65 protein-coding genes and 2 tRNA genes (2 of these 67 running past the window's edge) are annotated in these 52,661 nt (G+C 64.8%); 29 read left to right on the top strand and 38 right to left on the bottom strand.

Features of this window, described 5'->3' with window-relative positions:
* The 4 genes from EN786_RS05240 to EN786_RS05255 form a co-directional block, all read left to right on the top strand.
* Positions 1–202: the final stretch of an ABC transporter ATP-binding protein gene (locus EN786_RS05240; protein WP_127311732.1), read on the top strand. 893 nt of this gene lie to the left of the window's left edge; the window shows 202 of its 1,095 coding nt (coding positions 894–1,095); its start codon lies off the left edge, out of view; the stop codon is at positions 200–202.
* A gap of 71 nt (positions 203–273) precedes the next feature.
* Complete coding sequence (locus EN786_RS05245; RefSeq protein WP_127311731.1) at positions 274–1,386, top strand: ABC transporter substrate-binding protein; 1,113 nt, start codon at positions 274–276, stop codon at positions 1,384–1,386.
* 24 nt (positions 1,387–1,410) lie between these two features.
* Positions 1,411–2,244, top strand: a complete 834-nt coding sequence (locus tag EN786_RS05250) for an ABC transporter permease (RefSeq protein ID WP_135908042.1) — start codon at positions 1,411–1,413, stop codon at positions 2,242–2,244.
* Between the two features lie 2 nt (positions 2,245–2,246).
* On the top strand, positions 2,247–3,050 hold the full coding sequence (locus tag EN786_RS05255; RefSeq protein WP_127311482.1) for an ABC transporter permease: 804 nt from the start codon (positions 2,247–2,249) through the stop codon (positions 3,048–3,050).
* A 127-nt stretch (positions 3,051–3,177) separates the two neighbouring features.
* On the opposite strand, the gene EN786_RS05260 is transcribed toward EN786_RS05255, so the two are convergent.
* Positions 3,178–3,537, bottom strand: a complete 360-nt coding sequence (locus tag EN786_RS05260) for a metalloregulator ArsR/SmtB family transcription factor (RefSeq protein WP_127287233.1) — start codon at positions 3,535–3,537, stop codon at positions 3,178–3,180.
* Between the two features lie 437 nt (positions 3,538–3,974).
* Here EN786_RS05260 and EN786_RS05265 point away from each other — a divergent pair, with 437 nt between their 5' ends.
* Positions 3,975–4,232 carry a DUF982 domain-containing protein gene (locus tag EN786_RS05265; RefSeq protein ID WP_127311481.1) on the top strand — a complete coding sequence of 86 codons (258 nt, stop codon included), beginning with the start codon at positions 3,975–3,977 and terminating at the stop codon, positions 4,230–4,232.
* Positions 4,233–4,272: 40 nt separating this feature from the next.
* On the opposite strand, the gene EN786_RS05270 is transcribed toward EN786_RS05265, so the two are convergent.
* Positions 4,273–4,506, bottom strand: coding sequence for a hypothetical protein (locus EN786_RS05270; RefSeq protein ID WP_135908044.1), 234 nt, complete (start codon positions 4,504–4,506; stop codon positions 4,273–4,275).
* A gap of 289 nt (positions 4,507–4,795) precedes the next feature.
* Here EN786_RS05270 and EN786_RS05275 point away from each other — a divergent pair, with 289 nt between their 5' ends.
* Together EN786_RS05275 and EN786_RS05280 are read left to right on the top strand one after the other, a co-directional pair.
* On the top strand, positions 4,796–5,149 hold the full coding sequence (locus tag EN786_RS05275; protein WP_127311479.1) for a hypothetical protein: 354 nt from the start codon (positions 4,796–4,798) through the stop codon (positions 5,147–5,149).
* A 175-nt stretch (positions 5,150–5,324) separates the two neighbouring features.
* Complete coding sequence (locus tag EN786_RS05280; protein WP_127311478.1) at positions 5,325–5,636, top strand: hypothetical protein; 312 nt, start codon at positions 5,325–5,327, stop codon at positions 5,634–5,636.
* Between the two features lie 54 nt (positions 5,637–5,690).
* Here EN786_RS05280 and EN786_RS05285 read toward each other — a convergent pair.
* Positions 5,691–5,767, bottom strand: a tRNA-Arg gene (locus EN786_RS05285).
* Positions 5,768–5,825: 58 nt separating this feature from the next.
* The gene (locus EN786_RS05290; protein WP_127285784.1) at positions 5,826–6,131 is read right to left on the bottom strand and encodes an ETC complex I subunit; all 306 of its coding nucleotides are present in this window, start codon (positions 6,129–6,131) and stop codon (positions 5,826–5,828) included.
* Between the two features lie 247 nt (positions 6,132–6,378).
* Between EN786_RS05290 and EN786_RS39430 the strand changes: the two genes are divergently transcribed.
* The 4 genes from EN786_RS39430 to EN786_RS05310 all read left to right on the top strand — a co-directional run bounded on the left by EN786_RS39430 (position 6,379) and on the right by EN786_RS05310 (position 9,567).
* Positions 6,379–7,353, top strand: a complete 975-nt coding sequence (locus tag EN786_RS39430) for an NAD(P)H-dependent oxidoreductase (RefSeq protein WP_145967264.1) — start codon at positions 6,379–6,381, stop codon at positions 7,351–7,353.
* Between the two features lie 117 nt (positions 7,354–7,470).
* A complete protein-coding gene (locus EN786_RS05300; protein WP_246688721.1) occupies positions 7,471–8,640 on the top strand; it encodes an NAD(P)/FAD-dependent oxidoreductase in 1,170 nt (389 codons plus the stop codon).
* Positions 8,641–8,809: 169 nt separating this feature from the next.
* Positions 8,810–8,886 (top strand) — tRNA-Pro (locus EN786_RS05305).
* A gap of 261 nt (positions 8,887–9,147) precedes the next feature.
* Entirely contained in the window at positions 9,148–9,567 is a 420-nt protein-coding gene (locus EN786_RS05310; protein WP_127285787.1) for a hypothetical protein, read from the top strand.
* A 233-nt stretch (positions 9,568–9,800) separates the two neighbouring features.
* Here the strand turns inward: EN786_RS05310 and EN786_RS05315 are convergent, their stop codons facing one another.
* The 5 genes from EN786_RS05315 to EN786_RS05335 form a co-directional block, all read right to left on the bottom strand.
* The gene (locus EN786_RS05315; protein ID WP_127311101.1) at positions 9,801–10,223 is read right to left on the bottom strand and encodes a type II toxin-antitoxin system VapC family toxin; all 423 of its coding nucleotides are present in this window, start codon (positions 10,221–10,223) and stop codon (positions 9,801–9,803) included.
* Complete coding sequence (locus tag EN786_RS05320; protein ID WP_127285789.1) at positions 10,220–10,474, bottom strand: Arc family DNA-binding protein; 255 nt, start codon at positions 10,472–10,474, stop codon at positions 10,220–10,222. Before EN786_RS05320 ends, EN786_RS05315 begins: the two co-directional genes overlap by 4 nt.
* Positions 10,475–10,563: 89 nt before the next feature.
* On the bottom strand, positions 10,564–11,268 hold the full coding sequence (gene hdaA, locus EN786_RS05325) for a DnaA regulatory inactivator HdaA (protein ID WP_127285790.1): 705 nt from the start codon (positions 11,266–11,268) through the stop codon (positions 10,564–10,566).
* A 6-nt stretch (positions 11,269–11,274) separates the two neighbouring features.
* Entirely contained in the window at positions 11,275–12,477 is a 1,203-nt protein-coding gene (locus tag EN786_RS05330) for an AI-2E family transporter (protein WP_127311100.1), read from the bottom strand.
* The gene (locus EN786_RS05335) at positions 12,449–13,006 is read right to left on the bottom strand and encodes a CDP-alcohol phosphatidyltransferase family protein (protein ID WP_127285792.1); all 558 of its coding nucleotides are present in this window, start codon (positions 13,004–13,006) and stop codon (positions 12,449–12,451) included. The genes EN786_RS05330 and EN786_RS05335 overlap by 29 nt, the downstream gene beginning before the upstream one ends.
* Before the next feature lie 289 nt (positions 13,007–13,295).
* On the opposite strand from EN786_RS05335, the gene purM reads away from it, so the two are divergent.
* The 3 genes from purM to EN786_RS05355 all read left to right on the top strand — a co-directional run bounded on the left by purM (position 13,296) and on the right by EN786_RS05355 (position 15,808).
* Entirely contained in the window at positions 13,296–14,375 is a 1,080-nt protein-coding gene (purM, locus tag EN786_RS05340; RefSeq protein WP_127285793.1) for a phosphoribosylformylglycinamidine cyclo-ligase, read from the top strand.
* Positions 14,372–15,079, top strand: a complete 708-nt coding sequence (gene purN / locus EN786_RS05345; RefSeq protein WP_127311098.1) for a phosphoribosylglycinamide formyltransferase — start codon at positions 14,372–14,374, stop codon at positions 15,077–15,079. Before purM ends, purN begins: the two co-directional genes overlap by 4 nt.
* A gap of 210 nt (positions 15,080–15,289) precedes the next feature.
* Positions 15,290–15,808, top strand: coding sequence for a histidine phosphatase family protein (locus EN786_RS05355; protein ID WP_127287168.1), 519 nt, complete (start codon positions 15,290–15,292; stop codon positions 15,806–15,808).
* Positions 15,809–15,999: 191 nt separating this feature from the next.
* Here EN786_RS05355 and dapB read toward each other — a convergent pair whose 3' ends face one another.
* The 6 genes from dapB to EN786_RS05385 all read right to left on the bottom strand — a co-directional run bounded on the left by dapB (position 16,000) and on the right by EN786_RS05385 (position 22,581).
* Positions 16,000–16,767 carry a 4-hydroxy-tetrahydrodipicolinate reductase gene (gene dapB, locus EN786_RS05360; protein WP_135908048.1) on the bottom strand — a complete coding sequence of 256 codons (768 nt, stop codon included), beginning with the start codon at positions 16,765–16,767 and terminating at the stop codon, positions 16,000–16,002.
* A gap of 63 nt (positions 16,768–16,830) precedes the next feature.
* Positions 16,831–17,640: an agmatinase family protein gene (locus EN786_RS05365; protein WP_127309877.1), complete on the bottom strand. Its 810-nt coding sequence runs from the start codon at positions 17,638–17,640 to the stop codon at positions 16,831–16,833.
* A gap of 90 nt (positions 17,641–17,730) precedes the next feature.
* Entirely contained in the window at positions 17,731–19,851 is a 2,121-nt protein-coding gene (locus tag EN786_RS05370) for a molybdopterin oxidoreductase family protein (RefSeq protein WP_127309878.1), read from the bottom strand.
* 360 nt (positions 19,852–20,211) lie between these two features.
* Complete coding sequence (locus EN786_RS05375) at positions 20,212–21,354, bottom strand: FAD/NAD(P)-binding oxidoreductase (RefSeq protein ID WP_127309879.1); 1,143 nt, start codon at positions 21,352–21,354, stop codon at positions 20,212–20,214.
* A 50-nt stretch (positions 21,355–21,404) separates the two neighbouring features.
* Complete coding sequence (locus tag EN786_RS05380; RefSeq protein ID WP_127309880.1) at positions 21,405–21,833, bottom strand: hypothetical protein; 429 nt, start codon at positions 21,831–21,833, stop codon at positions 21,405–21,407.
* 85 nt (positions 21,834–21,918) lie between these two features.
* Complete coding sequence (locus tag EN786_RS05385; RefSeq protein WP_135908050.1) at positions 21,919–22,581, bottom strand: peroxiredoxin; 663 nt, start codon at positions 22,579–22,581, stop codon at positions 21,919–21,921.
* A gap of 148 nt (positions 22,582–22,729) precedes the next feature.
* Between EN786_RS05385 and EN786_RS05390 the strand changes: the two genes are divergently transcribed.
* Positions 22,730–24,451 carry a BTAD domain-containing putative transcriptional regulator gene (locus tag EN786_RS05390; RefSeq protein ID WP_127309882.1) on the top strand — a complete coding sequence of 574 codons (1,722 nt, stop codon included), beginning with the start codon at positions 22,730–22,732 and terminating at the stop codon, positions 24,449–24,451.
* Between the two features lie 212 nt (positions 24,452–24,663).
* On the opposite strand, the gene EN786_RS05395 is transcribed toward EN786_RS05390, so the two are convergent.
* The gene (locus tag EN786_RS05395; protein ID WP_127309883.1) at positions 24,664–26,541 is read right to left on the bottom strand and encodes an ABC-F family ATP-binding cassette domain-containing protein; all 1,878 of its coding nucleotides are present in this window, start codon (positions 26,539–26,541) and stop codon (positions 24,664–24,666) included.
* A gap of 141 nt (positions 26,542–26,682) precedes the next feature.
* Here EN786_RS05395 and EN786_RS37615 point away from each other — a divergent pair, with 141 nt between their 5' ends.
* On the top strand, positions 26,683–26,820 hold the full coding sequence (locus tag EN786_RS37615; protein ID WP_187331182.1) for a hypothetical protein: 138 nt from the start codon (positions 26,683–26,685) through the stop codon (positions 26,818–26,820).
* A gap of 326 nt (positions 26,821–27,146) precedes the next feature.
* Entirely contained in the window at positions 27,147–27,347 is a 201-nt protein-coding gene (locus EN786_RS05400; protein ID WP_127309884.1) for a hypothetical protein, read from the top strand.
* A gap of 60 nt (positions 27,348–27,407) precedes the next feature.
* Here the strand turns inward: EN786_RS05400 and EN786_RS05405 are convergent, their stop codons facing one another.
* The 4 genes from EN786_RS05405 to EN786_RS37620 all read right to left on the bottom strand — a co-directional run bounded on the left by EN786_RS05405 (position 27,408) and on the right by EN786_RS37620 (position 30,045).
* Complete coding sequence (locus EN786_RS05405; protein WP_127285721.1) at positions 27,408–27,848, bottom strand: MucR family transcriptional regulator; 441 nt, start codon at positions 27,846–27,848, stop codon at positions 27,408–27,410.
* A gap of 167 nt (positions 27,849–28,015) precedes the next feature.
* Positions 28,016–28,219, bottom strand: coding sequence for a hypothetical protein (locus EN786_RS05410; RefSeq protein WP_127285720.1), 204 nt, complete (start codon positions 28,217–28,219; stop codon positions 28,016–28,018).
* On the bottom strand, positions 28,212–29,156 hold the full coding sequence (locus EN786_RS05415; RefSeq protein WP_127309885.1) for a DMT family transporter: 945 nt from the start codon (positions 29,154–29,156) through the stop codon (positions 28,212–28,214). The genes EN786_RS05410 and EN786_RS05415 overlap by 8 nt, the downstream gene beginning before the upstream one ends.
* Positions 29,157–29,211: 55 nt before the next feature.
* Entirely contained in the window at positions 29,212–30,045 is an 834-nt protein-coding gene (locus tag EN786_RS37620) for a hypothetical protein (protein WP_187331183.1), read from the bottom strand.
* A 111-nt stretch (positions 30,046–30,156) separates the two neighbouring features.
* Here EN786_RS37620 and EN786_RS05430 point away from each other — a divergent pair, with 111 nt between their 5' ends.
* Positions 30,157–31,128, top strand: coding sequence for a LysR substrate-binding domain-containing protein (locus EN786_RS05430; RefSeq protein ID WP_127283662.1), 972 nt, complete (start codon positions 30,157–30,159; stop codon positions 31,126–31,128).
* A 302-nt stretch (positions 31,129–31,430) separates the two neighbouring features.
* On the opposite strand, the gene EN786_RS37625 is transcribed toward EN786_RS05430, so the two are convergent.
* Complete coding sequence (locus tag EN786_RS37625; RefSeq protein WP_187331184.1) at positions 31,431–31,598, bottom strand: hypothetical protein; 168 nt, start codon at positions 31,596–31,598, stop codon at positions 31,431–31,433.
* A gap of 136 nt (positions 31,599–31,734) precedes the next feature.
* Between EN786_RS37625 and EN786_RS37630 the strand changes: the two genes are divergently transcribed.
* The 5 genes from EN786_RS37630 (at position 31,735) to EN786_RS05455 (ending at position 35,606) form a co-directional block, all read left to right on the top strand.
* Positions 31,735–31,905 (top strand): hypothetical protein, encoded by a 171-nt coding sequence (locus EN786_RS37630; protein ID WP_189340433.1) that lies wholly within the window; start codon positions 31,735–31,737, stop codon positions 31,903–31,905.
* Positions 31,906–31,987: 82 nt separating this feature from the next.
* Positions 31,988–34,066, top strand: a complete 2,079-nt coding sequence (locus EN786_RS05435; protein ID WP_135908052.1) for an ATP-dependent helicase — start codon at positions 31,988–31,990, stop codon at positions 34,064–34,066.
* 484 nt (positions 34,067–34,550) lie between these two features.
* Entirely contained in the window at positions 34,551–34,850 is a 300-nt protein-coding gene (locus tag EN786_RS05445; protein ID WP_127283665.1) for a hypothetical protein, read from the top strand.
* A gap of 95 nt (positions 34,851–34,945) precedes the next feature.
* Complete coding sequence (locus EN786_RS05450; protein ID WP_127283666.1) at positions 34,946–35,128, top strand: hypothetical protein; 183 nt, start codon at positions 34,946–34,948, stop codon at positions 35,126–35,128.
* A 175-nt stretch (positions 35,129–35,303) separates the two neighbouring features.
* Positions 35,304–35,606: a DUF982 domain-containing protein gene (locus tag EN786_RS05455; RefSeq protein WP_127283667.1), complete on the top strand. Its 303-nt coding sequence runs from the start codon at positions 35,304–35,306 to the stop codon at positions 35,604–35,606.
* Between the two features lie 92 nt (positions 35,607–35,698).
* Here the strand turns inward: EN786_RS05455 and EN786_RS05460 are convergent, their stop codons facing one another.
* The 3 genes from EN786_RS05460 to EN786_RS05470 form a co-directional block, all read right to left on the bottom strand.
* Entirely contained in the window at positions 35,699–36,487 is a 789-nt protein-coding gene (locus EN786_RS05460) for a GGDEF domain-containing protein (RefSeq protein ID WP_127283668.1), read from the bottom strand.
* A gap of 204 nt (positions 36,488–36,691) precedes the next feature.
* The gene (locus tag EN786_RS05465) at positions 36,692–37,279 is read right to left on the bottom strand and encodes a hypothetical protein (protein ID WP_127283669.1); all 588 of its coding nucleotides are present in this window, start codon (positions 37,277–37,279) and stop codon (positions 36,692–36,694) included.
* A 215-nt stretch (positions 37,280–37,494) separates the two neighbouring features.
* Positions 37,495–38,007 (bottom strand): DinB family protein, encoded by a 513-nt coding sequence (locus tag EN786_RS05470; RefSeq protein ID WP_127283670.1) that lies wholly within the window; start codon positions 38,005–38,007, stop codon positions 37,495–37,497.
* Between the two features lie 261 nt (positions 38,008–38,268).
* Between EN786_RS05470 and bluB the strand changes: the two genes are divergently transcribed.
* Positions 38,269–38,904 (top strand): 5,6-dimethylbenzimidazole synthase, encoded by a 636-nt coding sequence (gene bluB, locus EN786_RS05475; RefSeq protein WP_127311625.1) that lies wholly within the window; start codon positions 38,269–38,271, stop codon positions 38,902–38,904.
* On the opposite strand, the gene EN786_RS05480 is transcribed toward bluB, so the two are convergent.
* Positions 38,905–39,111, bottom strand: coding sequence for a hypothetical protein (locus tag EN786_RS05480; protein WP_127283672.1), 207 nt, complete (start codon positions 39,109–39,111; stop codon positions 38,905–38,907). It abuts the gene before it with no gap.
* Positions 39,112–39,280: 169 nt separating this feature from the next.
* On the opposite strand from EN786_RS05480, the gene ndk reads away from it, so the two are divergent.
* Positions 39,281–39,703 (top strand): nucleoside-diphosphate kinase, encoded by a 423-nt coding sequence (gene ndk, locus EN786_RS05485; RefSeq protein ID WP_127283673.1) that lies wholly within the window; start codon positions 39,281–39,283, stop codon positions 39,701–39,703.
* A 180-nt stretch (positions 39,704–39,883) separates the two neighbouring features.
* A complete protein-coding gene (locus EN786_RS05490) occupies positions 39,884–40,084 on the top strand; it encodes a hypothetical protein (protein ID WP_127283674.1) in 201 nt (66 codons plus the stop codon).
* A gap of 252 nt (positions 40,085–40,336) precedes the next feature.
* On the opposite strand, the gene EN786_RS05495 is transcribed toward EN786_RS05490, so the two are convergent.
* The 6 genes from EN786_RS05495 to EN786_RS05520 form a co-directional block, all read right to left on the bottom strand.
* Positions 40,337–41,101: a YbaY family lipoprotein gene (locus EN786_RS05495; protein ID WP_127283675.1), complete on the bottom strand. Its 765-nt coding sequence runs from the start codon at positions 41,099–41,101 to the stop codon at positions 40,337–40,339.
* Positions 41,102–41,179: 78 nt separating this feature from the next.
* Positions 41,180–41,659, bottom strand: a complete 480-nt coding sequence (locus EN786_RS05500; protein ID WP_127283676.1) for a molybdenum cofactor biosynthesis protein MoaE — start codon at positions 41,657–41,659, stop codon at positions 41,180–41,182.
* A 4-nt stretch (positions 41,660–41,663) separates the two neighbouring features.
* Positions 41,664–41,921 carry a molybdopterin converting factor subunit 1 gene (moaD, locus tag EN786_RS05505; RefSeq protein WP_127283677.1) on the bottom strand — a complete coding sequence of 86 codons (258 nt, stop codon included), beginning with the start codon at positions 41,919–41,921 and terminating at the stop codon, positions 41,664–41,666.
* A 1-nt stretch (position 41,922) separates the two neighbouring features.
* Positions 41,923–42,519, bottom strand: coding sequence for a CDP-diacylglycerol--glycerol-3-phosphate 3-phosphatidyltransferase (gene pgsA / locus EN786_RS05510; RefSeq protein WP_127283678.1), 597 nt, complete (start codon positions 42,517–42,519; stop codon positions 41,923–41,925).
* 102 nt (positions 42,520–42,621) lie between these two features.
* Complete coding sequence (gene uvrC / locus EN786_RS05515; protein WP_127283679.1) at positions 42,622–44,712, bottom strand: excinuclease ABC subunit UvrC; 2,091 nt, start codon at positions 44,710–44,712, stop codon at positions 42,622–42,624.
* A complete protein-coding gene (locus EN786_RS05520; RefSeq protein ID WP_127283680.1) occupies positions 44,709–45,470 on the bottom strand; it encodes an SDR family oxidoreductase in 762 nt (253 codons plus the stop codon). The genes uvrC and EN786_RS05520 overlap by 4 nt, the downstream gene beginning before the upstream one ends.
* Positions 45,471–45,884: 414 nt before the next feature.
* On the opposite strand from EN786_RS05520, the gene EN786_RS05525 reads away from it, so the two are divergent.
* On the top strand, positions 45,885–46,532 hold the full coding sequence (locus tag EN786_RS05525; protein ID WP_127283681.1) for an outer membrane protein: 648 nt from the start codon (positions 45,885–45,887) through the stop codon (positions 46,530–46,532).
* A 95-nt stretch (positions 46,533–46,627) separates the two neighbouring features.
* Here the strand turns inward: EN786_RS05525 and EN786_RS05530 are convergent, their stop codons facing one another.
* Entirely contained in the window at positions 46,628–47,086 is a 459-nt protein-coding gene (locus EN786_RS05530) for a GFA family protein (RefSeq protein WP_245494473.1), read from the bottom strand.
* 41 nt (positions 47,087–47,127) lie between these two features.
* Positions 47,128–47,511 (bottom strand): TfoX/Sxy family protein, encoded by a 384-nt coding sequence (locus EN786_RS05535; RefSeq protein ID WP_127283683.1) that lies wholly within the window; start codon positions 47,509–47,511, stop codon positions 47,128–47,130.
* A 269-nt stretch (positions 47,512–47,780) separates the two neighbouring features.
* Here EN786_RS05535 and EN786_RS05540 point away from each other — a divergent pair, with 269 nt between their 5' ends.
* The gene (locus EN786_RS05540) at positions 47,781–48,440 is read left to right on the top strand and encodes a hypothetical protein (protein ID WP_189340637.1); all 660 of its coding nucleotides are present in this window, start codon (positions 47,781–47,783) and stop codon (positions 48,438–48,440) included.
* A 98-nt stretch (positions 48,441–48,538) separates the two neighbouring features.
* Here EN786_RS05540 and EN786_RS05545 read toward each other — a convergent pair whose 3' ends face one another.
* From EN786_RS05545 to EN786_RS05555, 3 genes are all read right to left on the bottom strand, one after another.
* Entirely contained in the window at positions 48,539–49,135 is a 597-nt protein-coding gene (locus EN786_RS05545) for a glutathione S-transferase (protein ID WP_127311441.1), read from the bottom strand.
* Positions 49,136–49,405: 270 nt separating this feature from the next.
* Positions 49,406–49,789, bottom strand: a complete 384-nt coding sequence (locus EN786_RS37555; protein WP_145966837.1) for a histone — start codon at positions 49,787–49,789, stop codon at positions 49,406–49,408.
* A 631-nt stretch (positions 49,790–50,420) separates the two neighbouring features.
* A complete protein-coding gene (locus tag EN786_RS05555; protein ID WP_127283685.1) occupies positions 50,421–50,951 on the bottom strand; it encodes a DinB family protein in 531 nt (176 codons plus the stop codon).
* Positions 50,952–51,047: 96 nt separating this feature from the next.
* On the opposite strand from EN786_RS05555, the gene EN786_RS05560 reads away from it, so the two are divergent.
* Positions 51,048–51,638: a TetR/AcrR family transcriptional regulator gene (locus tag EN786_RS05560; protein WP_127309368.1), complete on the top strand. Its 591-nt coding sequence runs from the start codon at positions 51,048–51,050 to the stop codon at positions 51,636–51,638.
* A gap of 7 nt (positions 51,639–51,645) precedes the next feature.
* Here the strand turns inward: EN786_RS05560 and EN786_RS05565 are convergent, their stop codons facing one another.
* The gene (locus EN786_RS05565; protein ID WP_127309360.1) at positions 51,646–52,482 is read right to left on the bottom strand and encodes a DMT family transporter; all 837 of its coding nucleotides are present in this window, start codon (positions 52,480–52,482) and stop codon (positions 51,646–51,648) included.
* A protein-coding gene (locus EN786_RS05570; protein ID WP_127283596.1) for a TetR/AcrR family transcriptional regulator crosses the window boundary here: on the bottom strand, positions 52,479–52,661 show its end. 399 nt of this gene lie beyond the right edge of the window; 183 of the gene's 582 nt are visible here — the last part of the coding sequence; its start codon lies beyond the right edge, outside the window — the gene reads right to left on this strand; it ends in the stop codon at positions 52,479–52,481. Before EN786_RS05570 ends, EN786_RS05565 begins: the two co-directional genes overlap by 4 nt.

Below are 52,661 nucleotides of genomic sequence, written 5' to 3' on the forward strand. Positions count from 1 at the left end.
CGAGAACGGCATCGCGGCGACCGCGATCGCCTCCACCTATCTGGGCGCTGCGACCAGGCTTGATCTTACGACGCGCCAAGGTTCGAAAGTGACGGTGTCGGTGCCGAACGAGGTGGCCGCGGCGGCGCTAAGCAAGGGCAATTCCGTCTGGCTGACCTGGCCGGCCGAAAAAGGTTTCCTCCTTCCGGACGGAGGACAATGACCGCTGCTGCGGCCTGACCTCGCCGCACCGGCTTTCCGGATCAGATCAACGACAAAACAAGGGGAACTGACATGACCGATACCAAGAAACACGCCATCGAATCCCTTGCCGCCAGGGCAAGGAGCGGCGAAATCTCGCGCCGCCAGTTCGCGCAGCTCGCCGGCCTCGTGCTGGCCGGCACGCCGCTGCTCATGCGCTCGACCGGCGCCTTCGCCGCGGCGAAGGAACTGGTGCTGGTGAACTGGGGCGGCGACGCCATCACCGCCTATGACGCCGCCTATGGCCAGGCCTTCACCAAGGACACCGGCATCACCGTCAAGATGGACGGCTCGGGCCCGACCGAAGGCGCGATCGCGGCGCAGTTCAAGAGCGGCGCGCCGACCTGGGACCTCGTCGACGTCGATCCGTTCTCGGCGATCACGCTGGGCGCGCAAGGCATGCTGGAGCCGATCGACTACGCGGTCGTCGACAAGAAGAAGATGCGCGAGGGCTTCGGCTGGGAATACGCCGCCTCGACCTATTTCTTCTCCTATGTGATCGCCTACGATTCGGAGAAATACGGCAGCGAGGCGCCGACCGGCATGGCCGATTTCTTCGACGTGAAGAAATTCCCCGGCAAGCGCTCGCTCTACAAATGGGGCGTGTCGAGCTGGGAGGCAGCGCTTCTCGCCGACGGCATCGCACCCGCCTCGCTCTACCCGCTCGATTTGAAGCGTGCGCATGACAAGATCGCCGCCTTCAAGGAGAATGTCGTCGCCTATTGGGGTGGCGGCGCCGAAAGCCAGAGCGTGCTGCTCAACGGCGAGGCCTCGATGGCGATCGTGTGGTCGACGCGCGCCTCGCTAATCGAGCAGGACTCCGGTGGCAAGATCAAATTCATCTGGGACCAGGGCCTGATCTCGCCCGGCGCGCTGGCCGTGCTCAAGAACAACCCCGGCGGCAAGGACGCGGCGATGAAGTTCATCGCCAGCGCGCAGGATCCGCAAAAGCAGTTGGTCATGTTCGACAAGCTCGGACAGGGCCCGGCCAATCCGGCCGCCGACGCGCTGATCCCCGCCGACAAGAAGCGCATCAACCCGGTCGATCCCGAGAACATGAAGAAGCAGATCGCGCTCGATATGGAGTGGTACGCCAAGAATTACGGGCCGGCGCTCGACGAATACACCAAGATCATCTCCGCCTGAGCGGGCGCGGATTTTCTGGCTGACATGAGAGGCACCCTCTCCGACAGGACGGGCGCGGCGCTGTTGATGGCGCCGCTGCTCCTGTTCCTGATCCTTGCCTATGCCTGGCCGTTTCTCGGCGTGGTGAAGTGGAGCTTCACGCTGCCTACGCCGGGGCTCGGCCAATATGGCGCGCTCGCGACCGATCCGCTGGTGCAGTCGGTGTTTGTCCGCACGCTGCGCATCGCGCTCATCGTCACGCTGGTGTCGGTCACCGCCGCCTATGCCATCACCGTGGTGTGGGTGCGCGGCAGTCCGGCGCAGCGCGTGCTCGCCGAATTCTGCATCCTGGTGCCGTTCTGGATCTCGGTGCTGACGCGCGCCTTCGGCTGGGTGGCGCTGCTCTCCAACCGCGGCCTGATCAACACCTGGCTGCAGTCGATGGGCTTCATTTCCGAGCCGCTCACCCTGGTGCGCAACGAATTCGGCGTCATTGTCGGCATGACGCATTTCCTCATCCCCTTCGCGGTGTTTCCGTTGGCGTCTGCCATGCGCAGCCTCGACGAGCGCGTGCTGCTCGCGGCGCGCGGGCTGGGCTCCAGCCGCATGCGTACCTTCTGGACGGTGTTCGTGCCGATGACGCGCTCCGGCGTCATCGGCTCGGCGATGATCGTCTTCGTCTTCTCGCTGGGCTTCTTCGTCACGCCGGCTATCCTCGGCGGCGGCCGCAGCGTGATGATCGCCGAGCTGATTTATCTGCGCATCTTCCAGAGCCCGGACTGGGGACTGGGCGCGGCGATCAGCGTCGTGCTGGTGCTGTTCGTCGGCGCGCTGATGGCGCTCCTGTTCCGCTACGTCAAACCGAAGCAGCTGGTGTAGCGATGCCGACCTATCGTCCCGGTCCTGTCTCGCTCATCCTCGCCGTGCTGGTGGCGCTGTTCCTGCTGCTGCCGCTGCTTGCCGTCATCCCGGTATCGCTGACGCCGAGCCGGATGCTGGCAATGCCGTCGGGCGAACTGTCGCTGCGCCACTACCGATCGCTCTACGAGGATCCGCGTTGGATCGACGCCATCCTGCTGTCGATCCGGATCGGCGTGGTCAGCAGCGCCATCTCGACCGTGCTGGCGCTGTGTTTCAGCCTTGGGGTGTGGATGTTCCAGCCGCGCTTTACAGCCGCACTCGTCGGCTTCGTGCTGTTGCCGATGGTGGTGCCGCCGGTGGTCTCGGCGATCACGCTCTACTTCCTGCTGACCTCGATCTCGGGGGCGAGCTCGTTCTTGGGCTACGACACCTGGCTCGGCGTGGCGATGGCGCATTCGGTGATGACGGTGCCCTTCGCGACGGTGCTGATCCTGGTCTCGCTCAGCCAGCTCGACCGCCGCATCGACCTCGCCGCGCGCGGCCTCGGCGCCAGCGTGTGGGAGCGCGCGACGCGCGTCATCATGCCCAACATCAAGTTCGGCATCGTCACCGCCGCGCTGCTCTCCTTCGTGCTGTCCTGGGAGGAGATCGGCGTGACGCTGTTCATCACCTCGGTCAACGCCATCACGCTGCCTCGCCTGATGTGGATGGGGCTGCGCGACAACATCGACCCGGCGATCGCCGCGCTCTCGGTGATCCTGATCATCATCACCGTGCTGGTGCTTGCGGTGAGGAGCGTGGTGACCAGGCGCGCAGCGCCGTAGAGCGATTCACCGCTTCACGGAAACAGGGCAAAAGGCAGACACGACATCGGCACCGGCCTGGAAGGCCGGTGCCCTGTCACGGGATCGACAGGCTGCCGGGCGCGGCCGGAGCGCCAGGCGTGCCTGTTCAGGCCGCCTGCGGCCGGCGCTGCCTTTCGGCCACGTACTGCCGGTGCTGGCCTGCGAGCGGTCGCTCGGTCGCCAGCAGACCATCCAGCAAGGCGAGCAGTTCGCGCGCCGCGGCCGACTTGCAGGAGTAATAGACCATCTGCCGGTCGCGGCGGGTTTCGACCAGGCCAAACCTGCGCAGCTTAGCAAGATGCTGCGACAGGGCAGACTGGCTGAGGTCGACCTTCTCGGCGAGAGTGCCGACCGAGAGTTCGCCCGCAGCCAGATAGTTCATGATCATAAGCCGCTTCCCGTTGCCCATCACGGTCAGAAACGCGGCCGCGGTTTCGGCGTTGGAAGTGAGTTCCTTCGAGACCATCGATTTCCCCATACTTCGTGCTCTTCCGAAGCCACGGGGGCAATGGCATCAGACATCCAGAGCGTTACCTGAGCGAACCATCCCGACGGTATCGGAACGGAGCTCTGCTTCTTGTTTGACCATGATCCTTCTCGAAGAATCGGTTGCCACCATTCGGGATCATGGCCGGGACGACCCACGCGCCTTGGAAAGCGGCGCGAGCCGGCGCAGATTCGCAAACTTCCGAACCCGCGCTGCCAAGAAGTACCAGCACGGCGCTCTTTCAGCAACAATATAACGATTTTTTGCGCGTGGTCGCAGCGCCCTCACCGCTCCGAGACGGTGAAGCAAGGGCCGGATGCATCGGCAATGGCGACCTCACGGGCTGTTGAGAAGGGCAATGAAACCTCGCGGCCGTTCCCGCGTTTTGGATGGTTGAAGGCAGTGAGGGTTCCAACATGACCCAGGGTTGGTTTTCGAGGCCGGTCACGGTTTCGGTGGGCGTCGCGGGCGCGATCAGGCACATTTCGAGCGCACAGCAGGCGGCCGAGCTGCTGGCGGGTCAGTGGCGCGACGCCGGCAGCGCGCTGCACGGCTCGGCGTTGCGCGCCTGCCGCAGGGCGATGAGCGGCGAGGTTCCGGCCGACGCCGCCCGGGACGCGTTCATCGGCGCCGCGCGCGAGGCGCATGTGCTGGTGGAGCACGCGTCGGAATGATGGTGCCCGGGCGGGATGGACAGGTCCATCCGTTCGGGCTTCAGATCCCGAACATCAGGGTCGCATAGACTATCGGGCCTGCGATCAGGCAGACAGCCATCGCGATCAGCACGGCTATGGCGAAGCGCTCCGCGCGTCTGACACGGTTCGCGACCTCATCATCGTCGGTTGAGATGAGATCGAGGATCGAAAAAACTCGGGGGGCAGTATGGTTGTCGTTTGCGGGTCGGCCTGCTTCGTCATGCAGGTTCAGTCTGCTTGGGCTAGAGGTCACATTCGTCTCGCTATTCGAATACGCCACACCGCTTGCCGCTGGTGGCGATGCCAATCGGCGCCCGCTATGTCAAGAAGAACTTGCGGACATCCGGTGACTGACGACAGGCCTTGCCGCAGCCGCTCACCAACTCGCGACCGTGAAATTGGTTGCCGGCCGCGGCCCATTGCGCTCGGCGATCAGGCTTTGGTCCGACCCGGTCCGATCGAGACTGTCACGGTGGTGGAACTCTTGACGGCGGGAACCATATTCCGACGCCGGCCGTTGACCGACGCGAAGGAGAAAACCAATGGCCGAAACAGACGACCAATCCTCGACACCCAAAATGACCCAACGCGAGGCTCAGGAGGCACTCGAAAAGCAGGTCGCGCAGTTGAAGCGCGAGATCAACAAGATCAATCGAACATTGTCCGAGCGCGCCGAAGAGGCTCTGGAGGAGGCCAATGGCTGGTATGACAGCGCGACTGATCGTGCCAGCCGGACCGCTCAGGCACTTCGCAGCAGAGCGCAATCGGTTTCCGGAGTGGTCCAGGAAAATCCGGGCACGGTCTCGACCGCCTTCGTTCTCGGCGGCACGATCGGCCTGATGCTTGGGCTCATCCTGACCGGTGCGGACGATCCCCGCCGCGGGCGCTGGCTCTAGGTCCGCCTGGATCGCGCTCGGCGCGTGGCCCTGCCGCGCATCATATTAGCAGGAAACGATATGTTAACGGCTGTCATGCAGCCTTTGCGCGTGGAGGAAGGGCAATGCCCTCCTCATCGACGTTCCAACGTGCGCCCTCGAGCGCCGGGACGTTCGACCAATGCGGAGCAAACGCATGAGTGTCGAAACAGCTCTGGAACAATTGCTGCGGTTGATTCATCGCCGGGCCATGAGACTAGCGGCTTTGCCGGATGACGAGAGGGATTTGCACTACGATCTCATCCGCCTGTCTTGTTGCAAGGCGGCGGAGCATATTGGGCAAAGTCCGGACGATGCAGCCATCACCGCAAACGACATGGTCGAGTTCGTTCGCGCGCTGGTCGGGATCATCGAAGTGGGGCGCGGACATGACCGGCGCGAAGCGCCGATCGGTCGCCGGCCGGCACAGCAGTTCGCCGGCCTGGGGAACGGCGCCACACGCACTTAGGCCGGCGCTTCAGCCTCGCCAGCCCCGCCAAAAAGTCAACAAAATCGGAGATATTGGCGATCCCGGCAGGATTCGAACCTGCGACCATCGGCTTAGAAGGCCGGTGCTCTATCCAGCTGAGCTACGGGACCGCTGGCCGGCGATGCCGGGTTTCTGCTTCTCGGCCGGGCGCGCCGCCCGGCTTGCCGGTCAGTGCGTCCAGGGCGTCCTGCGGTCATAGCGGAAATTCTCCGCGTAGGAAATCTGCCGGCGCTTGGTCTCCTTCGGCTCCTCGACGCGGTAGGCGAGGCCTTCCTTTTCGGCATAGGCCACCGCTTCTTCCCTGGTGTCGAAGGTCAGCCTGACTTGGCTCAGCATGTCGCCCGAGGTGGTGTAGCCCATCAGCGGGTCGATCTTCTTGCGCTGCGCGGGATCGAATTCCAGAACCCAGTGACCGGTCTTGGCCTTGCCTGACTGCATCGCAGTTTTGGCTGGGCTGAAAATGCGCGCGGACATGTCCACCTCGTTGTTGCGGGCCGGCGGCAGCGCCACCCTTCGCCTGTCATTACTGTGCAACGGCGCCGACGGCAAGGCCAACGGCCGCCGGGCGGGGGCGTCAGCCGGCGCGTCGGAACCTCGCCGAGGCCTGGGCATTATCCAAAACATCAGGCGACCTGTCTCGCGAGCGGGACGAATTCCGCCGCCGGCGCCCCGCGCCGGCACCCAGGCAAACGCAGCCGTTCCAACAGCCCGGACACGCATCATGAACAATGCAGCCCAAACCCGCGCAATCCAGCTCGCCGTCATCGTCGGCAGCCTTCGCGCCCAGTCCTACAGCCGCAAGATCGCCAGGGCACTGGCCGCCCGCGCACCAGACTCGATGCGCTGCCGCTTCATCGAGATCGGCGACCTGCCGCTCTACAACGAGGACCTCGAGGGCGAAGATCCGCCGCGCGCATGGTCGACATTCCGCGCGGAAATCCGCAGCGCCGATGCGGTGCTCTTCGTCACGCCGGAATACAACCGCTCGATCCCCGGCTGCCTGAAGAATGCGCTGGATGTGGGCTCGCGCCCGTCAGGCAAGAGCGTGTTCAAAGGCCTGCCGGCCGGGGTCGTCAGCGTCACCCCGAACAAGCTTGGAGCGTTTGGCGCCAACCATGCGCTGCGCCAGACCTTCGTCTTTCTCGACATGCCGGTGATGCAGCAGCCGGAAGCCTATATCAGCACCGTCGCCGACCTGCTGGACGACAAGGGCGGGGTGAAGAGCAGCGAAACCGCTGGATACCTGGAGAAATTCATGAGCGCCCTGGAGGACTGGATCAGAACCATCCGGCCAGACGATGCCTCCTTCGAGGCGTTCATGCGGCAGCGTGAAAAGATTGCCGAAGACTATGTCAACGGCGACGCGAAATCGCTCGAGGCGATCGTCACGCACGCGGAACCGGCGACTTTCTTCTCGCCGCGGGGCGATCATCTCCGGGGTGCCAACGCCGTCGCGAGCCGTTACGAGCGCGACGCGCGCAGCTTCCATGAAGGCGGCAGCACCGATCTCGAGGTGCTGCAATCCTCGGCAAGCGGCGGCCTGGCGTTCTGGACCGGCCTGCAGCACGCCGAGGCGCGCATGGGCAAGAATGGCGAGACCACGGCGATGACCTTGCGGGTGACCGAGGTGTTCCGCTTCGAGGACGGCGCGTTCAGGCTCGTGCACCGCCATGCCGACCCGGCGAAGGCCGTATAGCACCGCGACATAACGCCGGCGGCTTTGCAACCGCGGCATCTTCCCATTGCGCTGCAAGCGGCATATGTCGGATACAACGCCGTGCCAGACAGGGTGATGACGGCGACAAACAAGGACATGGACGCGGAAACCTTGCAGGCTCAGGCCGGCCGACCGGAGACCTTCGACGGCGCGATCGTGATCGGCGCCGGCGCGGCCGGGCTCAGCGTCGCCCTGGCGCTCATCGAGGCCGGCGTGGCAACGCAGGTGCTGGAGCGGGAGAGCCGGCTGGCCGAACCCTGGCACCGTCGGCACGAAAACCTGCACCTCAACACCCATCGCGATCTTTCTTCCCTGCCCGGCGTCGCCTACCCCGCCGGCACGCCCGCCTTTCCGCACCGCACCACGGTGATCAGCCATCTCAACGAATTCGCCGAGACCCACGGGCTGCCGGTCGAATTCGGCGTCGTCGTCGAGGAAGTGACCTTCAACGGCGATCACTGGAAGGTCAGGACAACCGCCGGGCCGCGGCTTGCGCGCCATGTCGTTATCGCTACAGGTCGCGACCGGCATCCGTTCATTCCCGCCTGGAAAGGCATGAAGGACTTTGCCGGGCGCATCGTCCATTCGGCCGATTTCGGCGCGGCGAAGGACTATGAGGACAAGACGGTGCTGGTGGTCGGCGCCGGCAATTCGGGCTTCGACGCGCTCAATCACCTTTCCGGCGTCAAGACCGGACAGATGTGGCTTGCCGCCCGCAACGGCCCCTCGCTATTGCCCAAGCGCATCGGCCAGATCGCAGTGCACCGTTTTTCGCCTTTCATGGCGCGGCTGCCCGTGAGGCTGGCCGACTGGGCGATGGCGCTGACCCAACGCCTCGTCTTCGGTGACCTGCGCAAATTCGGCCTCCCGTCGTCACGCGTGGGCGGCGCCAGCCGACTGGGCTCCGACTACACCGCGATCGCCTCCGATGACGGCGCCGTCGATGCCATCAAGGCCGGCCGTGTCATCGTGGTTCCGCAGATCAGGGAATTCACCCGCGACGGCGTCATGCTCGACAACGGCCAGACGATCACCCCCGACATCGTCATCGCCGCAACCGGCTACCGCACCGGGCTGGAGCCGATGGTGGGCTCGCTCGGCGTGCTCGACGCCAAGGGCGTGCCGCTGTTCAACGGCGCCGACAGCGACCCGAGACTGCCGGGCCTTTGGTTCACCGGCATGCGGCCGAGCATCCGCGGCTGCTTTGCCAATGCCCGCATCCAGGGCGCCGCGATCGCCCGTGAGATCGCCAGACGACGACGCTGAGCGCAAATCGCTCGTTTCTGCATGAAGGCGGCGAAGTTCTCCCTCGTCGACTGCAGCCAGCTTTCGTCATTCGTCAGCACTTCGTGCCCGATGAACGATACAGCGCTTTCGTTTTTCTCGTTTCGTGGGTTGCCTTCGCGGGTCTGGAACCTTATACGCCGCAGGGCCTCGGAGTGTAGCGCAGCCTGGTAGCGCATCTGGTTTGGGACCAGAGGGTCGGGAGTTCGAATCTCTCCACTCCGACCATTTTTCTCCCCATCCTTCAACACTCGCTCGGCCCAGTTCCCGCCCGGCCGTCGGCGCCGAGCGGAGTCGGTTGGCCGCCTCAATCCTTGTAGAAAATCTCGACGAGTCTCGCGTGGAAAGGGCCCAAGCTGTGGCGGCGACGCGTGTGGCGCCGGCTACGGCAGGGGTTGAGCCGGGAGTAAAACGGAAACTTTGACGCAACGCCTGAATTGATGTCATCTGCAATATTAGCAGGATCTCAACTGGGGCGGCGGAACTAAGATGGATAAACCCTATCCAGGGGAAGGAGCTACGGCCGAACAAATACTGCTGCTCGCAAGCGAGTTCAAAATGGCCGCAATCCGCTTGTTTGAGCATCGACGCAAAGGGGACCCGCTTTCGTTCGTGCCCTGCCGGTTTACCGCCCTTCATGCAATCGAACTCTATTTGAACGCCCATTTACTCTCGACCGGATCCGATCACAAAACCATACGCAACCTCCAGCATGATTTTGCCTTGCGCGCTGCAAAGGCGATCGCTTCGGGATTGGTGCTGCGAAAGCGGACCGCACATCACCTGGCACAACTCGCGGAGAACCGAGAATATCTGGTCACGCGCTACAGTCCGGGAACGACCTCCTACACGCAGATCAACAGACTGCTGGCGACCCTGGAAGAGCTTGCCGGGAAAGTGGCGATTTAGGCGAACCGCCCCCTACAGGGCGCTTTCGAGGTCTTGGTAGAATCGTCGCTGACATGGAGCAGCCGGCAACGGGGAGCGTTGCATCTGGAAGGCAAGCTCGCCGGGCGAGAACCCCAACCGCCTTACACCCGGCGAGCCCACAACCCGATCTGGAACGCGATCGGGGCCGGGATCAGCCGGCAAATTGGATGTTGCAAGATGGATGCCGGTGGCCTTGTCCCGAAATGGGACAGTTAAGTGGCGCTTTCCCATGGATTGACGACGGGTATGCCCGCCGCGTGAAAGGCCGACACGTCACGTGAAGCGACGCGGAAGCCTTTGGCGGCGGCGATAGCCGCTATGTAGCCGTCGGGTATAGGAAACCCCTTGCCCGCGGCTCTGGCCTTTGGGGCAAGGCCGGCATACTGCCTCGCTGCCTGCGCATCGAATGGCAGAACGCGCTGTTCGAACACCGCGCGTATGCCAGCAAAGGCCTCAGCCAGGGCATTCTTGCGGCGCCCCGCAGCCATCACCTCGATGCCGAACAGCACCTCAGCGAGAGTCACGCTGGAAATATACAATGTTTCAGCAGCCTGATCGTCCAGCCATCCCAGAACCGCCGGATGGGGCTGTGGCCTCATCACCTCCGAAACGACATTGGTGTCCAGGACGATCATTCGAATCTCAGAGGCTCGGCCGGGCTTTTATCGCGGACCTGCTCCAAGGCATCTACATCCTCGCCTTTTACTCCGGCGCGGCGGGCGATGTCGGACAGCAAAGTGCCCAGCTTCACACGCCCTTCCGGCCGCACGGCGTTTTCGAGTATGGCTCGAATCTCCGCTTCCGTGCTTCGGCCGTGGACGGCGGCCTGCACGCGCAGAGCGCGGTGGGTTTCTTCCGGAATATTTCTGATCGTCACAGATGGCATTGATATCATCCCGATGTCATTGACATCATATCACCATATGTCTCTGATGTCACTGGCTCTGACGTCACCTGCTGGCTACCGGACAAGGCCTAAATCTCGAACTCGCCCTGCCCTTCGTCCATGGCGCTGACGGTTTCGGCGGCGAGCGCCCTGGTGATCGGCGTCTTGCGCTCCAGCGCTGCGCGGTCGAGGCGTTCCACCACGCGCATGGCGGTGGCCAGCGAGCGCTCGATGCGCCTGACCAGATATTGCACGACATGCGGCTCGACCTCGACCTGGCGGTCGGCGAAAAGCTTTGTGATGACGCCGGCGAGCAGCAGATCGTCGGGTTCGTGGATCTCTACGGTCGCTGCAGCCTTCAGCCGCGAGATGAGGTCGGGCAGCGCGACACCCCAGGCCGAGGGAAAGCGCCTGGCCGTCAGCAGCAGAGAGGAGCCGGCGCCACGGACGGCGTTGATGAGGTGGAACAGGCCAGTCTCGTCGACGGGGTGCTTGTCGATGTCGTCGATGAGGACGGGCATCTCGCCAAGATCGGCGATGCACTGTTCGATGCGTCCGGCATCGACCCTTAGCGCGCCGGCGCGGGCCAGCCAGATCGAGGCCAGATGCGTCTTGCCGGAGCCGGCCGGCCCGGCCAGCACCACGACCGGCGACGGCCAGTCGGGCCACCGGTCGACCAGCGCCACCGCCTGGGCGTTGGTCGAAGACACCACGAGCTCGTCGCGCGAGTAGCCGGTGCCGTGGCCGAGATCGAGCGGCAACTGGCGCGGCGGATCGGTTCTGTCAGCGGCCATGGCGTGTCAGCCGCGCGGCTTGGCGGCCCGGCGGCGGTTGGCCGGCAGCGGCGGAATGGGCTCGGTCGCGTGGCCCTTGTAGAGCGGCGATTCGAGATAGCGGGCAATGGCGAAGCGCACCAGCACAGCGACCGCCGCCGAAGCCGGCACCGCGATCAGCAGGCCGACAAAGCCGAACAGCGCGCCGAAGGCGAACAGCGCGAACATCAGCCAGACCGGATGCAGGCCGACGCTTTTGCCCACCAGCCTCGGCTGCAGAATGTTGCCCTCGATGAACTGGCCGACGAAAAACACGCAGGCCACCGCAGCGATCATCACCCAGTCCGGCCAGAACTGGACAAAGGCGACGCCAACCGCGAGCACCAGCCCGGTCAGCGAGCCGACATAGGGGATGAAGGAGATCAGCCCGGCGAAGAGGCCGATGAGGATCGCGAAGTTGAGGCCGGCCAAAGTCAGGCCCGTGGCGTACATGGCGCCGAGCACCAGGCAGAGCGTGCCCTGGCCGCGCACGAAGCCGGCGGTCGCGGTGTTGATGTCGCGGGCGATCGTCCGCACCGTTTCGACATAGTCGCGCGGCACCCAGCTGTCGACCTCGGCCACCATGCGGTCCCAGTCGAGCAGCATGTAGAAGGCGACGACCGGCGTCACCACGAACAGGCTGACCACCGAGACCAGCGCCACGCCGGAGCTCCAGATCGAGGTGAAGACGGTGGTGAGCAGGCCAAAGCCGGAAGTGAGCAGCGAGTTCAGCCCGTCGCGCAAGCTGTTGGCGTTGACGCCAAATCTCTGCTCCAGCCATTTCGGGTCGAAGCTGGTGATCAATGCCTGCAGGCGGGTGAGATATTCCGGCAGCTTGCCGGCGAAATCGGCCATTTGCGTCGCCAGCACCGGCACCAGGATGACGAAGGCGAGCACAAGCACGACGATGAAGGCGATCAGGATGACCACCGTCGCCATCAGCCGGGAGAGGCCGAGGCGCTGCAGCCGGTCTGCGACCGGATCGAGGAAATAGGCGAGCACCATGCCGGCGACGAAGGGCAGAAGGATGCTGGAGAAGACGTAGAGGAACAGGGCGAGCAGGACGGCGGTGCCCAGCCAGAAGAATATCTGGCGGCGGAACGCCGAGGACGCGGCTTCGCCGGCCGCCGCTGCCTCGGCGGCCGCCGCGATGGATCCTTGGTCAGGAGTCCGGTTTGGAGCCTTCGCCATAGCCGCTCATATGCCTCAACCAGGTCACGAGATAGGCCGCGGCCGAAGCCACGGTCAAGACCCCGGACAGCAATATGAGCGCCGGCCTCAGCGGGTCGAAGTGGATCGAAATAGCCAATTCGCCAAGCACCACCGCCGCCAGAATGATCTGGATGGCGGTGTTGGCCTTGGATATCAGGAGCGGTTTCATCTCGACCGGATGCGCCATCACCGTCGACAGAAGCACGGCGCAGACGATCAGCGCGTCGCGCGAGACCATGGTGACGACCAGCCACAGCGGCAACTCGCCGATGAAGCCCATGACCACGAACGCCGAGACCAGCAGCAGCTTGTCAGCCATCGGGTCGAGATAGGCGCCGAGTTTCGAAAACTGGTTGAAGCGGCGAGCGATGAAGCCGTCGACGCCATCGGAGATGCCGGCAACGAGGAAGCCGGCAAAAGCCCAGTCCCAGCGCGCCTGCAGCATGGCCAACACCACGGCGGGCACGAGAACCAGGCGCATGATCGTAATCATGTTGGGGATGGTCAAACGTCTGCCCCGTCGTGGCTTGTTGGGAGATAGATGATGGAGATGGGAGGTAGGCGCAAGGACCGCTTGCCTCATTCTTCCACACGACCGATTGGCGAAAGCGGCGATGACGATCGATCTCCCCCGCAAGGGGGGAGATCAGCTGTCGCCTTGGACTTCGCCAATCGCCAATGCTGTTCCGACCATCGCTGTCCACGGTTTTGTCGGCTGACAAGGCCGTCATCCTTGCTCCCCGAAACCATTCATGCGAAGAGCCCGCAAGCACAGTGGAAACAGCGACGAGCCGGATATGACCAAGCGCGACACAGCCAAGCGCAAGAACGGGCTCACCTATGCCGAGGCGGGTGTCGATATCGATGCCGGCAATCTTATGGTGGAGAAGATCAAGCCGCTGGTGCGCGCCACGCGCCGGCCGGGCGCCGATGGCGAGATCGGGGGCTTCGGCGGGCTGTTCGACCTCAAAGCCGCCGGCTTCTCCGATCCGGTGCTGGTTGCCGCCAATGACGGCGTCGGCACCAAGCTCAAGATCGCCATAGATGCCGGCAAACACGACACGATCGGTATCGACCTCGTTGCCATGTGCGTCAACGACATCGTCGTGCAGGGCGCCGAGCCGCTGTTCTTCCTCGACTATTTCGCCACCGGCAAGCTCGACCCCGACCAGGGGGCGGCGATCGTCGGCGGCATTGCGCAAGGCTGCCGGCAGGCCGGCTGCGCGCTGATCGGCGGCGAGACGGCCGAGATGCCCGGCATGTATCACGGCAAGGATTACGACCTCGCCGGCTTCGCCGTGGGCGCCGCCGAGCGCGGCCAGCTGCTGCCCACCGACGACATCGTCGAGGGCGACGTGCTCCTGGGTCTGGCCTCGTCCGGCCTGCATTCCAACGGCTTTTCGCTGGTTCGCCGCATCGTTGCCGCCAGCGGCCTCGCCTGGAGCGACCCGGCACCGTTCAACGACGAGGCGACGCTTGCCGAAGCACTGCTCGAGCCGACGCGCATCTATGTGAAGTCGATCCTGAAGGCGATCCGCAATACGCATGGCATCAAGGCGCTGGCCCATATCACCGGCGGCGGCTTTCCCGAGAACATTCCGCGCGTGCTGCCGAAGGACTTTTCCGCCGAGCTCGACCTCAACGCCATCGAGGTGCCGCCGGTGTTCGCATGGCTGGCCAAGACTGGCGGCGTGGCGCCGGAAGAGATGATGCGCACCTTCAACTGCGGCATCGGCATGATCCTCGCCGTGGCCTCCGGCCAGGCGGCGCAGGTAGCGGCGGTGCTGCAGGAGGCCGGCGAGACGGTGACGCCGATCGGCCGCATCGTGCCACGCCGCGACGCCGGCGTCATCTACCGGGGGTCGATCGGCCTATGAGCAGGAAACGCACCGTCGTTCTGATCTCCGGGCGCGGCTCCAACATGACGGCGCTGATCGCGGCGGCGAGCGACCCAGCCTATCCGGCAGAGATCGTCGGCGTCATCTCCGACAGGGCGAACGCCGCCGGCCTCGCCATTGCGGCCGCGCGCGGAATCGCCACCAAGGTGATCCAGCGCTCGGATTATGGCAGCAAGGAAGCGCATGACGGCGCGATCGATGCCGCCCTTGCCGGCTTCGGCGCCGAAATCGTCGCGCTGGCCGGCTACATGCGCATCCTGGGTGGCCGCTTCGTCGAGAAATGGCTGGGGCGGGTGGTCAACATCCACCCTGCCCTTTTGCCTGCCTTCAAGGGCCTGGATACGCATGCCCGCGCCCTGCGCGCCGGCGTTCGCATCCATGGCTGCTCGGTGCATTTCGTGACGCTCGACATGGATGACGGCCCGATCATCGCGCAGGCCGCCGTGCCGGTGATGGTCGGCGACAATGAGGATACGCTCGCCGCCCGCGTGCTCAAGGCCGAGCACCGGCTCTACCCGCTGGCGCTCGGTCTCGTCGCCGAAGGCAAGGCGCGCATGGAGAAGGGCCACACCGTGCTCGCCCATTTCGCCGACGATGCCGACAACGGCACCTCGGTGGTAATGGCGCCCGACCCGCTGCGCGAGGAAAGCGATCTCGAGCAGTTGGCGCGGATCACGCCGTAAGGGATTGAGGCTGGTAGCAAATATTGCCACTTTTCCGAGTCCGGACCGCGACGACCTGACGTTGGTGCCGAAACCGGAGCGCCGAGCGTCGGCAACTATCTCATACTCCATCGCCTCGCCAAGGAACGGATTGAGATCGTGCGTATCGTGCATGGCGCACGCGACGTCTCGACGTTATTTTGAAAGGCAGTGGCGACAGGGAATGGTGATATGGCGAAAGCAAGACAACTCCTCGTCCTGCGCCACGCCAAGTCGAGCTGGGACGATGCCAAGCTTGCCGATTTCGACCGGCCGCTCAGCTCGCGCGGGCTGAAGACGGCGCCGCTGATGGGACGGGAGCTTTCCCGGCGCGGCTGGTTGCCGGATCTGGCGCTGGTGTCTGCCGCGCTGCGCACGCGCGACACATGGCGGCTGGTCGCGGCCGAACTGCCACGAAACGTGCCGGCGGAATTCACCGATGCGCTCTACGAGGCAGCGGCAGAGGATGTGTTGGCCGTGGTGCGCAAGGCCAGCGCGGCAAGTCTCTTGCTGCTCGGCCACAATCCCGGGCTGGAGGAGTTCGCGCGCCGGCTCGCCAGTTCGAGGTCAGATGCCCAGGCGCTGAGGAAGCTCGAGGAAAAATTCCCGACGGCGGCACTGGCCCGTTTTGTCCTCGATGGAGACTGGGCGGATCTCGGCTTCGGTGGCGCGCGGCTGACGCATTGCATCAGGCCGAAAGAGCTGAGCTAGCGGCCTCCACGGCAGCGCGACCCTTGGCGCGCGCGGAGCCCAAAGACAAAATCCGACCAAAGCGATAGCGCCGAACCTTGCCGATTTGATTCAGGCTTGCGCAAGGCGAGGCGGCGGGACAAGCCCGCCGCCTCGGGGAACAATCTTGGCGAAAATCGTCGTTGACGGCCAATCTCTCGACCGGGGCAGTTTCAACGCCGCAACACGTCGCGCATGTCGTATTCGCCGGGCGGCTGTCCGGCGACCCAGAGTGCAGCGGCGATGGCGCCGCGGGCGAACATCGAGCGATCGCCCGCCGAATGCGACAGCGTCAGCACCTCGCCGTCGGCGAGGAAGCTGACGCTGTGCTCGCCGACGATGCTGCCGCCGCGCATCACCGCGAAGCCGATCTCGCCGGGCGGACGCGGACCGGTGACACCGTCGCGGCCGCGCCGGGCGACGTCTCCCAGCGCAATGCCCCGCCCCTGTGCGGCCGCCTCGCCCAGCATCAGCGCCGTGCCCGATGGCGCATCCACCTTCGCGCGATGATGCGCCTCGAAGATCTCGATGTCGCAGTGGTCGGGGCCGAGCGCGCGCGCCGCCTGCTCGACCAGCCCGGTCAGCACGTTGAGGCCAAGCGAGTAATTGCCGGAACGCACGATGGCGACCGTCTTCGCGGCGGCGGCAATGGCGGCAAGCTCGGCGGGGTCGAAGCCGGTCGAGCCGATCACCAGCGCCGGGCCGCCACGCACGGCGCAAGCCTCGGCGAAGTCAGCCGACGCGGCCGGCGTGGTGAAATCGATGATGACGTCGGCGAGCGCCAGCGCTTCGTCGCGCTCGACCAGCCCCTCGCCGGTGGCGCCAAGCCGGTGGAAGCGGGCAGCGAGTTCGAGGCGCGGATCCGCCGCAACGGCTTCCACCATCTGGCGGCCCATGCGGCCGAGCGCGCCGGCGATGGCTATCTTGAGCGGCTTCGGCATTACGGCTCCCGTGGGAAAGACGAGTCGGAACAACCAGCTAGAACAACGTTTTGCAAGATTGATTCACCCGACGGGAGCGCCATTCGTCTTCAGCATCATGCCGGCGATCTCCTTCACCAGCTTGGCGGCGACCAGAGCGGTCTGGTTCGAGAGATCCTGGCTCGCATTGTATTCAACGACATCGGCGGCGACGATCGGCTGGTCGATTCCCTGGATCAGGCCAATCACCTGGCGGGTGGTGAAGCCGCCTGGTTCGCGATGGGAAATGCCGGGTGCGAAGGCCGGATCGAGAGCGTCGATATCCATCGAGACATAGACGGGCGTCTTGAGGTCAAGCCGCAGCCCTTCCTTGAAATGCCGCATCTCCACCACCTCGACATCGAAACGCCTGAACTGGTCGCGGTGGTGGTCGTTGATGGTGCGCAGCCCGATCTGGATCAGCCGGTCGGCAAGCCGCTCCTCCATGATGCGCGCGAAGGGCGAGGTGTGCGAGCGCGGATTGTCGCCATAGGCATGGTAGATGTCGGGATGGGCATCGATATGCAGGATCGTCAGGCTGGGATGACGGCGCCGTACGGCGCGCAGCACCGGCCAAGAGATCGCATGGTCGCCGCCGAGCGAGATCAGCGGATGGCCGGCATCCAGCGCGCGGCCGACTTCGCTTTCGATCCGCTCCCACGGATCGCCGGGTTGCGTGAAATCGATGTCGCCGTGATCGATGAAGCGGTCGCTGAGGTCAAAGCCGGTTTCCGACCATGAACTGTAGGCATCGCTGGCGAGTTCGCGCCGGATCAGCGGCGGCGCTTCGGCCGCACCGCGCAGCCAGGACGAATTCCCGTCATGCGGAATGCCCAGAAGCGATATCTTGCTCACGACATCCTCCCTCGTCGCAACAGACAGGGCGTCTCTATAGACGCGGGAGCTGGCGGCCGCGACGGCAGGCGCTTGGGCCAGATCGCGGGATCAAACGCCAAGCTCTTGCGGCTTGCGCAGCCATACCTTGTTGTCGTGCAGCGCGGCACCGCCATAGGGCGCCGGCGCGTCGGCGCCGGTCAGCACGTTGATGCCCTCGCCGCGCTCATGCGCGCTGTTCGGCCAGATGCCCTCGGCGATCACCACGCCGCGCTGGATGCCGTCGAAGAACTTGGCGTGCAGCACCAGCTCGCCGCGCTGGTTGCCGACCTCGACGCGGCTGCCATCGGCAAGCCCGAGTTCGGCGGCATCGTCGGGATGCAGCAGCAGCACCGGCCTGCCCTCCTTTTCCTTCGACACGGGCGTCTCGGCGAAGGTCGAATTGAGGAAGTTGCGCGCCGGCGAAGTGGTCAGCCGGAACGGATGGGCCTCGTCCGCCACCTCGATCAGCTCGACATGGTCGGGGAATTCCGGCAGCTGTTCCACCGGTCCGAACAGCCCCATGCTCCTCGGCGGCCGGTTGGGCGCCGCCTGCCCGGACCAGTCGGGACGGAAGCGGAACTTTCCGTCCGGATGGCCGAAGCCGTCGATGAAATGCGCCGCCTCGAAATCCGGCTGCATATCGATCCACTTCTGTTCGCCCAGGCTGTCGAAGCTGCCCAGCCCGCGCTTGCCGAGGATGATGTCGATATGCTCCTTCTCGGTCAGGCCGAAGCCCGGCCTGTCGGAGACGCCGAGCCGCTTCGCCAGTTCCTCGATGACAAAATGGTTGGTGCGCGGCCCTTCCGGCGGATCGATCAGCTTCGGGCCGAGCGTGATGTGCTGGTTGCCGCCGCCCTTGTAGATGTCGTCATGCTCGAGGAACATCGTCGCCGGCAGGACGACATCGGCGAGCCTGGCGGTGTCGGTCATGAACTGCTCGTGCACGCAGGTGAACAGGTCGTCGCGCAAAAAGCCCTGCTTCACCAGCCGCTGCTCGGGCGCGACATTGACCGGATTGGTGTTCTGGATGAGCAGCGCCGTCACCGGCGGACCGCCATAGAGCGCGTCCGCGGCCCCTGTCAGCACCGGGCCGATGCGCGAATGGTCGAGATGGCGCACGTTCGGGTCGCGCAGCGCGGTGCCTTCGAGCAGATCCTGGTTCAGCTTGAAGATGCCTGAATTGGAATGGAAGGCGCCGCCGCCTTCATATTGCCAGGCGCCGGTGACGGCGGCGATCGAGGCCGCCGCGTGCATGTTGACCGAGCCGTTGCGCTGGCGCGAGAAGCCGTAGCCGAGACGGAAATAGGTCTTCTTCGTCGTGCCGACGAGATGCGCGAAGGTCTCGATCTCGGCAACGCTCAATCCGGTGATCGCGGCCGCCCAGTCCGGCGTGCGGGTGCGGAGGTGCTGCTCCAGCCCGCGCGGATCGTCGGTGTACTTGTCGAGATAGGCGTGGTCGGCGAAGCCGTCCCGGAACAGCACATGCATGACCGCGCAGGCCAGCGCGCCATCGGTGCCGGGCTTGAGCACCAGGCCGAGATCGGCCTGCTTCATCGTCGCGTTCTCATAGACGTCGATGACGACGATCTTGGCCTTGCGTTCCTTACGCGCCTTGATCGCGTGGGTCATGACGTTGACCTGCGTGACCACGGCATTGGTGCCCCAGATCACGACGCAGTCGGACTTGGCCATCTCGCGCGGATCGGGACCGCGCAGCGCGCCTGCTCCAACCATCCAGCCGGTCCAGGCGAGGTTGGTGCAGATCGAGCCGAAGAAGCCGGAGTACTTCTTCGCGTGGCGCAGCCGGTGGATGCCGTCGCGCTGCACCAGCCCCATCGTTCCGGCATAGTAATAGGGCCACACCGTTTCCGAGCCGTACGTCTCCTCGGCCTTGATGAACTTCTCGGCAACGAGGTCGAGCGCCGCTTCCCAGCTGGACTCCTTCCAGATGCCGTCGCCCTTGGCGCCCGCCCTGACCAGTGGCTTCAGCAGGCGGTCGGGGTGGTGGACGCGGTCGGCATAGCGGGCGACCTTGGCGCAGATGACGCCCGCCGTGTAGCTGTTGGCCTTGGCGCCGTAGACGCGGCCGATGCGGTTACTATCGAGCAGCTCGACCTCGAGCGCACAGGTGGACGGGCAGTCGTGCGGACAGGCCGAATGGCCGATCCTGAGCTTGGCGTGCTGGTTCATGCGGGTTGTCTAGCGGGATTCAGGCTCGGCGTGTAGGTCCAGATCGGGCGCGGATTGGTGCTGGCTTGCGAGGATGTGCTGCGCTTCGAGTCCAAGGCAGGATGTTCTTTGCGCGACGCCCGAACTGCCAATCTCCCCCCACGTGGGGGAGATGTCCGGCAGGAAAGAGGGGGCGTGAAGGATCGCCAACCTCTGAGTTCATTCGGTAGCGAAACACCATGGGACTTCGCTGTTTGGCTGAGAGGCCGGCGGGACAGCGCCCCCCTCTGCCCTACCGGGCATCTCCCCCACTTGGGGGGAGATTGGCTGTCGCCGCGGGTTTCGCCAATCGCCAACCTCGGAGATTGGCGCAACGCCCCCTCACATCCCGAACCAGCGCGCGCGGCGGCTGGAGCCGAAATGCTCCTTGTCGGCTCTGAGCGCCAGCGAGGCTTCGTGGTAGGTGCCGGTCGGCTTTGGTCCGGAGAAGAAATCCACCTCGACCTTGCCGATGCGGCCGCCGCCGAATTCGATATAGCAGGTGCCGAAACCATCATATTGCTTCGCCGTGCCGCTGTTGGAGAGCTTCACGATCAGATCGCTGGCGACGGCGCGCGCCGCGCCTTCGGCGAAGACGCCGGCTTTCGGCGTGCCGGTGTTGGCGCCGTCGCCCACGGCGTAGACGCCGGCGTAATTGGTCTCCAGCGTCCTCGGGTTGACCGTGATCCAGCCATTCTCGGTCATGCCGCTGGCAATGACCACGTCGGGCACGCGATGCTTGGGCACGCCGAGGAACAGGTCGAACTGCATCTCCACCCCGTCGTCGAGGATCGCGACCTTGCGCGCATTGTCGATCGACGCGACGCGGCGGCCTGGAATGAAGCCGATGTTGCGCTCGACGAAGGCGGAGACCAGGGCGCGCGAGGTTTCCGGCGACGGCGGCACCGGGCTCGGCAGCGGCAGCACGAAATTGATCTCGCAGGCTTCGCGCACGCCGCGCTTGACCAGGTAGTCGTGCAGCATCAGCGCGCATTCGCTGGGCGCCGGCGGGCATTTGTAGGGCGCGCCGCAGACCCCGACCAGCGCCCTCCCCCTGGTGAAGGTGGGCAGCACGTCGCGCAGCCGCTCGGCGCCGGCGACGGTGTAGAATTCGTTGGCGCCGGCGAGCCCTGGCGTGGCGTCGAAATCGTAATCGGCGCCGAGCGCCACGACGAGGAAATCGGCCTCGTGGACGCCGGCGTCGGTGGTGACGCGCCGCCGCTCGGGATCGATCGCGGTGACCGTCTGCCTGAGCAGGCGCACGCCCGGCTTCGCATAGTTCGAGTAAGGCAGGCGCACCTGATCAGCCGTCTTGTGGCCGAACATGACGTCGAGCTTGGAAAAGCCGAAGACGAAGCCGTCGCTCTTGTCGATCAAGGTGACGTCGATGCCGGTGCCGAAGGTCTCGGAAAGCAGGCTGGTGAGTTCGAGGCCGCCAAATCCCGCCCCCAGGACGAGGACGCGCGGCTTGCTGGAAGTGTTCATGTTACCTCTCATTTGTTGCTTGGAATGACGCGCGTCGTAGTCAAATTTCCCTAGGACCAGTGCCTCAACGTGGCGGTGTCCTCGGCGAAGATCACGCCGAAGAAGCCGTCGATCATCTTCAGCGTGTCGGCATCGCTCATGCCGGGCAGCGCCGGGAAATCGCCCTCCAGATCCACCTTGGTCCTGCCGCTCATCGGCGTGTAGCTGTGGGTGAATCGCGCGCCGTCGAAGGCGCCGCCGGTCAGCCTGGTCTCGATGCCGCGCGGCGGATCGAGCGTATGCTCGACCTGCATGGCGAAGGTGGTTCCGTCGGGATTATAGACCTCGGCGTCCAGGGTGACGACATTGCCGGCCACGCCGGCGAGCCGGTGGCTCTTGAAGGCCAGATGCCGGTGGTTGCCGGCCCTCATATACTGGAACAGCAGCTCCGGCGTGGCGTCGAAGACGGCGATGGCGGGCTTCACGTAATGCACGGTCATGGCGGTCTGCTCCTGCGATGGTTCTTTGGGCGCGCGGCCGGAAAGGGTCTCGCCGCTCCCCGGCCGCGGCTCACGCGGCCGCGGCTCAGGCGTGCGGCTGCGGGACGATGCGGATGTAGGGCTTGGGCGCCTTCCATCCGTTCGGGTAGATCTTGGCCGCCTCGTCGTTCGACACCGAGCCGGCGATGACGACGTCCTCGCCCTGGCGCCAGTTGACCGGAGTCGCGACGCGGTGTTTCGCGGTGAGCTGCAGGGAATCGATGACGCGCAGGATCTCGTCGAAGTTCCGGCCGGTGGTCATCGGATAGGAGATCAGCAGCTTGACCTTCTTGTCCGGCCCGATGACGTAGACGTTGCGCACCGTCTGGTTGTCGGCCGCGGTGCGGCCCTCCGACGTGTCGCCGACAGTCGCCGGCAGCATGTCGTAGAGCTTGGAGATCGCAAGCGTCGGGTCGCCGATCATGGGGTAGTTCGGCGCATGGCCTTGCGTCTCCTCGATGTCCATGGCCCAGCTCTGGTGCCGGTCGACGGGATCGACGCTGAGCCCGATGATCTTGACGTTGCGCTTGTCGAATTCAGGCTTGAGCTTGGCCATGTAGCCGAGCTCTGTGGTGCAGATCGGCGTGAAATCCTTGGGGTGGGAGAAAAGGACGCCCCAGGACTCGCCGAGCCAGGAATGGAAGCTGATCTGGCCCTGCGTCGTCTCGGCTCCGAAGTCCGGGGCGGTGTCGTTGATGCGGATGGACATGGTGAGTTCTCCTCTATGAATGGGTTGACGCGGCCATACTGACCGGCCGGCGTTCCTCCACCGTTCCCCGAATGCGCTTTGCCTGTGCCGGCCCTTCCAATCGGCATCGATGCCGGACTATGGTTGGCTGGGGCCTTGGGAGACGAAAATGCACGTAGAGGTGGATTTGCTTGGCCAATTCCGCGTGTCCATCGATGGACGCGCGGCGTCCGCGGCGGCGTGGCGGCGCACGAGCAGCGTGACGCTGGTCAAATTGCTGGCGCTTGCCCGGCGCCATCGGCTGCACCGCGAGCAGGTAATGGACGCACTATGGCCCGACCTCGAACCGGAGGCCGCCGCCGCCAATCTGCGCAAGGCCGTCCACTTCACCCGGCGCGCGCTCGGCGCGCATGAGATCATCGCGCTCGACGGCGAAGTCGTGGCGCTGGCGCCGGGCGCTGAGCTCGCCGTCGATGCTGCTTTGTTCGAGGCCGAGGCGACGGCGGCGCTGCAGGCAAACGATCGCGGGGCCACGGAACGGGCGGCCCGGCGCTACGCCGGCGACCTGCTGCCGGACGACCGCTACGCTGAATGGGCGGAAGAGCCGCGCCAACGGCTGCGCGAGCTCTATGTGCGCGTGCTGGAGGCGGCCGGTCTGTGGGAACGCTTGCTGGCGGTCGATCCCGCCGACGAGCGCGCCGGGCGGGCCCTGATGCAGGCGGCACTCGACGCCGGCAATCGCGGCGAGGTCGTGCGGCAATTCGAGCGGCTGCGCGAAAGCCTGCGCGTCGATCTCGGCGTCGGCCCGCAAGCGGCGACGGTCGCCATCTACGAGAAGGCGCTGGCGCTCGGCGGCGCGCAGCCGACCGGGATCGCCGAACGGGTGCGCGGGCTTTTGGCCTGGGGCATCATCCAGCTCAACAGCGGCGACTTCGGCGATGCCGGGCAGAAGGGCGCCGAGGCGCGCACGCTGGCGATCGCCGCCGAGCTCGGGCGCGAGGTCGGCGAGGCCAGCGCACTGATCGGGCTCGCCGCACACATGCAGGGGCAATGGCAGGAGCTTTTCCAGTCCGAATTCGTCGACTGGGTTCGCGGCGCGCCAAGCGTTGCCTCCAATGTCTTCGACGGCCATCTGTGCCTGGCGGAATTCTGCCTCTACCGGGCCGGCGGCCATGAACACATGGCCAAGGCCGCGCGCGAGCTTTTGGGCATCGCCGAGGCCGCCGGATCGGTTCCCGGCCGCGTGCTTGCCTCGCTGATCCTCGGCGAGGCGGAGCTGTTCTCGGGGCGGCTCACAGCGGCGGAGGAGCTGTTGACCAGCGCAGCCCAGCTCAGCGCTGCAGCGCGCGCCCCTTTCGGCGAGGCGCTGGCGCTGCATCGACTCGGCGAAATCGCGCTGGCGCGCGGCCAGAAATGGCGCGCCGGCCGGCTCCTGCAGAAGGGCTTGCGCCTTGCCGAATCCACATGGCTCGCCCCGCATCTGCTGATCCGCTTCCAGGCCCTGGCGGTCGAGGCGGCGGCGACGCAATCGCAGGCGATGGAGGCGATCCGGCAGGGCGACCGCAGGCTGGCCGAAAAATGCACCTGCCAGCCCTGCTCGATGGGCTTTCGCGTCGCGTCCTCGATCGCGCTGGCCGAGGCCGGGGAACTCGACCAGGCGAGCCGGCGCATCGACGAGGCCGAGCGACTGGCCGGCATGTGGCAGGGCGGACCGTGGGTCGCCGCCGTCTGGGAAGCGCGCGGCGTGCACCGCCAGGCGCGCGGCGAAAGCGACCAGGCCTCGGCGCTGTTGCGCGAAGCGGCCGCGCGCTACGCCGAACTCGGCCGCCCACGCGACCAGGAGCGCTGCCTGGCGCGGGCGCAAGCGGTTGAAGTGAGGCTGGCGGGGTAGCTGGCACCTCCCCTTCTCCCCTTGTGGGAGAAGGTGGATCGGCGCGCAGCGCCGAGACGGATGAGGGGTGCTGGAAGAAACTCAGCGTCGAAATATATAATGATAAACGCTTGCAAATTTAGGCCGGCGATCCGTCCAACACCCCTCATCCGACCGAGCTTCGCTCGGCCACCTTCTCCCACAAAGGGGAGAAGGGAAGAACTCCGCCTCACCTACTCCGCGATCCCTTCCTCATATTCCGCCGACATGGACAGCCACTTGTCCTCGTTCTGCGCCAGCGTCTGAGCGAGTTGCGAGCGTTCCTTGGCGAGGCGTGTCGCGGTCGAGGGGTCCTTCTCGTAGATCGCCGGATTGGCGAGCTCGTCCTCGATCAGGTCGATGCGCTTGCGGATGCGGTCCATCAGTGCCTCGGTGGCGCGGATTTCCTTCGCCAGCGGTTCGAGCGCGGCACGGCGCTGGGCCGCCTCGCGGCGACGGTCGGCCTTGGAGGCCTTGTCGGCTTCCTTCTGTTCGCGGCGATTGGAGGAAACGCCGGTGACCAGCGTCTTGTAATCCTCGAGGTCGCCGTCATACGGATTGACCGCGCCGTCCTTGACCAGCCACAGGCGATCGGCCGTCGCCTCGAGCAGGTGACGGTCGTGCGAGATCAGGATCACGGCGCCGGGGAAATCGTTCAGCGCATGGATCAGCGATTCACGGCTGTCGATATCGAGGTGGTTGGTCGGCTCGTCGAGGATGAACAGGTTCGGTCCGTCGAAGGTCGACAGGCCCATCAAAAGGCGCGCCTTCTCGCCGCCGGACAGATCCTTGGCGGCGGTGTTCATCTTCTCGGTGGTGAGGCCGAACTGGGCGACGCGGGCACGCACCTTCGATTCCGGCGCCTCCGGCATCAGCCGGCGTACATGCTCATAGGCGTTTTCCTCGGGGCGCAGATCGTCGAGCTGATGCTGGGCGAAGATCGCCACCTTGAGGCCCGGCGCCACCGTCATGGTGCCGGTCTCGGCCTTGAGGCGGCCGGCGAGCATCTTGGCGAAGGTCGACTTGCCGTTGCCGTTGGCGCCGAGCAGCGCGATGCGGTCGTCGGCATCGATGCGCAGCGTCATCTTCTTCAGGATCGGCGCGCCCTCGGTGTAGCCGACATTGACGCCGTTGAGCGCAACGATCGGCGAGGCCACCGTCTTCACCGGCTCGGGGAAGGAAAACGGCCGCACCGTGTCGTTCACGATGGCCGCGATCGGCTTCATCTTCTCCAGCGCCTTCAGGCGCGATTGCGCCTGCCTCGCCTTGGAGGCCTTGGCGCGAAAACGCTCGACGAAGGACTCCATGTGCTTGCGCGCCGCTTCCTGCTTGACGCGGCTCTTCTCCTGCAGTTCCCGCTGCTCGGTGAGCTGGCGCTCGAACTGGTCGTAGCCGCCGCGCCAGAAGGTCAGCTTCTTCTGGTCGAGATGGACGATGGAGTTGACGGCGCGGTTGAGCAGGTCGCGGTCGTGCGAGATCAAAAGCACGGTGTGCGGATATTTGGAGACGTAGTTCTGCAGCCACAGCGTGCCTTCGAGGTCGAGATAGTTGGTCGGCTCGTCGAGCAGCAGAAGGTCTGGCTCGGAGAAGAGCACGGCCGCCAGCGCGACGCGCATGCGCCAGCCGCCGGAGAACGACGAGGCCGGACGCTTCTGCGCGGCGTCGTCGAAGCCGAGGCCGGCCAGGATGGTGGCGGCTCGGGACTCCGCCGAATGCGCGTCGATGTCGGCAAGCCGCGTGTGGATCTCGGCGATGCGGTGCGGATCCGTGGCCGTCCTTTCCTCTTCGAGCAGAGCCTGGCGCTCGGTATCGGCCTTGAGCACGATGTCGATCAGCGGCTCCTCGGTGCCCGGCGCTTCCTGCGCCACCTGGCCGATGCGGGTGTTTTTGGGCAGGCTGATCGAGCCGGTCTCGGCGGGGAAATCGCCGGTGATCGCCTTGAACAAGGTGGTCTTGCCGGTGCCGTTGCGGCCGACGAGCCCGGCCTTGGTGCCGGCCGGCAAGGTCAGCGAGGCATGATCGAGGAGCAGGCGCCCCGCCATGCGCAGCGAGAGGTCGTTGATGATAAGCATGGCCGCGCTTTTGCACGGGACATGAGCGCTTCGCAAGAGCCAGGGGCTTTGGGACGAAGGTCACCGGCGATGGTGGGATGGCCGGCGGTCACGAAATGCTCGCCGGCTGGAACCAGATGGCGGCCGGAGCGTTTGGGGCCGATGATCCGCTATTTCGCCCTCGCCGTCATCTTCTTCCAGGTCGCCACCACGGCCGCCCTGGCGACGCAGGTGGTGCTGTTTGCTGACAACACGGATGCCGCGCCGCTGCTGGGGGCCGTTGACCTGGCAGGTCAGTGACGCTGCCAATCTCCCTTTGACATAGCGGCGCCTGCAACTTCACGATATGCCATATCGCGCATCGACATTCCTTCGAACACGAATGTTATCGGTACACCGGCGCTTTTCGAGCATTAAGTTGATAAATCAGACAACTTGAAGTTCCGATCCAACATATATTAGCGCATGGCGAGCGCTTCAGATGCGTGTGGCGCAGAAAAATCTCTTGCCGCACGCGGGATGCTTTGCGAAAATTCGATGTCATTTTCGCACCGATGCTGTGATCTTGGGATCGCGCCATGAGTCGCCGTGGGCGCCAACGATAATTGTATTGGTCAGGAGCCAGGATGGACGAGGCAGCGAAGAATCTGCGCGCGCTCAGATTTGTCGCCGACATGACGCGCAAATTGGCGAAGATGCTTTCGCGCACGCGCTACCACATGCTAGTCTATTTTCTCGAAATGACCGCGGTCGAAGCCGAAACCCTGGCCGACGCGCAGGATCCCAAGCTGACACTCGCCCAGAAAGCGCCCGAGCCCAAAAACTGAGTGCGCACAGGCCCGGTCCATCCCGATGATGCCGGGATGGCGCCGGGCGAGGCCAGAAAATCAGACCTTCTTGCGCTTCGCCACCTTGGCCGGCTGAGCCGCCGGCTTGCGGCCGAGGCCGGAAGATTTGGCCAGCGCCGAGCGGGTCGCCGAATAGCTGGGCGCCACCATCGGATAGTCGGGCGCAAGCCCCCATTTGGCGCGGTATTCGTCCGGCGTCAGGCCATGGTCGGTGGCGAGGTGACGCTTCAGGGACTTGAACTTCTTGCCGTCCTCGAGGCAGACGATGTGGTCCGGAAACACCGAGCGCTTCGGATTGACGGCCGGGTTGAGTACCGGAGCCTCCTTGGCGGCGGCAACCGAGCTCAGCTTGCGCACCGAGGCGCTGACGCTGGCGATCAGATCCGGCAGACCGGAAGCCGGAAGCGGATTGTTGCCGACATAGGCCGAAACAATGTCGGCGGTTAGTTCAATCGCGGTCTTGTCATCGATATTGTGCAATTTTTTTCCCTCTGCCGATGATCAAGTCACCAGCTCTAGTTGTAGACTTTTGATGATGTATCGATTTTGACCGTGCTCCCCAACGGACCCATAGAGTCAATAAACCCTGCAGACTCAATACGGGGCGATATTTTCATGGGCGACGGCAGCCGCGCAATTTAGAAAATCTAATACTTGGAAGCGGCAGACTTGGATAGGCCGGTATCAGCCAAAATTTCGAGAATACGCTTCCAACGGGCACAACGACCGAAATCTTTCTGCTCAATCGCCTTTTCTGCCTTCATCGCGGCGTAAAGCGGCGCTTCGGCGCCGAATTCCTTCACCAGCCAATGCGCTTCCTGTCTGGCGCGGCGTTCGTCCTCGTCAAGCATGGTTCCCGGCCTCCGGACCTTCGATGCCCACCGCAATGCAACTGCCGATGACAAGGACGGCGCCGGCGATAGCCGTCATCGTCAGCGTTTCGCCCGACAGCGCCAGAAGGAGCGTCGAGGCGATCGGCGTGAGATAGGCGGCAACCGCAACCTTGCCGCCCCGGTCGAGCTTCAGCGCCCGCGACCAGAAGTAGTAGCCGAGCCCCATCGGGCCGGCGCCGAGATAAAGCCCGGCAATGAGATAGGTTCCGGCCTGCCAGGCGACGCCGTCATGCAGGCACCAGGCAAAGGTCAGGACCACGCCGGCCACGGCCGACGGCAGCAGGAACCGGTCCGGCGGGGTGGCCACGCGACCGACGAAGATCGAATAGAAGGCCATGCACAGCGCCGAGCCGAAGGCGGCGAGATAACCGACAAGATTGCCCTGGAACAAGGACTGCTCGCGGCCTCCGGAAATCACCAGCGCCACGCCGACAAAGCCGAGCGCGGCGGTGACGCCGAGCAGCGCGGGGCGACGCGGGCTGTCGAGCACGATCAGCGCGGCCGCCACCATCAGCGGCCAAGTATAGGCGACAAGATTTGCCTCGATGACCGGCATCGAGGCGAAGGCGATATATTGCAGGACCATGGTGCCGACGAGGCCGATGAAGCCGACGGCAAAGGCAGCGAGGTTGCTCACTGGCCTCCCCTTCTCCCCTTGTGGGAGAAGGTGGATCGGCGCGCGGCGCTTCAGCCTGATCAACGCAAAGACCAAGGCGGCGCCGATGAATTGCAGGAATTGCACCAGCGATACCGGATGATTTTCAAGCAGCGACTTGCCGACCAGCGCATTGGTCGACCACAGCGCCACCGCGCCGGCGGCGAAGGCCAGCGCGGCCGCGGGGGCCGCTCCATCCCGCACGATCCGGGATGGGGTCCTGTCTTCCTGCCTGGCCATGACCTGTTCCGAATGCTGGATCAGCGAAGCAAGCCGGTTTCCGCCCATGGCTTCACTACCATGATTCCCTGGCACCGCCGGCGACGGTTTCCGCGGCCGGCTGCGGCGCGGGATGCTCCTCGGCAAAACGGCGATAGGCCGGCAACTGGTTGTTCCAGACGTCGTCGGCAAGCTCATTCACCCATGCACGATCGTGGTCGTTGTCGGCGGCGAGGTAGAACATGCGGTTATCGTCGACATAGGGCTTTGCGACCGAGCGCTGGTTGAGCACCAGGGTGACGCGCGAGCCGAGCTGGATGGGCGCGGTGCGATGCAGCACGCCGAGGAACTGGCCGAGCGTGGCGTAGTTCATCTTGTGGTCGATGCGCATGATGCGGTTGCGCGGAATCTCGCGTCCGGATTCCAGGATCGCCCGCCCGGTCTCGGAATCATCGCAATAGATCTCCAGATGACCGCCGATCAGCGGATCGCTGATCGACAGCGGGATGAGCTCGGTGACCGGCACGCCGTCGCAATGCCATTCGACGGCGCCGTCCTTGGGATTCATGAAGGTGACCGTCGAGCCGACGATCGACAGCGGATAGGGCTCGAGCTTGGTGCCCATCATGTCGGAGAGCCGCTCCAGGCGCAGCTTGTCGTTCAGCAGTTCCTTGATCTCGGGAATGTAGCGGTCGGCGCCGGTGATGAAGGTGAGATCCAGATGCTTGTGCACGGCATGGCTGGACTTCAGCTTCAAGGCAGCCTCCTCGATGGCGGCAAGCAGCGCCGGGTCGTAGCCGTGCAGATACTGGGCGACGCCGAAACTCGACACTTTCCAGGCGGTGTCGTGGCCGATGATGGCTTCACGGCTCATCGCACAACGCAGTTCGGGGATGGTGTGGGCGTTCATTCTACTTCTCCAGCGTGGGGGCAACACTTGGTAAACAGTCGATTAATCCGCCCACCCCTGTAAATTTAGGAATGCTGGTGCTACCCTAAGCCCAGCTTAAGGTCGAAAACGGTGCGTCTGCTCAGTCAGGTCAACCTCAATTCGCTGAAAATCGTCGAGAGTGCTGCCCGGCACGGGAACTTCACGCGTGCCGGTGAAGAACAGTTCATCACCGCTTCCGCCGTCAGCCAGCGCGTCAAGAGCCTTGAGGACCAGCTGCGCTTCAAGATTTTCCAGCGCGGCGGCAACGCGGTGTCGCTGACGCCGGAAGGCGAGACCTATGTGTCGCGGGTGCGCGAAGCTCTGGAGCGGATCGTGGCGGCCAGCATGGAAGCGACCGGGCAATCACAGGCGCATGTGCTGAAGATCTCGGTGCTGCCGACCTTCGCGGCGCGCTGGCTGTTCCCGCGCCTGCCGCTGTTCCAGCGGCAATATCCCGATATCGAAATGCGGGTGTCGACCTCGTACGCCACGCATGAGTTCGCGACCTCGGAATACGACCTGGAGATCCGTTACGGCGATGGCAGCTTCCCCGGCCTGCAGGCGGACCTGCTGTTCAAGGAAGATTTGACGCCGGTGTGCAGTCGCAAACTCTTCCACGAGATCCTCGGCGACAAGCCGCTGTCGAAGGTCACGCCGGACGATCTCAGGCATTTCACGCTGCTCCACTCCGACACCTGCACCCAGAATTGGCAGTCGTGGCTGGGCTTTGCCGGGGCGAGCTTCGTGCTCGGCGAGACCAAAAGCATCTATTTCGATTCCTGCATGATGTCCTACGAAGCGGCCAATGCCGGCATGGGTTTTGCCGTCGCCAACCGCGCCTATATGGCCAGCGACATCCGCGCCGAGCGGCTGGTGGCGCCGTTCGCGGTCCACCACCCCAACACCGCTGGCTGGTACTTCGTCAGTCCCGACACCCAGCACGCGGCACGCAAGGTGGTGCTGTTCAAGCAATGGGTGATGGCCGAAGCGGCGATGACCCAGCGCCAGCTGGATCAGGAGATCGAAGGCGTGCCGGTGAAGCGCGTCGCGGCGATGGCTTGAGGCACTCGCACAGGCTTCTTCGATCAAGCCATGTGCCCGATCAGGTACAAATGACGACCTCCCGCCGCAACTCTGGGTTTTTGTTGTAGATTTCACACAATAGGCGGAATTTCCGCCGGATTTCCCCCACTTCCAGCAGTCTTCCCCAACCTGTCCCCCTGACCTAGCGGCAAGACTCAGCTATGATCTTTCTTGCGGCGGGCCTGACTTTCCCGCTTGGCCGGCGCTTTTCAGCTTCCTCCCAAGCAGCGCCGGCCTTCTTCTGTGCAACAGCTGCCAGATTTGCTGAACTGCGCCGTGCGTCACTGTGCCGGCTGCGTTCCCTGCTGGTCACCGCCGGTGGTCGACTTCGGCACCGGGTTCTTGTCGACCTGCGGGTTCTGGTCGACGGGCGCCTTTGTCGGCTGGACGCTGTTGTCGCAGGCGGCGAGCGCGAGCCCCAAGGCTAGCAGCATCGGAAGCTTCATCATGACAACCTCCTCTCGTTCGCCCCTGAGGGCAAACGAGACGATGGCGGTTTGGTTGCACCGCGAGCCAGGTCGGATGAGGCGCCGGCGGAACAAAATGCCCCTCTCCCCGGTTGGTCCGCTGAAGGAGCTTTTGATCATGATCCGTCTGCTGATTGTTGGCCTGTTCGCCTATGCGACCTATCGCTTCGCCAAGAAAGTCATCGACGAGGTGCCCGACGGCTTCGAGCCACTGCCATTGCAGGATGATGATGAACGCCGGTCGCTGCGACGCCAGTCGGCGGCGATGGGTGCCGAGCCAAGGCGGTAGGTTAAGCCAAACTGCCCCTTTTGGCGGAGATTGGCAGGGTCGCCACCATTGCGAACAAAGCGGAAACGATGCTTGATGGGCGATGAACCTCGCCCTCCGTGATTCGTCCTTGCGGCCAGCCTATCTCGACAAGCTCAATGCCGAACAGCGGCTGGCGGTCGAGCATGGCGACGGCCAGGTCGCGGCGCCGCTGCTGGTCATCGCCGGGGCGGGGTCGGGAAAGACCAGCACGCTGGCGCATCGCGTGGCGCATCTGATCGTCAAAGGCGCCGATCCGCGCCGCATCCTGTTGATGACGTTCTCGCGCCGAGCCGCCTCTGAAATGGCCAAGCGCGTCGAGCGCATCGCCGGCGAGGTGCTGGGGCGCGATGCTTCCGTCATCGCTGACGCGCTCTCCTGGGCCGGTACCTTCCACGGCATTGGCGCCCGGCTGCTGCGCGACTATGCACTGGAGATCGGCCTCGATCCCGCCTTCACCATCCATGACCGCGAGGATTCCGCCGACCTGATGAACCTTGCCCGGCACGAGCTTGGCTTCTCCAAGACGGAGAGCCGTTTCCCGACCAAGGGCACCTGCCTGCAGATCTATTCGCGCGCCGTCAACGCGCAGGCGCCGCTCGGCGAGGTGCTGGGCGGTGTGTTCCCATGGTGCGCCGGCTGGGCAGAGCAGTTGAAGGACCTGTTCGCGGCCTATGTCGAGGCCAAGCAGGCGCAGAACGTACTCGATTACGACGACCTCCTGCTCTACTGGGCGCAGATGGCGGCCGAGCCGGAGATCGCGGCGCATCTCGGCGGCCGCTTCGACCATGTGCTGGTCGACGAATACCAGGACACCAACCGGCTGCAGGCCTCGATCCTGACGGCACTGAAACCCGACGGCGCCGGCCTGACGGTGGTGGGCGACGACGCGCAGTCGATCTATTCGTTCCGCGCCGCGGAAGTGCGCAACATCCTCGACTTCCCCACGCAGTTCGCCCGGGCAGCGGCGATCGTCACGCTGGAGCGCAACTACCGCTCGACCGAGACGATCCTGGCGGCGGCCAACGCGGTGATCGGGGAGGCCGCCGAGCGCTTCACCAAGAACCTCTGGAGCGAGCGCAGATCGTCCGAAAAGCCGCTTCTGGTCACCGTACGCGACGAGGCCGAGCAGGCAAGCTATGCCTGCCACGCGATCCTCGCCGAGCGCGAGGCCGGCACGGCGCTGAAGTCGCAGGCCGTGCTGTTCCGCGCCTCGCATCACAGCGGGCCGCTGGAGATCGAGTTGACCCGCCGCAACATCCCCTTCGTCAAGTTCGGCGGGCTGAAGTTCCTCGATGCCGCCCATGTCAAGGACATGCTGGCGGTGCTGCGCTTCGCCGAAAATCCGCGCGACCGCGTCGCCGGCTTCCGCGTGCTGCAGCTTATGCCGGGCATCGGGCCGTCGGCGGCCGCGCAGATCGTCGAGACGATGGCGACGTCGCTCGACGAGGCGATGGGGCTCGCCCGTTACCGGCCGCCGCAGCGAGCGGCCGAGGATTGGCCTTCCTTCCTGTCGCTCTACGAAGGCCTGCGCGCCGGCGCGAAATGGCCGGCCGACCTCGAGCGGATCCGGCTCTGGTACGAACCGCATCTCGAGCGCATGCACGAGGATGCAACGATGCGCCGGGCCGACCTCCTGCAGCTCGAGCAGATCGCGTCCGGCTACCCGTCGCGCGAGCGCTTCCTCACCGATCTGACGCTCGACCCGCCGGACGCCACCAGCGACGAGGCAGGCCCGCCGCACCGCGACGAAGACTATCTGATCCTGTCGACCATCCATTCCGCCAAGGGCCAGGAGTGGAAGAACGTCTTCGTGCTCAACACCGTCGACGGCTGCATCCCCATCGACCTCGGTGTCGGCAGCAAGGAAGACATCGAGGAGGAACGGCGCCTGCTCTATGTGGCGATGACGCGGGCCAAGGACAGGCTGCACCTGGTCATGCCGCAGCGCTTCTTCGTGCACGGCCAGGCGGCGCGCGGCGACCGCCATGTTTATGCCGCGCGCACCCGCTTCATCCCGGCCTCGTTGCTCTCCGCCTTCGAGCAGACGTCCTGGGCGAGCGTGCAGGCGAAGGACGATCCGCGCCGGCGGCCTGAGGTCAAGGTCGACCTCGGCGCGCGCATGCGCGGCATGTGGAAATAGGCCCGCCGCCCGCGGCCGTTTCCTTTGCCGGCAACCAAAGCCCGGACCTGGCGTTAACCCGCATTGACGTGGAGCGCGACGATGGACCCTGTAGCGGCGGCGGCAATGATCCTGCTTTCCTGCAGCCCGGACATGGCATCCTGCCATCCGGGAGAGGCACGGCCAGTCGTGTACCGGGACATGGCTCAGTGCTCCGCCGCTCTGCCCGACAGGCTAACGGCATGATAGGCAGGTGCCGGCCTATTGATGCGGCGACAGCCAGAAGCGGTGCCAACGGCAACCAGTTGGCGACCGTGCGCGTCACGCGAGGAACCGGCGCCAACGCCGTTTCGACGGACTACCTCGTCCTCCATGCCCCGGACTGACCAGCCTTCATCGTCGCTGGCCTCCTCACGAAACGTATCAGCACGCCCCTCCATCGCGATGGAACCATCAGCCAGCGGGCGGGTTTCCGTAAGCAAGACCTAATGCAAAGGAGACGGACATGAAGAACGTTGTTCTCGCCGCCATGCTTGGCATGGCCACGCTGGCGCCGGTGACGGCTCCGGTGCAAGCGGCAAGTCTGACCATCACCACCGACAACGGCACGCGCTATAGCGATGATTACTCCTGGCGCCGCCATCATCGCCACTATGCAATGCGCGATTATGACCGTGACAATCGGCGCCACTGGCGTCGCGACCGCGACCGCGACCGCTGCCATGTCAGGGTGCACAAGCGCTGGCACCACCACCGCCTGGTGATCAAGCGGGTGTGGAGCTGCGGCTACCACCGAGGCTGGTAACGTCATGGGCGTGGCGCGAACCGTGGCTTCAGGTCGAGCATCGGTGAGCGCCTGTCCCACGTTGTGTCGGACTCTGCTTTAGCGGGAGGGTGTAAATGCGTTTCGTTCCCGCCACCATGAGCCGGCGACAACGGCTTGGGCAGTTAGCCGGGCGGCTGTTCGTCAATGTCGTCGCAGCGCTTATCGCCGGCGTTGCCATTCTCTTGCTCGTGCTTTCGACCCACCATCCGGGGGCACCAACAGCGCCGCCCCAGGTCCTCACGACCACGGTGCCGTAGCCGCGGCCCGGCTTGCGCCTATCGAAGGGCAACGCCCTGGTGCTCCTGGTGCCCCGCCTTATTCTCCGTATCCCCCAAAATCATGGAACCTCCCGCCCCTTCCCGCGTTCTCTGGCGTTCGACCCCCGATCGGAAACCGGCGCCCGCCGACCTCCGCCCAACCCAAGAGGCCAGAATGCACGACAGGATGTTCTTCACCCCGGTCGCCCTTACCGTTGGCGCCGGCCACAAGCGCATGATCGCGTCGCTGTTCGACATGCATGAATTCCTGACCGAATTCCCGCCGTCGCGGCGTCGGCTGAGCTATGGCGCCGCGGTGAAGGCGTGCGAAGCGGCGCGAGCCGGCGAGATCTCGCCCGAGGCGGCGCGCGATGCGCTGATCACCTTCGCGGTGACGGCCGGCATCCTCTGGCCCGCCACCCAGCCCGCCGTCTCGGTCAAGCCGGTGGCGCGCAGCTTCGGCGGCTATGCTGCGTAAAGTGAATAGCGAATAGGGAATAGCGAGCAGGGAAGGCAATGCATGCGCCAGCCGGCGCAACGCTATTTGCTACTCACTATTCGCTACTTGTCTCAATGGACCGTCGCGGCGTCGTCGGTCAGCGGGCCAAGCAGCGCGACCGTTGCGAAGCTGACCTGGTCGCGGCCGTTCGACTTTGCCTTGTAAAGGTGACTGTCCGCCGTCCGGTACATGTCGGCAAATGTAGCGGGACCGTTGAAGGCGACGCCGCCGATGCTGACCGAAAGCGGGCAAGGCCGGCCGTCGGGGGAGAACTCCACCTCGCGGATGCGCCGCCTGATCCCTTCGGCGACCAGCCAGGACTGCGAGGCGTCGGCGCCGGGAAGAAAGACCGCGAATTCCTCGCCGCCGATGCGCCCGACAATGTCGGCGCCGCGCAACTGGCCCTGGATCGTCTTGGCGATCAGCTTCAGCGCCTGGTCGCCGCAATCGTGTCCGAGGCGATCGTTGATGGTCTTGAAATGGTCGGCGTCGACGATGAGGAAGGCGCCGGCATCGACGACCGCCTGGCTGCGCGCCTGGTCGAGGTAGGCCTCGACCAGCATCGAGAAGGCGCCGCGATTGAACACCGCCGTCAGGCTGTCGGTGGCCGCGACGATGCTCAGCTCCTTCTGGGCGACGGCAAGCTGGCGCATCTTGAACATCAGGAAGAAGAAGAACGACCCCGCCAGCACGAGCGGCAGCAAGAGGTCCGTCATCTGCGCGCGCCACAGGGCGTCCGGCGACAGCAAGGGGAAATTGTAGGAATCGACGAAGAAGGCCGCGGCGATGCAGACCGCCGTGCCGACCACCGTGACTGCAATGACCCTGCCCCAGCTCGTCGGGGACAAATCGATGCGCATTCTATTGCTCCCGCTGCGTCAGGCCATCCTGCGTCGGGAAGGCAAACGAAATCCTAATATTAGCTTCGCCTTTCTTGAACGTGGTTAACCGCCCTCGAAAGCGTCCTCGGCGGTCGGCACCCAAAAGCCCGCCACCGGGATGGCAAGGGGTGGCGGGCTTCCGACTCTGGCCGTCGTAAAGTCTCGCGGCCGGCGCCGGACTTGTCAGCGGCGGGCGATCAGCAGGCAGAGCTGGCGCAGGTCGCGGTCATAGGTGCCTTCGCTGCTCAGCACGTCGACGCAGCGCTTCTTCATCCGCGCAAGCTGGCCGCTCGACATGCTGGCGACGACGCTCGACAGGCCCAGCGTGCCGGCAGTCGCCGAAGTGCCGGGGATGCCAGGAACCCCTGACGTTCCAACCCCGATACCTGTGTTGGCGCTGGTACCGCCGAACGTCGTCCCTATGGCGGCGTCGACACCGTTGCCGGTGCCCAGGGACGCGTCAGCGCCCGCACCGCTGGTGCCGCCCAGGGACACCGTAGCCGCTCCGCCGCCTCCGCCGATCAAGGCATTGCCATTGGCGCCATTGGTGCCGCCGATCGAAGCGTCGGCGCTGGTGCTGCTGCCGCCAAAGGATGCATTGCCATTGGCCCCGCCGGGGCCGCCCGCATTGGCGCTGGCTGCATTGCCGCCGACCGAAACGCCGCCTAGGCCACCAAGGCCAACTTCGGCCGCACTCGCAGGAAAGGCGAGAATAACGACGATCGTTCCGCCCGCAAATGCTCTGGAGATTTTCCGAACGATACTGGACATGACACTCTCCCTTGTTGCCCTTCTGGTTCATGCGCTGCAACGTTGTGGCAAAAATCGACAATGTTGCTCGCGCATCAAGGGCTACGCTTGGAGATGCATTCCAGTTTCAACGCTCGTTCTGCCGTCGTGAGTCTTAGTTTTTGAACATTTCACAAAAAGTAGCGCTTTATTCTAAATATTTAGACATTTCTAATATAGCAACCCCAGCCGCGGAATCAGGCATAGGCGCGGCCTTCCTCGCTGCGCTGGAACCGCACCAGATCGAGCGGCACGGAAGGTCGGCCAAGCACGGTCAGGATCATGTGCGCATGGCCGCGATGGTGGGTCTGGTGGTTGAAGAAATGGCTGAGCGCCGGCGCCAGCCGCTGCGAGACGGTGCGCATGTCGGAAAGGGTCATGTAGGAGAAGCGGCCGGCGAGCGCCTTGTCGCTCATGCCTTCGATCCAGCCGATGATCCGCTTGTCCTCCGCCTCGCGCGCCAGCCAGAGGACAGGCAAAGCGCGGTGGAGGATCGCGTCGGTCCTCGAAGGAGCATCGCCCTCGCCGGTGAAGCGCTTCATCCAGATGCGGTCAGCGGCCAATAGATGGTTGAGCGTTCCCGCCATCGAGCCGAAGAAGGCGCCGACATCCCTTTCGAATTCTTCGTCCACGAGGTCGGCGGCAGCCTCGTAGATGCGGCCGTTGGCCCATTGGTTGTAGGCCGCAAACATCATGAAATGCTGTTTCATCTCTCCGGCCCCGCTGCGTTAGGTTCAGGCCTACCTAAACCCTCGAAGGATTCGATTCTAGGGGAGTAAGGCAGCATGGCAGTAGGGCAGTATGCTGGGCCGCTGAGGTCGCCCCCGGGAAACGCTGCCCTGCAGCCCTCCCCCGAAATGCGACAAAGTGGACCCGCCTGCGTCGTTTCGCGCGCCTCATGGCCGCCTTGATCGGGGCAAAGAAGAAGCAGCCGGCAGATCCGGCTAACACAATGAAGGCAGCACGGCGGCATGGTACCAGCCCCGGATTTTTCCGACGAATTTCGTCTCGGGCTTGTCAGCCTGATGCGGTGGCGCCGCGATGTCAGGCGCTTCAGGTCGACGCCGCTGCCCGACGGCACGCTGGAGCGGCTGCTGGCGCTGGCCGCTGTCGCGCCGTCCGTCGGCCTCAGCCAGCCCTGGCGCTTCGTCGTGGTCGACAGTTCCGAGCGGCGCGAAGCGGTGAGAGGCACGTTCGAGCGCTGCAACGCGGAAGCGCTGCGCTGCTTTTCCGGCGAGCGCGCCGCGCTCTACGCCCGCATGAAGCTCGCCGGGCTTGCCGAGGCGCCTTGTCAGTTCGCGGTCTTCGCCGACCGCACGACGGCGCAGGGTCATGGGCTCGGCCGCCTGACCATGCCCGCCACCATCGACTATTCGGCGGTCATGGCGGTGCATACGCTGTGGCTGGCGGCGCGGGCGGAAGGCATCGGCATGGGCTGGGTGTCGATTCTCGATCCGGCCGAGATCGCCGCCATTCTCGACACGCCGCCGGAATGGACATTGATCGGCTATTTCTGCCTCGGCTATCCCAGCGAACAGGACTGCGTGCCGACGCTGGAGCGCGAGGGCTGGGAACAGCGGCGCGCGCCGGTGGTCCTCAGGCGGTAATCACTTCGCTGGGTCCCTGTCGACGAGCTTGACGCAGATCGGGTCGCCCTGCACCATGCGGGCGCATTGCCATTCCGGGCCGAAACCGAAATTCTCCCTTGGCCCCAGCCCAGGAAAGACCAGCAGGACAAAGAGGGCGACGCCGACAAACACCGCCACGAACAGGATGCCGGCGATATCCCCGCGTCTGAGGTAAGGCCAGTTCATCGTGCGCCGTGCCCGGCTCCTTCGCTCTTGACCGCACGCCGCCATTGTCGCGCAAAGCGCCGTCCTTGGCCAGAACGCCAGCGGGTGGGCGCCTCCCCTTGGCAAGGCGCCATGCGGCTTGTATAGAGCCCGCCACCTCCAATTCCATTCTCACCACAAGGACGACCCAATGGCGATCGAACGCACCTTTTCCATGATCAAGCCGGACGCGACCCGGCGCAACCTGACCGGCGCCATCACCCAGATGCTGGAAGATGCCGGCCTGCGCGTCGTCGCCTCCCGCCGGGTGTGGATGAGCCGCCGTGAGGCCGAGGGCTTCTACGCCGTGCACAAGGAACGCCCGTTCTTCGGCGAGCTGGTGGAATTCATGTCTTCGGCGCCGACCATCGTGCAGGTGCTGGAAGGCGAGAACGCGATCGCCAAGAACCGCGAAGTGATGGGCGCCACCAACCCGGCCAACGCCGCCGAGGGCACCATCCGCAAGGTGCATGCGCTGTCGATCGGCGAGAATTCGGTGCACGGCTCCGACGCGCCGGAAACCGCCGCGCAGGAAATCAAGTACTGGTTCTCGGACACCGAGATCGTCGGCTGAACCGTTCAGCACGACGCAGGAATGAAGGCGGCAGCCGGCCGGTCCGGCGCCGCCTTTTCGATTCCAAGGTAGACAGGCCCATCTGGAGCGCTAACTTGATGTCATCGGCGATAACTGACCAAGGGCATCGCCGGCTGTGAGCGAGTATCGCGCTTCCGCCCTTCCACCAGGAAGCGGGCGATGATCGATCCCAAGGTTTCCACGAGCGGCATTGCCTACCCTGACGACCTTGCCTTGCTGAAGCGGGTCTATGACCGCATCTGCCAGGAGCGGGGCATCGGCGCCGGCAGTGCCGAAGCCGCGGATCTGGCGGCGCAAGCGATGGCGCTGTTTAACGCCGGCGTCTTCGACGAAGACGAGATCAACCGCAGCCTGTCCTAAGACGAGTAGCGCCCGCCTGGATGCCCCGCCGCCCCTCGCGGCGGGTTCCCGTCACTTCGGTTGGCGGTCCTTCAGATTCGCATGCTCGTTGGCCGCCTCCGTGTCTGCCGCAGGCGTTCGCGTGTCGGCGCCTATAAACGGACTGCCCTGCCCGGGGGCGAGGTCGCCGCCAGGATGGCGCAGAACCAAGCTGAAAACCTGTGATGCTTCGCGCGCCTCTGTCACCCCAGTCCCATACGAAACTGTCGAGGACTAACTCGCGGCGTTGAAGCGCAGGATGACGCGGTCGTCCTTGTCGGCGATGATGAGCTTCCCGGCGTCGATATGGTAGGAGGCGGCCTTGGCGAGCGCTTCGAACAGCGCCTTCTCCTGCGCCATCACCTCCGGGGCGCAGGCCATGTAGGTCGAGCCGATGTCGCTGATGGCGATCTTTTCGCCGTCCACCTTGGCGGTGGCGAAATAGGCATTGCACGGACCCTTGCCGCCGGCCTTGCCGGCCTCGCCGACGCGGAACGTCGCCTGAGGCTGCGCGATCACGCCGATGCCGTCGATATATTCGATCAGCCAGCTCTGGCCGAGCAGCGCGTCGGCCGGCGCATCGCTCGACGCCACTATCTTCAGCATGATGCTTTGCGGCCTGTCGCTCAGCGGATCGACCCGGTGGCGCGTGTCGGTGGTGAAGAGCAGCTTGTCGTCGACGGTGATGCGCGCCTGCAGCGCATAGGTCATGTTCGGCCGGATCACCTGCGGGTCGAAGCTGATCTCGAACCTGATCGGCACCTGACCGGCGGGCGCCACCTTGCGCTCGCCGATGATGGCTGCCGGCGCATCGGCCAGCGACACGTCCGCAAGCTGGACGGAGAGCACGGCATTGGGCGGCAGCGCGATGCGCTCGCGGTACGTCGCCTCGCCCTGCAGTGTCTTCTCGGCGGCATCGGAAAGTTCCGGCACTGCAAGCACGCCGACGACCAACGGCACCAGGCCGAAGATGAAGAATTCAGCGATCCTGTCCAGCATGACCCAGCTCCCCTAGGTTGCGCCAGCAAGGGGAAGAATCCTTCAGGATTGCGGTCAATGCATGGCCACGGGGCGGATTTAATTGGTCGGCTTCGTCCAGCGGCTGGCCGCCTCGTCGTCGGCCTCCTTGGCCTCGACCCAGCCGCCCTCGGAGCCGTCGGCATGATGCTCCTTCTTCCAGAACGGCGCGCGCGACTTCAGATAATCCATGAGGAAATTCGCCGCTTCGAAGGCCGCATGGCGGTGGGCTGAGGCAGCCACCACCAGCACTATGTTCTCGCCGGGCGCGATCCTGCCGTGACGGTGGATGACGGTCAGCCCCTGCAACGGCCAACGTTCGATCGCCTCGGCGGCGATGCGGCCGATCTCGGCTTCGGCCATGCCGGGATAGTGCTCGAGCTCGAGCGCCGAAAGCGCACCCTGCTCGTCGCGGCAAAGGCCGGAGAAGGTGACCACGGCGCCGATGTCGGCACGGCCTTGCGTCAGCCCGGCAATCTCGGCGGCGACGTCGAAATCCTGCGCCTCGATGCGCACCGTCGGCCGCACGGCGCCGGGCATGGTTTCAGCCTCCGGTCATCGGCGGGAACAGCGCGATCTCGCGCGCGCCGGCGATCTTCTCGCGGTGACCGACATGTTCCTGATTGATGGCGACGCGGATGACGTCGGGAAACTGCAGCGCGTTCTCGTACTCCTCGCCGCGCGACTTCAGCCAACGCAGCAGGTCGGCCACCGTCTCGATGCCGGCTGGAAGTTCGACATCCTCCTCCGGCTTGCCGATCCGCTCGCGCACCCAGGCGAAATAGATGAGCTTGGTGGCCATCTCACTCGTCCATGATGTGCTTGAGGCCGGCGCGGAAATAATCGTAGCCGGTGTAGAGCGTCACCAGCGCCGCGATCCACAGCAGCACCAGCCCGGTCTGGGTGGTCAGCGGGAAGATCTTGTCGCCGGCGGGGCCCGCGAGCAGGAAGGCGATGGCGACCATCTGGATGGTGGTCTTCCATTTGGCGAGCTGGGTGACGGGCACCGAGACCTTGAGGGCCGCCAGATACTCGCGCAGGCCCGAGACCAGGATCTCGCGGCACAGGATGATGATCGCCGCCCACAGCGACCAGCCGGCAATGCCGGCATGGCGGTCGGTATCGGCGGCAAGCAGCAGCAGGCAGGTCGAGACCAAAAGCTTGTCGGCAATCGGGTCGAGCATCTTGCCGATGTTGGAGGTCTGCTGCCAGGCACGCGCCAGATAACCGTCGAAATAATCGGTGATGGAAGCGAGCAGGAAGATGGCCAGCGCCGACCAGCGGGCGAAGTCGGAAGACTTCAGATGGCCCTCGAGGAAAAAGCACAGCACCACCAGCGGCACCGCGATGATGCGGGCGTAGGTGAGGATATTCGGCAGGTTGAACGCGCGCTGGGCCATCTTCTCGGGAACTCTTTCTGCCTGCGTACTCAAATCAGAAGGGAATGTGGGGGGTCAACAGGGCAGATTCGATTGGTCAGCCGAAAATAGGCGCAAGAATGGTCAGCTGTCATGAAAATGGTTGTAAACCAGCTTCGCCATCTGCTCGGAGATGCCGTCGACCTTGACCAGATCCTCGACCGCGGCGCGGCTGACCGCCTTGGCGGTGCCGAAATGCAAGAGCAGCGCCCGCTTGCGGCCGGGGCCGATGCCGGCGATCTCGTCGAGCGGGTTCTTGACCATCTCCTTCTTGCGGCGGGCGCGGTGCGAGCCGATGGCGAAGCGGTGCACCTCGTCGCGCAGGCGCTGGACGAAATAGAGCACGGGATCGCGCACCGGCAGGGTGAAGGAGTCCCTGCCCCGGACGAAGAAGCGCTCGCGGCCGGCGTCGCGATCCTGGCCCTTGGCGATGCCGATCGCGGCGACGCGGTCCTCGATGCCGAGATCGGCGAGGATCTTGCGCACCGCCGTCATCTGGCCCTGACCGCCGTCGATCAGGATGACGTCGGGCCAGGCCGGGAAGGCTCCATTGCCGCCGACAAGATCGTCGGCCGTTTCGTCCTCGACTTCGGCAGCCGCCACCTCGCTTGAGGGCTGGACATCGCCATGCTCCTTCAGCAGGCGCGAGAAACGCCGCTCCATCACCTCGCGCATCATGCCGAAATCGTCGCCAGGCGTGATCTCGGTCGAGCGGATGTTGAATTTGCGGTACTGGTTCTTCACGAAACCTTCGGGCCCGGCAACGACCATGGCGCCGACGGCGTTGGTGCCCATGATGTGCGAGTTGTCGTAGACCTCGATGCGCACCGGCGGCTTGGCCAGGCCGAAGGTCTCGGCAAAACCGGTAAGCAGGCGCGCCTGCGTCGAGGTTTCGGCCAACCGTCTGCCGAGCGCCTCGCGCGCGTTCTGCAGCGCGTTGTCGGTCAGGTCCTTCTTCTCGCCGCGCTGCGGCACCGAGATCGACACCTTGCGGCCGGCGCGGGTCGAGAGCGCCTCGGCAAGCAGCTCCTGCTCCTCGACGGCAAGCGAGAGCAGGATGGCGCGCGGCGTCGGCTTGTCGTCGTAGAACTGCGCCAGGAACGAGCCCAGCACTTCCGATCCCTCCAGCGCCGGGTCGGCCTTGGGGAAATAGGCTCGGTTACCCCAGTTCTGGCCGGTGCGGAAGAAGAACACCTGGATGCAGGTCTGGCCGCCCTCCTGGTGGATGGCGAAAACGTCGGCCTCCTCGACGGTTTGCGGGTTGATGCCCTGATGCGCCTGCACATGCGAGAGCGCGGCCAGCCGGTCGCGATAGATGGCGGCGCGCTCGAAATCGAGCTCCTCGGACGCCTGCTGCATGGCGGTCGAGATCTCGGTCTTCACCTTCAGGCTGCGGCCGGAGAGGAAATCCTTCGCCTCGGCGACCAGCCCGGCATAGTCCTCATGCGAGATCTCGCCGGTGCACGGACCGGCGCAACGCTTGATCTGATAGAGCAGGCACGGCCGGGTGCGGTTCTCGTAGAAGGAATTGGTGCAGCTTCTCAGAAGAAAGGCGCGCTGCAGCGAGTTGATGGTGCGGCCGACCGCGCCGGCCGAGGCAAAGGGGCCGAAATAATCCCCTTTTCGCGAGCGCGCGCCGCGATGCTTGTAGATGCCGGGCGAGACATGGTCGCCGGTCAACAGGATGTAAGGGAACGATTTGTCGTCCCGCATCAGCACGTTGAAGCGGGGTCGCAGCCGCTTGATCAGGTTCGCCTCGAGCAGCAGCGCCTCGATCTCGGTGCGGGTGACGACGAACTCCATCGTCGCGGTCTCGCGCACCATGCGGCCGATGCGCAGCGTGTGGAAGCGCCCCTGCGCGTAGTTGGTGACGCGCTTCTTCAGGCTGCGCGCCTTGCCGACATAGAGCACATCGCCGGCAGCGTTCATCATGCGATAGACGCCGGGCGCGTTGGGCAGCCGCTTGACCAGCGTCTGGATCACCTCGGCGCCGACCATGCCGTCGGCGTCTCCGGCATGCGGCGTCCAGTCTATGGCGGTGAAGGCGACGTCCGGTCCGGCCGGGACGGCTTCCGGCTCCACGATCTCCTCGGCCGCATCGTCCTCGAGATCGATCTCGGGGGGCAGGTCGTCGGCAGCGCCGCGCGTCTTGTGTTTTTGCTCTGCGGGACTCATTCCACCATGCCTGTCACATCGGGCGTCTGCCACGCAAGATGCTGGCCGCCGTCGAGCGCGATCATCTGGCCGGTGACCGAGCGCGCTTGCCAGAGATAGCGGATGGTAGCGCCGAATTCGGTCAAATCCGGGCCACGCTTGAGGATCAGCCCGTCGAGCTGCGCGGCGAAATCATCATCGTCCTGGCGGACACTCTTCAGCGTCGGGCCGGGGCCGATGGCGTTGACGCGGATGCGAGGCCCGAGCGCCTGCGCCAGCATCTCGGTTTGCGTCCACAGCGCCGACTTCGACAGCGCATAGGAGAAATAGCGCGGCGTCGGGCGCCAGACGCGCTGGTCGATGATGTTGACGATCAGGCCCTCCTCGCCTTCCGGCAGGGCGCGGGCGAAATTCTGCGCCAGCAGCGCCGGCGTCTTCACATGGATGGCGAAGTGGCGGTCCCAAGCCTGCCAATCGAAATCCTCGACACTGTCGTCGACGAAAAGCGAGGCATTGTTGACGAGCAGCGTGACGGGGCCAAGCGCCGCCTCGGCGCGGCCGACGAGATCGCCGACCGCATCCATGTCGGTGAGGTCGGCGGCGACGACCGCGGCGCGGCCGCCCTTGCCCCTTATCTGTTCCGCCAGCGCCTCGGCCTCGGCGCCCGAACGGTTGGCGTGGATGGCGACCGCGAAGCCGTGTGCCGCCAGATCCTCGACGATCGCCTTGCCGATCCGTTTTGCGCCACCGGTCACCAGCGCCGTCGCGGTCTTGGTCATCTGTCAATCCTCAATCGGCGCCTCGATTCCACCAGCCGGCACATTATGACCGGCCGAGGGGTTAAACGCCGTTTCCACCTGGGGCGGGAATGTGGCGAAGCGGACTCGCCGCAACCTTTGCGTGATCCGGATTCGCGCCGGCAGGATCGCAATATAGGATGCTCGACTCCTTGTACCAAGCCGCGTGCAGCGCAGCATGGAACCGCTGCTGACATTTCGCTGTTGCGAAGATGCAACGTCACGGTTCAGCCTCATTCGCGCCGGGGAATGACCCAAGTTCAGGTTCGCTTCAGCCGCATTTCGACACGACATTCGGAACCGTTGAGCGCCGGGTCCGTTTATCCCCCCGGACGGGTCTTGGGGTGCTCATGAACAACAAGCCTACGTGTCCTGTGGCTTAAGGAGTAAAGAACAATGCAAGCCAATCTCAAATTCGCACGGCCGCTGGCTGTTGCCCTCGGGCTCTTCGCCCTCGGCGGTACCGCTTACGCAGCTGACGTCGTCTCTGAAGAGCCGCCGGCGCCCGCTCCGGTTGCCGAACTCCCCGTCGCTTCCTGGGCCGGTCCGTATCTCGGTCTGAGCGCCGGCTACGGCTTTAGCGGCCATGCCGACGTTTCCGGCGGTCCCGACATCAAGACCAAGGGCTTTGTCGGCGGCGTCTTCGGCGGCTACCAGTGGCAGCAGGAGAACTTCGTGTATGGTGCTGAAGCCGATCTCGGCTACAACGGCGTCAAGGGTTCCAGCGCCGGCGTCGAAGCCAAGGGCGGCCTGGACGGCTCGCTGCGCGCTCGCCTCGGTTATTCCGTGACTCCGGAAATCCTGCTCTACGGCACCGGCGGTCTTGCGGCCAAGAACCAGAAGATCGACGACGGCGTCTCCAGCGACAGCAAGGCGATGCTCGGCTGGACGGCTGGTGTCGGCACCGACATCAAGATCACGGACAACGTGTTCGGCCGTGTCGAGTACCGCTACACCGACTACGGCGACAAGGACTTCGACAATGTCGGCAACGTCAAGTCGAAGGACAACCGCGTCACCTTCGGCGTCGGTATGAAGTTCTAAGTCGTCGAAGCCACGACACGAAAAAGCCGGGCCTCGCGCCCGGCTTTTTTTGTGCCTGCACTTGAACGGATGCGGTCCCCGCACCTATCAGCTTGTCAGGTGCCTGGTCGATCGGCTGGCTTTTCCTGGAAGCCGTCATGGGCGGGTATCGATGTCAGCCGATCGAGCCATTTCATCCGCGAACGCGTCAAGACCTCCGCATCGGGCTGGTAGTCGTCCGGATTGGTCATGGTGGCGGCGTGAACGTGAATCTCGCGAGGCCATCTGTCGGAGCGGAAATAGAGCCTCGTACCGCAGGCCGGACAGAACCCGCGAAAGGTGTTCGGGCTGCTTTCAAAGTGCATGATCTCGCCGGTCCAACTCACCTGCTCCGGACGCATGCCCAGGAAGGCCGTCAGCGGGGCGGACGTGGCGCGCCGACAATCGGCGCAGTGACAGACCAGATTGCGGGTGATGACCCCGGAATAGGTCCAGGTGACCGCTTCGCACATGCAACGTCCCGTCAGAAACGCCATCGCAATCCTCCCGCCGGCCGCGTTGCCGAGCCGGTTCACGACACCAGTCGATGCAGCCCAAGATAGGCTGCTCCATCAACTCACATTCGCTTCTTTGCGACCTTGGCTGGCTTCGATTTCGGCGGCAGCGTCTCGACGAAGGCCAGCGCGAGTTCGAGCCAGCTGGCGAGATCGGCTGCGCTCGCGGTGCCTTCCGGCGCGACGTGGACGTAACCCTCCATCCCGCGCCCTCCCATTTCCATCGGGCGCGCATGCGGACGGGCGACCGCCGCTTCATGCGCCGCCTTGCCGACGCGAACCAGCAGCCCGCGTTTCGAGGTGCCAATCAGCATGTTGCCGTTGAGCATGAAGCAGGTGCCGCCGAACATCTTCTGTTCGGCGAAGGCGCGCCGGCCAAGGGCTGCACGCAGGCGCTCGACCATGGGATCTGGCGCGACGCTGGTTTTGGTGACTGACTTCGCCATGCTCAGCCCTCCGCGAAATGCGCGGCGTCAAGCAAGCATGAAAGCAGGAGGAGATTCAAGCCGGAAGCAAGGGCGGAATTCTCGATCCACCCGGCGACGGAAGGCGTTTCCAAAGGCTGCAATTATTCTTGACTTAAATAATCATCTTAATCTAAGGCGAGCCACCAAGCCAACGGCGCGTCCCCTCCTGGGTGGCCTCAGCCAAAGTCATTCAACAAAAGAGACGTTCCCGGTCGGCGGGCACGCGCGGATGTCATTTGGCGGGCAACATGAACGGTCCTGAAATCTTCATCGTCTCACCGGTCACACTGGCCTCTTACGCCCGAACCTGCCTCAGGCTGGTTCATTTTGCGGGTCTGACTTTGGGGTTCGGAGGGGCCGTCTTCCTCGATCTCATGTTTTCACGCTACCGAAAGACCCCGGTGACGACCGAACTCGCCGACAATGTGGAGTGGGTCAGCAAGTTCGTGGCTCTGGGACTCGGTCTGCTTTGGGTATCGGGGCTGGGATTCCTCGTGCTGTATCACTTCGCTGAGCCGGAAAAACTGACAAACCCGAAGATCTGGGCAAAGGTCGTGATCGTTGCGATCCTTACCCTCAATGGCGTCGCCATCCACAAACTGGTCATACCTTTTGTGCGTCAGCGGATCGGCAGCCAACTCCTTGTCGGCATGACACCCCGCATGCACAGCACTTTGGTTGGTTGCGGCGTCGTCTCCCTTGTGTCCTGGACGATGCCCGTAGTGCTCGGCGCGGCGCCGCAACTGAACTTCGTCGTTCCGTGCGCGCTTATCCTGGCCGGATACGCGGCAGTTCTCGGACAGGCGTTTCTAATCGCAAACTTCTTGCTACGCCGCGCCTCGGGGAACATCCCGGTCCCGGCGTCGTCAACGCCGGGCGAGCCTGATCCAGGTCTTGCCCCTTCCTGAAAAGGCTCGCAACGCAAGGCAGTTCAGGAAAGGCGTGTCGCAGAGCGACCATGACGGTCACTCTCCACACAAGCGTCCCACCGGGGAGATCGCAGTTCTCAGCCTGGCACGGCCGGCTTCAGTTCCGGGAACTTCTCGTCGAAGCGCGCCGCCCAGCGGGTCAGGCGGCCGCGGCCCTTTTCCCATTTGCCGGCGAAGCGCAGCGCCAGATAGCCGAGCGTGGCGCGCAGCGCCATCTGGCCGGCGGTGATCTTCTTCGGCAGCTTCGGCGGGTTGGCGTTGAGCAGGTCGAGCGCGGTGGTGATCTTCGCCCACTGGCGATCGAGCCAGGGCTGATAGACCATCTCTTCCGGCCGCGTGCGCCGCTCGTAGACCATCGACAGAGCGCAATCGCAGATGCCGTCGGCCAGCGCCTCCAGCACCTCGGCCTCGAGCCGCTTGTCGGGGTTGCGCGGGAACAGCGCGTTCTTCGCTACGCGATTGAGGTGCTGGGTGATGGCGCGGCTGTCGTAGATCGAGCGGCCGTCGTCGAGGACCAGCACGGGGATCTTGCCGAGCGGATTGGCGCCGATCAATTCGGCCGGCTTCTCCTCGGTCTTGACCGGCACGAGGTCGATGGCGATGCCGGCATAGAGCGCGGCCATGCGGACCTTCGAGCTGTAGGGAGAGGTGGAGGCGTAGAGCAGCTTCAGCATGGTCGGGTTCCTGATTGTCTGCGCGCACTGTTGACCGATCATGGCCGGCAAGACAACGGCCAGTGTCGCGAAACCGGACAGCCAATGCGCCGGCAACGAATTGCTGGCGAAGCCGGACAACAAAAAAGCTCCCGGAAGTTTGCCGACGGCAAAGTCCCGGGAGCTTTAGGGGGAGCGTGCGCTCCAGCTTCGCCAGTGACGCCGAACCGGCGAGAGGGGCACCGACGGCACCCGCCCTCACCTGTCCTTGTCGCGAGCGAAGCTACGCGATCACTTCTTGGCGGCCGGCTTCTTTGCCGGAGCTGCCTTCTTCACTGCAGACGCCGACTTGGCGGCGGCCGCCTTCATCGGTGCCTTGGCGGCGGGCTTGGCCGCTGCCTTGGCTGCAGGCTTCTTGGCGGCAGGCTTCGCTGCTGCCTTGGCGGCAGGCTTCGCTGCTGCCTTGGCTGCGGGCTTCGCCGCTGCCTTGGCGGCGGGCTTGGCCGCGGCCTTGGCGACCGGCTTCTTGGCGGCGGGTTTCGCCGCTGCCTTCGCCGGAGCCTTGGCGGCTGCCTTCGGCGCTGCCTTCTTCACTGCGGGTTTCGCGGCAGCCTTCGGTGCCGCTTTCTTTGCCGGCGCTTTCGCCGCCGGCGCCTTGCTTGTCGTCTTTGCCATGCGATGCCCCTTGCGTTTTGCCGGCGATCGTCAGTGATCCGGCATGCTCATGCATATCTGACTCGCGGCTTTCTAGCCAGCGAAGCATTACACTGAATTTCGCAGATTAAATTTCGGTTACGGCGAAAGCATGCTCGCAATGATCGGCACTAAAGTGCGCAGAGATTCTTCGCAGCCCGCCGCGAACTTCCGCGAGAGAAATTTGAAGCCTCGCGACTCATGCGATCTTCTCGTCAAGCATGGGAACTCCTGCTACGGCGGCGGTCGTGCGCGTTCACCCGAAGAGCTGTCGTATCGGCTTGCTTGATAGAGCGACTGCAGAACAACTTAAAACTTAATGCGAGCTTTTAGCTCGTATATGTTCTGCCCGAACTAAGTGGCGGTGAAGCAGCATTCACTGCAGGACAACGCCACTCTCTGTGCCGCCGACTTTCGTCACTCGGCAAGCCAAACCGTTGGCTTTCCGTTCGCTACACGGTACCGGTCCTCAACTCCTCACTTGGGGGAGATTGGCGGTCCCGCCGGCTTTCGTCAGTCGCCAATGCTGCAGGATTGAATGGCGCGCGAAGGACTGCCGTGTCTCCCGCTCTGCGCAGCCACTTTTCCCTTGAAATGCAAGGCTTTCGGGCCGTCACAGCGCGGCCGGCTCTGACACCAACTGCAGTCTTCGCGACGGCTCGGTCTGATGGAGATAGACGGCAAATGTGTCCCAGGGCGGAGTGATGCCGATTTGCGCGAGGATGCGGCCGATCTCGCCGCGATGATAGCCGCCGTGGATGACGACATGGGTCAGCATTTCCTGGCGCGACATCATCGCCTTGTCGCCATCGGTGAAGGCGAACGGCATCGGCTCCGAGAGTAGATTAGGCGAGACGGTTTGCAGATAGTCGCGATACCAGCGATCCATCGCCGCGACATCGCCGTGCAACGTGTCGAGCGACGGCGTCTCCTCGGTGTTGTCGGAGGCAAAGCCGTGTTGCGTGCCGGAAAGATGCGCGGCGAATATCTTCGAGACGACAAGGTTGTGGTTGAGGAGACGGATCGCTGCGTGGCGCTCCTTCGCGTGCGCATCAGGGTCGAGGTGAGCGAGCTTCTCCAGCAGTTCGTCGTTGGCCCAGGCTTGATAGGCGAAGAGGCTGCGAAGCAAGTCAAGCGCGCTCATGGCCGGTGTTCCTTTTTTCGAAATGTGAGTATGTTGTTTATATTTTCGCGAGGTGGAGCAAACATGTCTACTCGCATTGCAAAGCCGCGCATGCGCATGCGTAAGGTGCCGCGCCAGGCGCGTTCGCGGGCAACCGTCGAGGCGATCATCGAGGCAGGTGCTCATGTTCTGAGCGAGCTCGGATGGGCCGGCTTCACCACCAACAAAGTGGCCGAGGCGGCCGGCGTCAGCATCGGCTCGCTCTACCAATATTTTCCCGACAAGCTGTCGCTGCTCGAAGCGATCCGGCGCCGCCATTTCGATCAGGTGCTGTCGGTGATCGCCGAATCAGCCGAAGGCGGCAAACCGCTCAGGCGATTCGCGCAGGAGTTGGTGCGCGGCATGATCGAGGCGCACAGCATCCATCCGACGCTGCATCAGGTGCTGCTCGACGAAGCCCCGGGCGACCGCGGCTCGCGCGCCGCGCATGCCTCGTTCCAGGCCCGCTATCTCGAACACTACACGGCCGCCGTGGCGCAGTATCGCCGACGCCGGAAAGACGTCGAGACGATCGCGCGCGTGCTGTCGTCGGCGGTCGAGGGCGTGATCCACAATGCGGCGCGACGCGACATGCTGGACGCGCCGGAGCTTCGCAAGCAGCTGGTCGAGCTGATCTGCGCTTACCTCTCCGCAACGCGGACAGGATGATCGCCGCTCACGCCTGATAGCCGAGGCAGATGGCGCCGAGCGCGACGACGGCGCAGGCGCCGACGCGGCGCGGCGTCAGTTGCTCACCGAGGAAGAACCGGCCGATGAAGGCGGCGAAGACGACGCTGGTTTCGCGGATGGCGGTGATCGGGCCGGCGGGGCCGAGCGCGAAGGCGGCGACCACCACGCCGTAGGCAAGCAGCGCGAACAGGCCGCCGGCCAGCGCCTTGCGGGTTTCCGGCGCGCTGAAGTCGACGATGAGCCTGCCGCGCAGCGCGACGAAGGTGACTGGCAGCAAGGCGCCGTAGATCAGCAGCACCCAGGCGGTGTAGGCGCCGCTGTCGCCGGCGGCGCGGACGCCGATCGCATCTACGGTTGCGTAGGCGGCGATGATCGCGCCCGTCGCCAGCGCGTAGAGGATCGACGTCGTCGATGCCCTTCCCTTGCCAAGCGACAATCCCATGATGCCGCAGGCGACCAGCGCGACGCCGGCGATCTCCGGCGTGGTGAGCCGCTGGCCGGCCATGAGGAAGCTGCCAAGCGTAACCAGCAACGGCACGCTGCCGCGCACGATCGGATAGACCTGCCCCAGCTCGCCATAGCGGTAGGCGGCGACAAGGAACACGCTGTAGCCGACCTGCAGGCCGGCCGAGAGCACGACATAGGGCCAGGCGGCCGCGGCCGGAAGCGCGTGAAAAAGCGCCATGGGAATGGCGATGAACGTGCTGGAAAAGCTCATGACCGTGATCGTCCACAGCCTGTCGGCCCCCGTCCGCAGGAAGGCGTTCCAGCTGGCATGCAGGATGGCGGCGAACAGCGCCAGCCCGATGACCGCCGCGCTCATTGCCGCCCCCACGCGCCCGCGATGATGGCGGCCGCTGCCTTGCGGGCATTGCCGATGGCGGCGTCAGCCTCGCCCATCTGCGCCAGCAGCGTCGCCCCCTCGATGAGCATCAGCAGCGCCGCCGCGGCGCCCTCCGCCCGCTCCGGCGGCATCGTCTGCTCGAGGATCGCCTGCATGCG

Origin of the sequence: Mesorhizobium sp. M4B.F.Ca.ET.143.01.1.1 (assembly GCF_004792275.1) — a bacterium.
In the GTDB taxonomy this organism is placed as follows: Bacteria; Pseudomonadota; Alphaproteobacteria; order Rhizobiales; family Rhizobiaceae; genus Mesorhizobium; species Mesorhizobium abyssinicae.

Coding starts and splice junctions, on each gene's coding strand:
- EN786_RS05245 (WP_127311731.1), top strand. CDS start 274: ATGACCGATACCAAGAAACACGCCATCGAATCCCTTGCCGCCAGGGCA.
- EN786_RS05250 (WP_135908042.1), top strand. CDS start 1,411: ATGAGAGGCACCCTCTCCGACAGGACGGGCGCGGCGCTGTTGATGGCG.
- EN786_RS05255 (WP_127311482.1), top strand. CDS start 2,247: ATGCCGACCTATCGTCCCGGTCCTGTCTCGCTCATCCTCGCCGTGCTG.
- EN786_RS05260 (WP_127287233.1), bottom strand. CDS start 3,537: ATGGTCTCGAAGGAACTCACTTCCAACGCCGAAACCGCGGCCGCGTTT.
- EN786_RS05265 (WP_127311481.1), top strand. CDS start 3,975: ATGACCCAGGGTTGGTTTTCGAGGCCGGTCACGGTTTCGGTGGGCGTC.
- EN786_RS05275 (WP_127311479.1), top strand. CDS start 4,796: ATGGCCGAAACAGACGACCAATCCTCGACACCCAAAATGACCCAACGC.
- EN786_RS05280 (WP_127311478.1), top strand. CDS start 5,325: ATGAGTGTCGAAACAGCTCTGGAACAATTGCTGCGGTTGATTCATCGC.
- EN786_RS05290 (WP_127285784.1), bottom strand. CDS start 6,131: ATGTCCGCGCGCATTTTCAGCCCAGCCAAAACTGCGATGCAGTCAGGC.
- EN786_RS39430 (WP_145967264.1), top strand. CDS start 6,379: ATGAACAATGCAGCCCAAACCCGCGCAATCCAGCTCGCCGTCATCGTC.
- EN786_RS05300 (WP_246688721.1), top strand. CDS start 7,471: ATGGACGCGGAAACCTTGCAGGCTCAGGCCGGCCGACCGGAGACCTTC.
- EN786_RS05310 (WP_127285787.1), top strand. CDS start 9,148: ATGGATAAACCCTATCCAGGGGAAGGAGCTACGGCCGAACAAATACTG.
- EN786_RS05315 (WP_127311101.1), bottom strand. CDS start 10,223: ATGATCGTCCTGGACACCAATGTCGTTTCGGAGGTGATGAGGCCACAG.
- EN786_RS05320 (WP_127285789.1), bottom strand. CDS start 10,474: ATGCCATCTGTGACGATCAGAAATATTCCGGAAGAAACCCACCGCGCT.
- hdaA (WP_127285790.1), bottom strand. CDS start 11,268: ATGGCCGCTGACAGAACCGATCCGCCGCGCCAGTTGCCGCTCGATCTC.
- EN786_RS05330 (WP_127311100.1), bottom strand. CDS start 12,477: ATGGCGAAGGCTCCAAACCGGACTCCTGACCAAGGATCCATCGCGGCG.
- purM (WP_127285793.1), top strand. CDS start 13,296: ATGACCAAGCGCGACACAGCCAAGCGCAAGAACGGGCTCACCTATGCC.
- purN (WP_127311098.1), top strand. CDS start 14,372: ATGAGCAGGAAACGCACCGTCGTTCTGATCTCCGGGCGCGGCTCCAAC.
- EN786_RS05355 (WP_127287168.1), top strand. CDS start 15,290: ATGGCGAAAGCAAGACAACTCCTCGTCCTGCGCCACGCCAAGTCGAGC.
- dapB (WP_135908048.1), bottom strand. CDS start 16,767: ATGCCGAAGCCGCTCAAGATAGCCATCGCCGGCGCGCTCGGCCGCATG.
- EN786_RS05370 (WP_127309878.1), bottom strand. CDS start 19,851: ATGAACCAGCACGCCAAGCTCAGGATCGGCCATTCGGCCTGTCCGCAC.
- EN786_RS05375 (WP_127309879.1), bottom strand. CDS start 21,354: ATGAACACTTCCAGCAAGCCGCGCGTCCTCGTCCTGGGGGCGGGATTT.
- EN786_RS05380 (WP_127309880.1), bottom strand. CDS start 21,833: ATGACCGTGCATTACGTGAAGCCCGCCATCGCCGTCTTCGACGCCACG.
- EN786_RS05385 (WP_135908050.1), bottom strand. CDS start 22,581: ATGTCCATCCGCATCAACGACACCGCCCCGGACTTCGGAGCCGAGACG.
- EN786_RS05390 (WP_127309882.1), top strand. CDS start 22,730: ATGCACGTAGAGGTGGATTTGCTTGGCCAATTCCGCGTGTCCATCGAT.
- EN786_RS05395 (WP_127309883.1), bottom strand. CDS start 26,541: ATGCTTATCATCAACGACCTCTCGCTGCGCATGGCGGGGCGCCTGCTC.
- EN786_RS37615 (WP_187331182.1), top strand. CDS start 26,683: ATGATCCGCTATTTCGCCCTCGCCGTCATCTTCTTCCAGGTCGCCACC.
- EN786_RS05400 (WP_127309884.1), top strand. CDS start 27,147: ATGGACGAGGCAGCGAAGAATCTGCGCGCGCTCAGATTTGTCGCCGAC.
- EN786_RS05410 (WP_127285720.1), bottom strand. CDS start 28,219: ATGCTTGACGAGGACGAACGCCGCGCCAGACAGGAAGCGCATTGGCTG.
- EN786_RS05415 (WP_127309885.1), bottom strand. CDS start 29,156: ATGGCCAGGCAGGAAGACAGGACCCCATCCCGGATCGTGCGGGATGGA.
- EN786_RS37620 (WP_187331183.1), bottom strand. CDS start 30,045: ATGAACGCCCACACCATCCCCGAACTGCGTTGTGCGATGAGCCGTGAA.
- EN786_RS37625 (WP_187331184.1), bottom strand. CDS start 31,598: ATGATGAAGCTTCCGATGCTGCTAGCCTTGGGGCTCGCGCTCGCCGCC.
- EN786_RS37630 (WP_189340433.1), top strand. CDS start 31,735: ATGATCCGTCTGCTGATTGTTGGCCTGTTCGCCTATGCGACCTATCGC.
- EN786_RS05435 (WP_135908052.1), top strand. CDS start 31,988: ATGAACCTCGCCCTCCGTGATTCGTCCTTGCGGCCAGCCTATCTCGAC.
- EN786_RS05445 (WP_127283665.1), top strand. CDS start 34,551: ATGAAGAACGTTGTTCTCGCCGCCATGCTTGGCATGGCCACGCTGGCG.
- EN786_RS05450 (WP_127283666.1), top strand. CDS start 34,946: ATGCGTTTCGTTCCCGCCACCATGAGCCGGCGACAACGGCTTGGGCAG.
- EN786_RS05455 (WP_127283667.1), top strand. CDS start 35,304: ATGCACGACAGGATGTTCTTCACCCCGGTCGCCCTTACCGTTGGCGCC.
- EN786_RS05460 (WP_127283668.1), bottom strand. CDS start 36,487: ATGCGCATCGATTTGTCCCCGACGAGCTGGGGCAGGGTCATTGCAGTC.
- EN786_RS05465 (WP_127283669.1), bottom strand. CDS start 37,279: ATGTCCAGTATCGTTCGGAAAATCTCCAGAGCATTTGCGGGCGGAACG.
- EN786_RS05470 (WP_127283670.1), bottom strand. CDS start 38,007: ATGAAACAGCATTTCATGATGTTTGCGGCCTACAACCAATGGGCCAAC.
- bluB (WP_127311625.1), top strand. CDS start 38,269: ATGGTACCAGCCCCGGATTTTTCCGACGAATTTCGTCTCGGGCTTGTC.
- EN786_RS05480 (WP_127283672.1), bottom strand. CDS start 39,111: ATGAACTGGCCTTACCTCAGACGCGGGGATATCGCCGGCATCCTGTTC.
- ndk (WP_127283673.1), top strand. CDS start 39,281: ATGGCGATCGAACGCACCTTTTCCATGATCAAGCCGGACGCGACCCGG.
- EN786_RS05490 (WP_127283674.1), top strand. CDS start 39,884: ATGATCGATCCCAAGGTTTCCACGAGCGGCATTGCCTACCCTGACGAC.
- EN786_RS05495 (WP_127283675.1), bottom strand. CDS start 41,101: ATGCTGGACAGGATCGCTGAATTCTTCATCTTCGGCCTGGTGCCGTTG.
- EN786_RS05500 (WP_127283676.1), bottom strand. CDS start 41,659: ATGCCCGGCGCCGTGCGGCCGACGGTGCGCATCGAGGCGCAGGATTTC.
- moaD (WP_127283677.1), bottom strand. CDS start 41,921: ATGGCCACCAAGCTCATCTATTTCGCCTGGGTGCGCGAGCGGATCGGC.
- pgsA (WP_127283678.1), bottom strand. CDS start 42,519: ATGGCCCAGCGCGCGTTCAACCTGCCGAATATCCTCACCTACGCCCGC.
- uvrC (WP_127283679.1), bottom strand. CDS start 44,712: ATGAGTCCCGCAGAGCAAAAACACAAGACGCGCGGCGCTGCCGACGAC.
- EN786_RS05520 (WP_127283680.1), bottom strand. CDS start 45,470: ATGACCAAGACCGCGACGGCGCTGGTGACCGGTGGCGCAAAACGGATC.
- EN786_RS05525 (WP_127283681.1), top strand. CDS start 45,885: ATGCAAGCCAATCTCAAATTCGCACGGCCGCTGGCTGTTGCCCTCGGG.
- EN786_RS05535 (WP_127283683.1), bottom strand. CDS start 47,511: ATGGCGAAGTCAGTCACCAAAACCAGCGTCGCGCCAGATCCCATGGTC.
- EN786_RS05540 (WP_189340637.1), top strand. CDS start 47,781: ATGAACGGTCCTGAAATCTTCATCGTCTCACCGGTCACACTGGCCTCT.
- EN786_RS05545 (WP_127311441.1), bottom strand. CDS start 49,135: ATGCTGAAGCTGCTCTACGCCTCCACCTCTCCCTACAGCTCGAAGGTC.
- EN786_RS37555 (WP_145966837.1), bottom strand. CDS start 49,789: ATGGCAAAGACGACAAGCAAGGCGCCGGCGGCGAAAGCGCCGGCAAAG.
- EN786_RS05555 (WP_127283685.1), bottom strand. CDS start 50,951: ATGAGCGCGCTTGACTTGCTTCGCAGCCTCTTCGCCTATCAAGCCTGG.
- EN786_RS05560 (WP_127309368.1), top strand. CDS start 51,048: ATGCGTAAGGTGCCGCGCCAGGCGCGTTCGCGGGCAACCGTCGAGGCG.
- EN786_RS05565 (WP_127309360.1), bottom strand. CDS start 52,482: ATGAGCGCGGCGGTCATCGGGCTGGCGCTGTTCGCCGCCATCCTGCAT.